Origin of the sequence: Tenacibaculum sp. M341, assembly GCF_004337695.1 — a bacterium.
In the GTDB taxonomy this organism is placed as follows: Bacteria; Bacteroidota; Bacteroidia; order Flavobacteriales; family Flavobacteriaceae; genus Polaribacter.
The window spans coordinates 1-57,671 of sequence record NZ_SJXJ01000023.1 but is presented as its reverse complement, the minus strand read 5'-3'; the positions used below and the strand labels follow the sequence as shown (position 1 = coordinate 57,671).

Sequence of the window (57,671 nt, the reverse complement as noted above, 5' to 3'; positions counted from 1 at the left end):
TCAATTAAATCGATAACTTTAATACCAGTAAATAACACCTCTGTAGAAGTAGATAATTCTTCAAATTTTGGTGCTTGACGGTGAATTGGTAAACCGTTAGTACCTTCTTTTGGTAAATCACCTAAACCATCAATAGCTTCACCTGTTACATTAAATAAGCGACCATAGATATCATTTCCTATAGGCATCTGAATTGGATTACCTGTAGCCAATACTTCTTGACCTCTTTGTAAACCATCAGTAGCATCCATAGAGATAGTTCTAACAGTATCTTCTCCAATATGTTGTTGTACTTCTAAAACAAGAGTAGAACCGTCCGCTTTTTTAATCTCTAACGAATCATAAATCTTTGGTAGCTCAGCATTTTCAGTATTAAACTCAACATCGATAACAGGACCAATAATTTGAGAAACTTTACCTTTTATTGTAGACATTACTTTTTGTAATTAAGTTATTGTATTTATTAAGTGAACCTTATCTCACTTTTCAGTGCGCAAAGGTAATTTTTTTATAACAATATAAAAAACGTTTGCGTCAATATTTTTTAAAAAGAAAAAGCCCCGTAAAAACGGGGCTTTTAAATAATATGTATGTTAAGATTACTTTCTTAAGTTAATCTCTACACGTCTGTTTTGTGCTCTACCAGCTCTAGTTTTATTAGTAGCGATTGGGTAATCCTCACCAAATCCTACAGAACTTAATCTACTTCCAGTTACACCGTGAGTAGCTAAATAATCTAATACAGCTTTAGCTCTTCTTTCAGATAACTTTTGGTTAGCTTTAGCAGCACCTTGGCTATCAGTGTGACCTTCGATGTTAAAGTTAGCATCTTTGTACTCCTTCATGATACCAGCGATTAAGTCTAATTTACCTTTTACTCCTGGTCTGAAAGAAGTTCTTCCTGAGTTGAAGTAGATAGCTCTTGCGAACTCATCTAATTTCTTCTTAGCTTCTTCAGTGATAACTGGCTTTGGCTCTGGACAACCTTGTCTTGAAGCTACACCAGCAACATCTGGACACTTATCAACGTTATCTTTTACACCATCGTTATCTTTATCTCCCCAAGGACATCCACCGTTATCAGCAGGACCAGCCTCGTTTGGACACTTATCTTTGTTATCAGCGATACCATCACCATCAGCATCTGGACATCCGTTCATTGCTTTAGTTCCAGCTACAGTAGGACAAGCATCATCTTTATCAGCGATACCATCACCGTCAGCATCAGGACAACCGTTTAAAGCAGCAACACCAGCTTCGTTTGGACAAGCATCATCAGAATCTTTGATACCATCACCGTCAGCATCTGGACATCCGTTGAATTCTTTTAAACCTGCAACTTCTGGACAAGCATCATCTTTATCGTATACACCGTCACCATCAGTATCTTTTCCACCGAAACGGAAAACAACACCTAAACTGTGTTGGAAGTGATCTTGAATGTTGTCAGCGAATTCTTTCTTACCACCAGTTTGGAAATTTAAACCTATGTTCTCGTTGAACCATACGTTAAAACCAACACCTGCGTTTAAAGTTCCTTCTCCTCCGTCAACAAAATTACCACCTACGATTCTACCAAAGTCAGTGTAACCACCACCTAAGTATACATAAGGATCAAACCATCCAGTTTCTCCGAATAAATGGTTTAAGTCCCACTTAGCAGCTAAATCGATAGCCCAGTATAATTCATCTACATCATCTTCAGATATAAATGTTTTAACTTTGTTTATAGACCCAGCTAATTGTAAAGTAAATCCGTCAGCTAAATATCTTTCAACGCTAATTCTAGAAATTGAAGGTAAAGTGTTATCAGCCCATTCACCAGTCCCAATATAATCTTGAGCATAATCTCCAAATTCAGTAGGAATTCTAGGATCAACTGTGTTAAGACCAAAACCTACAACCCAAGGATTGTTTTCGTCTTGTGCGTTAACGTTACTAAACGTTAGAAACGCAAACATAGCTAACATAGCTAATTTTAATTGTTTCATTATCAAAAATTTAAATTAAAAGTTCGTTTATATATAACGCAAATGTAAGTTGTTAAAACTTATTTACAAAAGCAAATCTACAAAAACTTATAAAAAAAACAAGTTTTTACGCTTCTTTTACGAAATAACATTTAACAATTTTCCTACTTTCACGAAGGCTTGAATTGCATTATCTAAATGCTCTTTTTCATGAGCTGCGGATAATTGCACTCTAATTCTTGCTTGTTCTTTTGGCACCACTGGATAAAAGAATCCAATTACATAAATCCCTTCATCTAAAAGTTTATTAGCCATTTCTTGAGACAATTTTGCATCATAAAGCATTACTGGTACAATTGCAGCATCTGCTCCTACTAAATCAAAACCTGCCTTTTCCATCTCTGAACGGAAATAATTAGTATTCCATTCTAATTTATCTCTTAAAGAAGTATCATTAGACAACAAATCAAATACTTTTAAAGATGCTCCTACGATAGCTGGTGCTAAAGAGTTTGAGAATAAATATGGTCTTGATCTTTGTCGTAAAACTTCTATAATTTCCTTTTTACCTGTAGTGTATCCACCCATTGCACCACCAAGTGCTTTTCCTAAAGTACCTGTTATGATATCAATTCTTCCTAATACATTTTTAAGTTCTAATGTCCCTCTTCCTGTTTCTCCTATAAATCCTGCAGCATGACATTCATCAATCATTACTAAAGCATCATACTTATCTGCTAAATCGCAAATTTCATCTAGCTTAGCAACAATTCCATCCATAGAGAAAACACCATCCGTTACAATAATCTTAAATCTGTGGTTTTGTTTACTCGCTTCTATTAATTGCTCTTCTAAAGCAACCATATCATTATTACTATATCGATATCGAGCTGCTTTACATAAGCGTACTCCATCTATAATTGAAGCATGATTTAAACTATCAGAGATTATTGCGTCTTCTTTTGTTAATAACGGTTCAAAAACTCCTCCGTTAGCATCAAAAGCAGCTGCATATAATATAGTATCTTCTGTTTGATAGAATTCAGCAATTTTTGCTTCTAATTGTTTATGAATATCTTGAGTTCCGCAGATAAAACGCACAGACGACATTCCAAATCCATGAGTATCCATCGTATCTTTTGCTGCCTGTATTACTTCAGGGTGGTTCGATAACCCTAAATAGTTATTCGCACAAAAGTTAATTACCTCTTCACCTGTAGATATTTTTATTACTGCATCTTGAGAAGATGTTATAATTCGTTCACTTTTATATAATCCAGCATCTTTTATATCCTGAATTTCTTTCTGTAAATGTTCTTTGATTTTTCCGTACATGTTTTGTTTGTTTGCGATGTAAAATTAACTAATTTCTTGCACTAAAACGGTTTCATTTATATAGACTAACATTTTTTTTCCTACTTCATAACCATGCTCCATTAATTCTTCTGCGTATCTATTCACCTGTTTTATATGTGAACTATTTAATACACCTGTTTTATAATCAATAATTATTGCTTTATTTTCTTTAATAACTAATCTATCAGGAATCATCAAACTACCATCTTTAGTTATAAAACCTCTTTCATTTAATACTCTTACTCCTTTTATATAATATTGACTCAACTCTTCATGATCGACAACCTTTAAAATTAGTTGTTGAATTTCATCTGCTTCTTTTTCTGTAATTTCTCCTATATTCTTTGAATGCAAGACTACTTTACCAACATCTTCTTTGTAAAAAACTTTTGATAGTAGTTCATGAATTAAGTTTCCGTACTTTACAGCCTCCTCTTGTTCTGTATTCCATAACTTAGATGCACTGGACAACATTACTATATTATGCTGCTGCCAAGGAATTGACACAAATTTTTCTTGAGATATATTTTGACTGATCACCTCTTCTCTTTGACTGACTCTTTCAACTTTTCCAAAAAAATATTCGAGTTTATTGTCATCCCAAAGATTCTTTTTCTTTAAATAGGAAATAAAAATACCTGAATAATAATTCGTGTTTTCTCCTGTTTTTGAAATTTTCTTTTCGGTTAAGATATGAAGTTGTTCTACAGCTCTTGTTAAAGCTACATATAAAAGGTTAAAATTATCTAACTCTAACGCCTCTCTTTGTTCTTGATATATTTCATCTCCTCTTTCATTAATATAACTAAGAGTTTTATTGTAATCTATCAACAGCTCTTCAAACTGTGAAAAACTTTCTGGAAAATCATCAAACCAAACTTTAGGCTTTATTTGTCTGTAAATATCTAAATCATAAGGAAAAATGACCACAGGAAACTCAAGTCCTTTCGATTTATGAATCGTCATTATATTTACCGCAGTTGATTCTTCCGAAGAAACAATACTAAGTACTTCTTTTTTGGTACTCCAAAACTCAAGGAAATCTTGAATATTTGTTCCTTTACGTTGCTGCTCTAAAACTACATCAAGAAAAAACTGCACATAAGCATCTGACGTATCAATTAATTTAAAGCTTCGTATTAAAGCTTCAACTTTTTCATAAAAAGCCAACTCATAAAATTTATTCAAATTAAAGTCAACTCCATATTTTTTTAACACTTCAAAAAAATCTACAAAACTACTTTTAACAACTTGCTGAAAGAAAGAGTGATTCGTATCATTAATATTCAAGTGATCAAATAAGAAATATGCTATTTTAAATCGAACTTCTTCATTACCTGGAAACAAAAACAGTTCTAATAAATGAATAATAAAAGTTACTTTATTACTGTTTTTTAATAACAATGTTTCTGAAGATAAAATATTAACACCTTGTTCCGATAAATAATTTGCGACCGCTACTCCATCTTTTTTCTTTCTTACAAGCACACAAATTTCATTAAGCTGAAATTCTTTATTTAGTTCTTTTATTTGCTCGTAAACCTTCCTCGGATATTTTAATTTTTCAAGCTCTTTATCTTCTTCTTTTTCTAAAAAAGATAGAGAAACCACTCCTCCTTTTTTAGTGTTTTCTAATTGCTGATTTCCTTCTACAAAAAGATCTGAATATTGTTTATTCTGAAGAAAATTAGACACATATTGAAAAAAACTATTATTAAACTGAATTACTTCTGAATAGCTTCGGTAGTTTTTTTCCAACAACTTTACTTCTTTTTCTATTTGAAAAACACTGTGATTTTCTGTACTTAAATCAATCAACTGCTCAGCTTTTCCTCCCCGCCATCTGTAAATTGCTTGTTTAGCATCTCCTACTAAAAGCAAACTACTATTTTCTTGCGACAACGCATTATCTATTAAAGGTATTAGATTTTGCCATTGCAATATTGATGTATCTTGCATTTCATCAATAAAATAATGCATAAAGCGTTGACCAATTCGTTCATATATAAAAGGTGTAGGTTGTCCTTTTATATTATCAGAGATTAATTGATTGAATTCTGCATTTAAACGGATGTTATTATCTTCTTTTAGTGTAGTTAATTCCTTGTTTATATTATTTAATACAGCTAAAGGAATAATGCTTTTAAGAACCAACTGACTTAAAACTAAATTTCGATACAACTTTTCTGATTCTTCATATAAATTTAATAAGTTCGGAATTATTGCATCAATAGATTGTTTAATGTCATCTGATTTATTCTTTGAATAAAACAATTGCTCTTCTATTCTTTCTTTTAATTTACTCTGATCAAAAAATTTTGCATTTAACGGTGCATCTTTTAAACTTATAAAATGCTTTGGTAATAATGAATAGTAAAAATCTTTGTGAGTTACTCCTGAAGCATTAATAATTTCTAATCCTTCTTCACCTATTTGTTGTAGACGTTCTTTTAATTCTTTTAAGCTTTTTTTAAGTTTTGACTGAAGTTCATTAAAATCACTGACTGTTTTAACTCGTAGCTTTCTAAAATATTTAGTGTCATTTTCATTTAATAATACTTTAGAAAATTCTTTTAACTCAAGTGAAATATCCCAAGATTTGTCTTCATCTATCTTAGACAATGAAAAATCTATCAGCAAATTCGTTAACTCTTTATCAGAACCAATTTTAGAAATTAATAAATCAACTGCTTCATTTAATAATGAAACAGCATCCATTTCTACTTCAAAATTCAGAGTTAAACCTAAATCATATGCAAAGTTTTTAATAATTCTATGCGTAAAACTATCTATGGTAGTAATGGAAAAAGCTGCATAATTTTGTAAAATCGCATCTAAAATCTTTTGACTTCTCTGTTGAATTTTAGTTGGATCCAATCCTGTTTCTTCCATTATTAAGTTAGCGATATCACTTTCGCTTCCCTCAGAAATTACAGACAAATTTTTCAGCACACGTTCTTTCATTTCGCCAGCTGCTTTATTTGTAAAAGTAATAGCCAATACTTTTTGAAAATAAAAAACATCATTGGTACCAAGTAATACTTTTAAATACTCTTTTACCAGTGTAAACGTTTTTCCGCTCCCAGCAGAAGCGTTATAAATTTGAAATGTAGAGCTGATTTTATCGTGCACAAATTAAATTTTACGCAAGGTAATTGATCTTTAGAAGAGACTCAAAAAATATTTTTTAAAAAAACGTAGGGTTTATTTTTAAGTAGGTGTTTAGTATATGTTGCAACTTAACAAAGTATTATTATAAAATTAAAAACAATGAAAAATATTACCAACTTTTGCTTCATCTTATTCATATCATTAATTGTATCATGTAACTCAGAAAATGAAGGTGAAAATATAATTGAAAACAGTAATGAAAATAAAACTAAATACGAAGTTTTAAAAGGAAACTTAAAAGCATATCTAGAATCTGAAGCTAAAACAGACCAACTTGAGGAATACATTATAGACAATAAGAGTTGCTTTACTATTAAATACCCTATTAAAATGCTTATTCCTAATATTTTTGGAGACACTTCTGAAAAAGTAGAAGCTATTATTGAAAATGGAGAGGAATTTAATCTACCTTTTTTGTTTGGAGGATCTCAGGACATTGTATATCCAATTAATATAGTTGATAAAGACGGAACAGAAATAGAACTTAAAAATGCTGATGAATTTGACCAACAGTTCAATGATTGTAAAGGAATTGAAAGCTGTACTGATTGTAAAAGAAACTGCTTTATATTTTCATATCCAATACGAGTTGTAAAAGACTCTGGAGACACTGTAATCATAGAAAGAAACAAAGGTTTAGAGGAATTTCTTAATAGTTTAGAATCTGATGAGCTTTTCAAACTAACATATCCTTTAGGTGTTGTAATTCTTGATGATTTTGAAGAGAAAACAATAGAAAATACTGAAGAATTAAATGATCTTTTCTCTAATTGTTACAATTAATCATTAAATTTATAAACCACTCGTAATCAAAACACTTAATTACGAGTGGTTTTTAAAAACAATATTATTTTGAAGAAATGTAACACAAATAATACTTCTGTGTGTGAAGAAAAAAACTACAAGCACTTGTATGAATTACATTCCAAAACATTAAGGAGTTATATTTATTACACATGTAACAGTATTAGTATAGCAGAAGATATTGTTCAAGAAGCTTTTATTAAATTATGGGAAAACTGCTCATCAATTATTTTTGATCAAGCGTTATTTTTTCTGAAACGAGTGTCTAAAAATCATTTTTTCAACATGAAAAGACACGATAAAATTGTTTTGAAATTTAAAGAAAACCAAAGCGCTAGAAAAACTGACATTGGTAATGAAACCCCCCAATTCATTTTAGAAGAAAAAGAATTTGCTTTAAAAGTAAAAAACACCATAGCTTCTTTACCTGATAAGGAAAGGGAGATTTTTTTATTAAACAGAATAGATAAATTGAAATATCAAGAAATTGCTAATCTTTTAGGAATTTCTATAAAAACAGTTGAAAAACATATCTCTAGAGCCTTAAAAACTATTAGAAAAGAAATAGGCAACGTGTAACTGAATCAATTTATCCTCTAAAATGATATTTCATTAACCTACAAAAAAGATTAAATGGAAACAAATGAAGACATATTTTTAGCAAAATGGCTTAATAAAGACATTGACACAAAAGAAACAGACAATTTCAACGAATCTGATGAAGGTAAAGTTTACCAAAGAATTGTTGATATTGCTGATACATTGGAAATTCCAGAAAGCTTTAATTCTGAGGAATTATTCAACAAAATACAACAAGAAAAATTACAAAAGAAAAAGGCTACTTCTAAATTAATAAAACTAAACACTTTATATAAAGTGGCAGCTTGCATGGCTTTATTAGCAAGTGTATTTTACTTTTGGAAAAGTAATGATGTTGTATACAAATCTAATTACGGAGAGAAATTAACTATTTCTTTACCAGACGCATCTCAAGTAACTTTAAACTCTAAATCTAAAATTACTTTTGACAACAAAAACTGGAAAAACGAAAGAACTATCTTTTTAGAAGGAGAAGCTTTTTTTGAAGTACAAAAAGGCGAAACATTTACCGTAAAAACTAAAGAAGGTTCTGTTACTGTATTAGGCACTTCTTTCAATGTAAATTCTGGTAATAATTTTTTAGAAGTAAAATGTTTTACTGGTAAAGTAAATGTTGTAAACAAAAACAATACTAACGAAATACTAACCAAAGGACTGGCAACTACATTTAATAACAATATTAAAGAGAACTGGACTTTTAACACAGCACAAAACTCATGGAAAGAGGGAATCTCTCGATTTAGAGAAACCCCTTTACCTATTGTGTTATTAGCTTTAGAAAATGAATTTAATTTTAAATTTAAAAACATTAAAAAGTATCAAAATGAAAAATTCTCAGGAGTGTTCTCTCATAAAGAACCTCAAACAGCCTTGAAAACAGTTTTAAGCGCCATGGATATTAAATACTCAACCAAAAACAACAATATTATCTTATTAAAGTAATTCATTTTTAATGATAAAAAAGTTATTTTTAGTATTAATTTTTAGTCTTTGTTTGAACCATTCCTTTTCTCAAAACAAAGTAAAAAACACCTTTTCTCTTGATTCGTTATTGATAGAAATTCAACAGAAAAAAAACATATTTATCTCTTACAACACTAAAATTGTTGCGAAAAAACAAATTGTTCTAAACAAAGAAGTAGTCACTGAATTAGATCTTTTAAATGAAATTGAAAAACAAACAAATTTGGTTTTTCAAAAAATAGGTGACACCAACTATATTTTAAAAAGAAAAAAAATATGTGGGTATTTAATTAACGAAAACAATAACGAAGTAATACCAAATAGCACTATTGTATTAATTCCATCAGGAAACCATGCTTTTACTGATATTAAAGGGTATTTTGACATCACTTTAAAAAACAATGACAGCCATTTACTTTTCAACACATTAGGTTTTAATGAAAAAAAGATCAGTCTAACTAACTTTAAATCTGAAAAATGTACTGAAATCTATTTACAAGAACAGCCTTTTGCATTGGATGAAATTGTTATTAATAATTATTTGACAGATGGTTTTTCTAAAAAGATTGACAACTCAATCTTAATCAACCCTACTAAGTCCGGACTGCTTCCTGGAGTTCGAAAAACAGATGTACTTCAAAGCATTCAATTATTATCAGGAATTCACAGTCCTAATGATACTGCTACTGGGTTAAACATTAGAGGAAGTACTCCTGATCATAATTTAATTTTATGGGATGGAATTAAATTATACAGAAATGACCATTTCTTTGGAATGATTTCAGCCGTGAATACTAATATTATTGACAATGTAACTTTATTTAAAAATAGTTCTCCTAGTTTTTATGGAAGTCACCTTGCTGGAGTAATAGACATACAGTCAGACAATAAAATTCCTGAAAGAACAAAATGGGGAATTGGTATGAACTCTTTAAGTGTTGATACTTATCTTAAAACTAAAATCTCTAAAAAATTAGGAGTTTTTATATCTGCTAGAAGGTCTTTTTCTGATGTTTTTGAAACTGGAACCTTCGCTAATTTTTACAGCCAAATATTTCAAAACAAAAGAGTAACCGATTTAGGGCGTGGTATCACAGTTGAAAATCCTGTTGAAGACAAAAACAACCAATTCAACTTTACAGACATTACTACTAGGTTATTATTTAAAATAGATAATAGACATACACTGAGCAGCAGTTTCTTTTATTTTAAAAATAAATTAAAATCTAATCTTTTTTTCAATGAAATTGATTTTGTTATTAGCGATGCATTAGAGATGAAAAATATTGGTATTGGAACCAAACTAAAAACAAACTGGAACGATCGTTTTAGCTCAAACATTAAATTCGATTATGTCTCATTCGATTATGATTATTCTGGAAAAGAAACAATATCTGAACTTTTTAGTTTTAATGCAGAAAAAACAAACACTATTAAAGAGTATAATTTTGATGCTTTAACCAATTATAAAGTAACAAACAATTACAACACTATTAATGGTGTTAGCATTAATAAAAGTTCAATTGATTTTCTAATCAACACTAACAAAACCATCAACTTTAATAATGATATAAATATTGAATCTAACAACGGATCGAATTTAAATACAAGTATGTACTCACAACACGAATACATTTCTGATAAGTGGTTTTTAAGAGGTGGTATACGTGCCGATTATTTCAATACATTTAAAAAAGTATACATACAACCTTCAATTTATATCTCTAACACATTAAATGATGTAATGAAGATTAATTTGTCCGCTGAAGTGCAATATCAAGCTATTAGTCAAATTACAGAGTTAAGTACTAAAAACTTTGGTTTAGAAAATCAAGTATGGATCATTTCTAATAACGAAAAAATTCCTTTATTAAGAAGTGATCAAATCAGCTTAGGAGGATCATACAATAAAAAAAACTGGCTTATTGATGCTTCTATTTACTATAAAAAAATCACAAACTTAACTTCTTTCATTTTTGATTTTGCAGAAACTCCTAATAATATAAACACTGGTAAAAGTATCATTAAAGGACTTGAGCTTTTTATGAAACGAAAGTTCAACAATTTTAATAGTCAGCTATCCTATACTTATACTGACAACAATCTTGTATTCCCTGGAATTAACAACGGACAGCCTTTTCAAAATGGATTTAATGTTAAACACGATTTATCGTTAATTCAATCTTATAAGTATAAAAAACTACAATTAACATTAGGTTGGAAATATAAAACTTCACGACCATTTACTCCTGCAACAAACCTAACAGGAGATAACAGCGAAAACATTGCAATAAATTATGGAGAAATAAACAGTGCTTTTTTAAACAATTTCCATAGAATGGATTTTTCAGCTGAATATAATTTTAAATTTAAAAAAGACGGTAACACTAACGCTTCTATAGGTTTTGAATTACTTAATCTCTACAACCAATCAAATCCCTTAATTAGAAAATACAGAATAACTGTAAACCCTAATAATGTAAATGTTTTCAATCTTGGTACTATAGATGAATTTTCAATAGCCAGAACCCCTATCTTCTCTTTCAGAGTCAATTTTTAATTACCTTTTTGTTAGTTTATGCTACAATAACAGCCAATCTGTTATATTAAATACTAAGTAGTGTTAATTAATGGTATAAATTTCTTGTTTTACATATCTTCGTTAGTAGTTAATCAAATTATCACCAATATGGAAAATACTTTAAAAATAGGAATGGCTCAAATATCACCTGTTTGGTTGAATAAAAAATTAACTATTGAAAAAACTATGACATATATTACCAAGGCAGCACAAGAAGGGTGTGAACTTGTTGTTTTTGGTGAAAGCTTTTTACCTGGTTATCCGTTTTGGCTGTCAATTACTCATGGAGCTGAATTTGAATCTCAGATACAAAAAGAAATCCATGCGCATTATATAAAAAATGCCATACAGATTGAAAGTGGAGAACTAGATGAAATATGCTCTTTAGCTAAACAACATCATATTGCTGTATATCTTGGAATTATTGAAAGAGCTCAAAACCGTGGCGGACATAGCTTGTATTGCTCTTTGGTGTACATAAATAATAACGGAGAAATAAAATCAGTACACAGAAAACTACAACCTACCTACGAAGAACGACTAACTTGGTCTCCTGGAGATGGTAATGGTTTAACTGTGCATCCTTTAAAACAATTCACTGTAGGTGGATTAAATTGTTGGGAAAACTGGATGCCACTACCTAGAGCTTCGTTATATGCTCAAGGTGAAAACCTACACATTGCTGTATGGCCTGGAGCAGAAAGAAACACCATAGACATTACTAAATTTATAGCTAAAGAAGCTCGTTCGTTTGTAGTTTCTGTTAGTGGGTATATGACTATTGATGATTTTCCTAAAGACACTCCTAATTATAATGAGATTATAAAAAATGCACCAAAAATATTAGCAAATGGTGGATCTTGTATTGCAGGACCAGATGGTGAATGGATTATACCGCCAGTAACTGGTAAAGAAGATTTAGTAACTGGTATTATTGATTTTCAAAAAGTATTAGAAGCTCGTCACAATTTTGATCCTTCAGGACATTATTCAAGACCAGATGTAACAAAACTCACCTTAAATAAAGAAAGGCAATCTATTATTGAAATTATCAACCAATAATTAAATCTACCATGAAACTAAGAGATCAAAATACAGCATTACTTTTAATTGACCTTCAAAAAGGTTTTAAAGAAGAAGAACATTGGGGAGGAAACAGAAATAATAAAGATGCTGAAGAAAAATGTGAAACTTTACTTCACAAATGGCGTGCATTAGAGCTTCCTATCTATCACATCATTCATAGTTCACAAGATCCTAACTCTAAACTTCATAAATCTCATCCAGGATTTGAAATCATGGATTTTGCCAAACCTATTAATGATGAGCCTCTTTTAATTAAAGAAGTTAATAGTGGATTTATTGGAACTAATCTGGAAGAACAACTAAGAAAAAATAACATCAATAAACTCGTAATTGTTGGCTTAACCACTAATCATTGTATTTCAACCACCACAAGAATGGCTGGTAATTTAGGCTTTGACACCATACTTGTTGCTGATGCTACTGCAACTTTTGATAGAATTGGACTTAACGGAGTCGTTTTTTCTGCTGAAACTATTCATCAAACAGCTCTTGCTAGTTTAAACGAAGAGTTTGCTGAAGTAATTAATACTGAAGAAGTTTTAAGTAGAGTTTAGACATTTTTTTAACCTCTAAACAAAAAGAAATCATCTTTCATCGACTCTATTTCTGAATCATCATTTGTGATGATGTAATTAATAGCTTTGTCGGTAAAAGTTTTACCTTTTTCTGTTAATGAGATAATTTTATCGTCTATTGTTATCATATTATTTCTAAGCGCTAAATCTACCACTAACTTCGAACGTACTTTTTGCCAATTTATATGTTCGTTCAAATGGTTAATATGCCTTTCCTTTTTTTCCTGATGATTATTTAGATGCAGTAAAAAAGTCAACAATGAAACCTCTATTTTCTGCTGTCTATTTCTATACAATACAGAGATCAAACCTTTATTAGGAGCAAAAAAGTAAACCAATAAAAATAACATTCCCAATACTGTTGTTATTGACCCCGATATAGAAGCGTTTAACCAATGCGAAACCCAATAGCCCGCAATTGCACTTATCACTCCAAAAACAACAGAAAGTAATAACATTTTTTTCAAGTCATTGGTCAATAAATAAGCAATAGCTGCTGGCGCAATCATTAACGCAACAACTAAAATTGCGCCAACTGCATCAAAAGCTCCAACAGTTGTTATAGATGCTACTGTCATTAAACCATAATGCATTACCATAGGAGAAAAACCAAGCGCTGTTGCCAAACCTACATCAAACGTACTTATTTTTAATTCTTTAAAAAAGGCAAATAACAAACCTAAAGTTATTAGTAAAATAGTTCCAATAACCCATAATGATTTCGGACCTAAATCGTATCCATTAATAAGCACTCTATCAAAAGGAACCAAAGTCAAATCTCCAACCAAAACAGCATCTACATCTAAATGCACATCGTTAGCTGCTTTTGAAATTAAAATAACTCCGATACTGAACAAAGCAGGAAAAACCAATCCTATTGCAGTATCTTCTTTTACCAGTTTTGTTTTCTGAATAAATTCAACCAAAACAACAGTTAATACTCCCGATAAGGCTGCCATTAAAATTAACAATGGCGAACTTAAATCATGAGTAATAAAAAAACCTAACACCAAACCTGGTAATATAGAATGACTAATAGCATCGCTTATTAATGCCATTTTTCTTAACACTAAAAATGTACCCGGAATAGCACAAGCAATTGCTACCAAACTTGCTATTAATTGTATTTCTATTTGTGCACTAGTCATCTTTTGCTACTTGTTGGTTATATAAGTTTGCGGCAAAATGGTACCCTTTCTCAGTCATTGACCACATTCTTCCATTAATCCTTATATATTCTTTTTGTTCTAGTTTACTTAACGATCTTCTTGTAAAACCTTGAAAATTATTTAAAATTTTTATCGTGTGTGGATGCGAAATATCTTTATGATTTTTAGCGATATCAAACATAAAAGCCAATGTTTTATGTAATTTCAAATTATTTCTATTTTGAATAAACCGAATTTGTCGAAATAACAAACCTCTTGAGGGAGAAAAAATAAATGAGAAAATCACAAAAATTGCAGCCACCAACACAATCACTGGACCCGTTGATAAATTATTCTGATTTGCACTAATTGCAGTTCCCATTACACCAGAAATTGCTCCAAAAACAGCCGCTAAAATCACCATAACACTCAAACTGTTTGTCCACTGTCTTGCAGCCGCAGCAGGAGCCAATAACATAGCACTCATTAAAACAACACCAACTGTTTGCAATCCTAAAATAATAGCAATTACAATAAATGAGGTAATTAAAACATCTATCTTTTTAGTATCAAAACCGAGTGTTTTCGCATAATCTGCATCAAATAATAATATTTTAAACTCTTTCCAAAACAACAACAACACAACTACACAAACTCCTGTAACAATTGCCATAAACCAAACATCTCTTGCTAATAATGTTGCAGCTTGACCAAATAAAAACTTTTCTAAACCAGACTGATTTGAATTTGGTAACTTTTGTATGTAAGTCAATAACATCATACCAAATCCAAAAAAAACAGATAAAATTAACCCTAAAGCAGTATCTGTTTTTAAATGTGTTTTTTTAACAATTCCACGAATCCAAAAAGCACCTATTAAACCACTAATTAAAGCTCCTAATAACAATACATTTGTTTCTTTTGTTCCTGTAATTAAAAATGAAATAGCTATACCAGGTAATGCAGCATGCGAAATTGCATCTCCTAACAAACTTTGTTTTCTTAACACTGCAAAACTTCCAAGCATACCACAAATCGCTCCCAAAATGGCAGTTCCTAAACTAATTGTTCTTAGTGTATAATCGTTTAATAGTAAGTCGAAATATTCTTTGATGGTTTTTAGGTTTTAGTGGTTAGTGGTTAGTGGTTAGTGGTTAGTGGTTAGTGGTTAGATATTAATTTTATTATTTAGCTTTTCAACGTTTTAGGTTTTAATTCTTTTTTATTTCTTAAGTACTTCTGAAGACCTGTAATCATTTTAGATAACTCAGCCAATTTTACTCGTAATTGATTATTTATTTCTTCTGATATATAACCTTGACGCTCTGCTACAGTCGCACAAACAACACATTCATTTACTGAATCTAAAGCAATTTGTAAAAATCGACTAAACTGTTTATTGGTATCTGATGATCCTTCGGCTATATTCAATGCAATAGAAACAGACGCCCTGCAAAATTGAGACGACAACCCATAACGTTCAACATTCGGAAAATTCTCAGAAACTCTATACACCATATCTACAAAATCCAATGCTTTCTTATATACATTCAAATCTTCAAAACGAAACTTCACTTCTTTTATCATAACTTTATCTAATTTACATCTTTTCTCTAACCTCTAAAAACTACAACCTAAACACTAAATTCACTGCTGTACACTAACTTTATAATTTATCCCATAGGTTTTGGTTAAATTATCATCGTTAAAAATCTCTTTTATTGGTCCTGTTGCTATCTTTTTAACATTCAAAAAAGTAACCCAATCAAAATACTCCGGAACTGTTTGTAAATCATGATGCACTACTACAACAGTTTTTCCAGCTTTTCTCAACTCCTTTAAAATATTAATGATTGCTATTTCGGTAGTAGCATCAACTCCTTGAAAAGGCTCATCCATAAAATAAATAGCCGCATCTTGCGCTAAAGCTCTTGCCAAGAATACACGTTGTTGTTGCCCTCCAGACAATTGACTTATTTGTCTATCTTTAAAAGAAAGCATTCCTACTTTTTCTAAAGCCTCTAACGCTATTTTCTTTTCTTTTTTACCTGGTCTTTTAATCCAGCCTAAACTACCATAAGTCCCCATCATAACCACATCTAATGCTGTCGTAGGAAAATCCCAATCTACACTACCCTTCTGCGGAACATAACCAACTAATTTTCGTTGCTTATCATATGGTTTTCCGTAAATAGAAACACTTCCTGCTATCGGATCAATAATTCCTAAGATCGATTTAATTAACGTAGATTTCCCTGCTCCATTTGGACCAACTATAGCCATCATTACACCTTCAGGAATTGCCAAATCAATATCCCATAAAACCGGTTTATAATTGTAAGCTACCGTTAAGTCATCAACAGTTATGGCTAATTTTTGTTCTTTCATCTTAATCTGCTAATGCTCCAATAATCGTATCCACATTATGAGTATACATTCCTATATAAGTTCCTTCAACAGTTCCCGCATCACCTAAAGCATCAGAAAACAAAGTACCGCCAATTATCACCTCATTACCTTTTGCTCTTACCGCCTCTTGCAATGCTTCAACAGTTCTTTTTGGCACTGAACTTTCTATAAAAATTGCTTTAATTTGATTGTCTAAAATAAACTTTGTTAGTTTCTGAACATCTTTTACTCCTGCCTCTGTTGCTGTTGACAACCCTTGCAATCCAACTACATTAAAATCATGTGCTTTACCAAAATAATTAAAGGCATCATGAGCTGTTACTAAAATTCTCTTTTCTTTTGGCAGTGTATTTATTTTCTCTGTTATCTGAGTTTTTAATTCAGCTAGCTTTTGTAAATAGTTTGCTCCATTTTTTTCATATACTGCTGCGTTCTTAGCATCTAACTCTGATAACTTTTCTACTAAAAACTTTGTGATTATTTCCCAATTAGTAATATCAAACCAAATGTGTGGGTCATAATTAGAAGCAAAATCACTAGAAGCAATTAAGGAGTTTTTATCAACTGCTGCTGAAACTGCTATGACGGTTTTATTCTGATGACGCATTTTTTCAAATACTTCTTCCAGCTTTCCTTCTAAATGCAATCCATTGTAAACAATTACATCTGCATTAAATAATGTTCCTACATCTCCTTCACTTGCTTTATATAAATGAGGATCAACTCCTGCTCCCATCAAACCTTTAACTTCCAACTTATCGCCACCAATGTTTTTTACTAAATCGGTAATCATTGTAGTGGTAGTAACCACATGAAGTTTTTCATTCTTTGACTTTTCTTTTTGTTTACAACTGAAAAGAAAGATCAATATTGATATGTATAAAATTTTTCTCATGTTACTTTTGAATGTATAAATTGTTGGCTATTTTGTTTGATATAGACAACTCTTTATTTTCTATTTTAATTAAAAAAGAACCATCAAAAGGCTCCTTTGCTATTACTTCTATTCTTTTACCTAAAGCAATACCTTGTTTATCTAAAAATTGTAAAAACTCAGACGATGTATCGTCCACTCCCACACATACGCCTTCTTCTCCTTCATTAAAAGTAGCTAACAAACTTTTTTCTATCACCTGTAAATTACCTTCACTATCGGGTATTGGATCACCATGCGGATCTCTTTTAGGAAACCCTAAAAAAGCATCTAATTCATTGATAAGCTTTGGTGATTTTATATGCTCTAATTGTTCTGCTACTTCATGTACTTCGTCCCAAGAAAAGTTTAATTTTTCTACCAAAAAAACTTCCCATAAACGATGCTTTCTTATAATTGAAACCGCTGTACGCTTACCAAAATCAGTCAACGTAACGCCTTGGTATTTTTTATATACCACTACTTTCTTTTCTGACAACTTTTTAATCATATCAGTAACAGAAGAAGCTTTAGTTGCCAATTGTTTTGCTATAGCATTGGTACTAATTCCTTTCTCGCAATCGGCTGCTAGGTGATAAATGGTTTTTATATAATTTTCTTCAGACTGTGAAAACATCTACTATCTTATTTATCACAAATATATAAAATTTTGACTTGCAAAATATAATTTTTAGACAAGTCTAAAAATTAATTTATATTTGCAGAAATTTAATATTACAATGAATCTAAAAAAAAGCTGTTTTCTTGTTTTTTTTATCGGTATAATATCTTCTTTTGCACAACAAGTGAAACTTGAAGGAACAATAACTTTCAATAAAAAACCAGCCTCTTTTGTGAATGTATACATAAACGACATTAAACTTGGCACCACAACTAATGAAAAAGGAAAGTATACAATTAACAATGTACCTACTGGAAAATATTTATTGACAGTTTCTTCGATAGGTTTTAAAACCATTACAAGAACAATAAAAATAGTACCAAACGTAACACATGTTCACAACTTTGCTTTAAAAGAGGATACTGATAATTTGGAAGAAGTAGTTATTTCAGGAACTTTAAAACCTGTAAAAAAACTGGAAAGCCCTGTTCCTGTTGAAGTATATGCACCTACTTTTTTTAAAAAGAATCCAACACCTTCTATTTTTGAATCTATGCAAAATGTCAACGGTGTACGCCCACAAGTAAACTGCAGTGTTTGTAATACAGGTGATATTCATATTAATGGTTTAGAAGGTCCTTATACTTTTGTTTTAATTGACGGAATGCCTATTGTTAGTGGTTTATCTACTGTTTATGGTTTATCCGGAATTCCACAAGCATTGGTAGAACGTATTGAAATTGTTAAAGGTCCTGCTTCTACTCTTTATGGATCTGAAGCGGTAGGTGGAATTATCAACATCATCACCAAAAAACCTTCTTCTGCACCAAAATTAACAGCTGAAGCTTTTGGCAGCTCTTGGGGTGAAATAAATACAGATATAGGTCTTAAATATAACCTTGGAAAAGTTGATGGTTTACTTGGCGTAAATTACTTTAACTATCAAAACCCTATTGACAATAATAATGATGGTTTTACAGATTTAACATTACAGGATAGAATTTCAATTTTCAACAAGTTTACCATCAATAGAAAAAACAACAAAGTATTTACTATTGGCGCAAGATATATGTATGAGGATAGATTTGGAGGGGATGTAAACTGGCAACCTATTAACAAGGGTGGTACAGATGTGTATGGAGAAAGTATTTATACCAGTAGATGGGAAACTTTTGGTACTTACCAGTTGCCTACTAGTGAAAATTTAAGCTTACAATTTAGCGCCAATGGTCATAATCAAAATTCATTTTATGGCGACACCTCTTATATCGCAGATCAATACATAGGTTTTGGTCAATTAACTTGGGATACTTCTTTAGGGAAATACCATGATTTATTAATTGGCGCTGCTTACAGGTATACGTATTATGATGACAATACGTTTGCTACTTTAGATGAAAATGGTATCAATAACGAACCTTCTATTATTCATTTACCAGGTATTTTTATTCAAGACGAGATACAATTAGCTAAAAACAATAAATTATTATTAGGACTGCGTTACGATCATAATAGCATACATGGTGGTATTTTTTCTCCGCGACTTAATTATAAATGGAATTCTGAAAACAATGAAGATATTTTAAGAATTAGTGTTGGTAATGGTTTTAGAGTTGCAAATGTTTTTACAGAAGATCATGCAGCTTTAAATGGTGCTAGAGATGTAGTTTTTGATGGTGAATTATCTCCTGAAACTTCATGGAATACCAACATTAACTATGTAAAAAACATTGTTACTAACAATAGTACAATCATTAACATAGATGCTACGGCATTCTATACTCATTTTGATAACAAGATAATTCCTGATTACGAAACTGACATTACTAAAATTATCTATGCTAATTTAGATGGATATGCTACTTCTAAAGGAGTGTCATTAAACACAAATATTACTTGGCAAAACGGAATTTCTATTATTGCTGGTGCAACTCTTATGGATGTTACAACTACTGAAAATGGAATTACTGAAAGACAAATACTAACTGAAAGTTTTAGTGGTACTTGGAGTGTTTCTTATAAAATCCCTTCTATTGATTTAGATATTGATTACACAGGAAATGTTTTTGCCCCAATGGATTTACCTCTTTTAAACACTGAAACTTTTCAAAATGATCCTCGTGATCCAACTTCTCCTTGGTATAGCATTCAAAATATTCAATTAACTAAAAAGTTTGGTTCAAATTTTGAAGTATTTGGAGGAGTAAAAAATCTATTAGATTTTACTCCAGCAGCAAATAGCATTTTAAGGTCTTTTGATCCTTTTGACGAAAACATTGATCCTACGAACCCTAATTTAACATTTGACCCTACGTATGTATATGCTTCTAACCAAGGAATTAGAGCTTTCTTAGGATTACGTTGTAAAATATTTTAATTTTATGAATGTGAAGACATTTATACTTCTTTTTATTTGTGTAAGCTTGAATCTTTTTAGTCAACAAGAAAAGGTTCAAGTTTTACATGAATATACTTTTGAGGAGTTAACGGAACTTCAAAAAAAAGAGCAAAGACCTGTTGTAGTATTCTTACACACCAACTGGTGTAAGTACTGCTTTGCTATGAAAAAAAACACTTTTACCAACACAAAAGTGATTGACCTTTTAAATAATAATTTTTACTTCATTTCTTTTAATGCTGAATCTAAAAAAGAAATCACTTACAATAACTACACTTTCAAATTTAAACCTTCTGGAACCAATACAGGAGTTCATGAACTTGCCATTGCTTTAACTAGCAATAAACTCACTTACCCAAGTACCATAGTACTTTCCAATAAAAATGAAATCATTTTTGAAGCTAGTTCCTTCTTAAATTATAGCTCTCTAATAAAGAGTTTAAAAGCTGTAAAAAACTAACTCTTCTTAACATTAAAAACATATTCTAGTAACATAAGTATAATTCTCAAGTAACATTATTTTAACAATGTTGATGCAGATTTGCACTCGACATATAGAAATATTAAAATGAGGAAAATTTTACTAATTGCGCTACTTTTATTGTGTAATTTAACTTTTGCACAAGACAAGGGTACTGTAACGGGAACAGTAACTGATAAAGAATTAAACAACGAGCCTTTACCTTTCGCTAATGTTTTCATTAAAGGAACTAGTATTGGAACAACTACAGATTTAGATGGAAAATATACTATTGCCGCTCCTATTGGCAACCAAGTTTTAGTTTTCAGTTTTGTTGGTTACAAAACCATCGAAAAACCAATTTCTGTTGTTGTAGGTAAAGCTATCACTATCAATCAAGTTCTTGGTGCTAGTGGTGGAGAACAACTTGAAGAAGTACAAATTAATGCTACTGTAAACAGAGAAAAAGAAAGCGCTTTACTATTAGAGCAAAAGAAAGCTGCTGTTATCAAAGAAAGCATTGGAGCCCAAGAACTAGCTAAAAAAGGAGTTAGCGACGCTGCCGCCGCTGTTTCTAAAATTTCAGGGGTTTCTAAACAAGAAGGATCTAGCAATGTTTACGTTCGTGGTTTAGGTGACAGATACTTAAATACTACTTTAAATGGTCTGTCATTACCTTCAAATAATATCAGTAAGAAAAATATTGATTTAAGTTTATTCCCTTCTGATATTATTCAAAATGTATCTATTAGTAAAGCTTACAATTCAATCTTTTATAGTGATTTTGCTGCTGGAAACATTGATATAACTTCAAAAGAGTACAAAGGAAAAGGATTTGTAGAAGTAGAAATTGGAGGTAGTGCCAACTCAAGAGCTATAGATAGAGATGATTTTCAAAAAACTGATGGTTCTGGTGCTTTTGGTTTTTATGGAAGATACGGACACAATCCATTTGCTGTAGTGTTATCTCATGGATTTACTACAAGAGGAACTTATGCTCCTATTAATTCATCTTTAACAATTAATGCAGGTAAGTCTTTTGATTTTAAAGATGAATCTCGTTTGAGCTTTTTTGCTACCGCTTCATTTTCTAACAAATATGAATATAGAGAAGGACCTGTAGTAGATTTTAGTAACACATTTAATAGAAGGTACCCTAACTCTAGAGAATACGAATACGCTACTCAAAGCACTGCTATGTTAAGTGCTTTATACAAAATTAACGGTAACCACAAATTAAAATTTACATCTTTATTCTTAAACAGTTCTTCAGATCAAGTTGGAGAATATGGTGTACTAGGTTTAGGTACTAATCGTGACGCCCGTAATGAATCAGTATTTGACGGAGGTAGCTCTTTTCAAAAGAACATACAGTTTAATCAAGACTTAATTTTTGTAAACCAAATCACTGGTAAACACAAGTTTTCAGGAAATGGATTTAGTGATGAATTAAAGTTAGACTGGGGTGTTGGTTATAACAATGTTATTGCTCATGAACCAGATAGAAAAAGAATCAATCTTGAAAACTATGCTTTTGCATTAGACAATGACCCAACAACAAATCCTGTGTTTTTAACAAATAACTCTTTTGATAACCAACGTTATTTCCAAAAAATTAATGATGAAGAGTTAAATAGCAGAATTAACTTAACATATAAGACTAGTGAAAAAGTGTCTTTGAATTTTGGGTACAACGGAAGACTAAAGTTAAGAAATTTTGAAAACCAACGTTATGGATATAATTTTAATGATGCTTCAAGAAATATACTAGTAGATGTTAACAACTTAGATGCTATTTTTAATATTGACAATACTCAGTTTTTCAGAAACATTAGCACAGGAAAGCTATATACAATAGAATCTTTTAGAACTCTTCCTGGTTACGAAGACAGTAATTTTGTAACATTACCTGGTCTTCCTGAAAACACATATGAAGGAGAATTACAAATTCATGCAGGATACATTTCTGCTGTTATAAACGCTAATGATAAATGGACTATTTTACCAGGAATTAGATTAGAAAATGTTAATCAAAGCATTAATTACGATGTAATCAACCTAGGTGTTAATGGTATAGGCGGACAAAACGCTTCAGAAACTTTTGTATTACCTAGTTTAAGTGTAAAGTATGCTTTAAATGATGATCAAAACTTACGTTTCAACTTTAGTAAAACAGTATCTATTCCTGAATTTAAAGAAGTAGCTCCTTTTGTATATGAAGGTGTAAGTCAAAGAGTAGGTGGTAATCCTGATTTATTATCTGACCCTTCGTTTTCAAATGTTTTTAATTTAGACTTAAAATATGAATGGTTTGTAACTAGAAGTGAATTAGTATCATTAGCTGTATTTGGTAAACAAATCGACGATCCAGTGAACCTTGTAGTTGCTAACGATGCAACTGGTACTCAACGTTACTTTAGAACTGGAGATAAAGCTACTGTAGTAGGTATTGAGTTAGAAACAAAGAAAAACATTATTGTAAACTCAGATGAAGAAACTCAATTATCAGCTGGTTTTAACTTTACATACATGAATACTGACCAAGATTTACAAGCTCAACAAGGTCTTTTTTCTACTGGCTTTGATAGAACAAGTGATAAGCTTCAAGGGGCTTCAGACATTTTAATTAACGCTAATGTTACTTATAGTCCTACTCAATTTGATAACTATAAACCTGTAGCTTCATTAGTATTCTCTTATTTCTCAGATAGAATTGATGCTTTAGGATCTGGACAATTAGGTAATATCGTTGAAAAAAGTGTACCTGTTCTTGATTTGATTTGGAAAAATAAAATAGGTAAAAACTGGGAAGCTAATTTAACAGTTAAAAATTTATTAGACCCTTCTATCCAAAGAGTACGTGAAGGAACATCTTTTGGTGATGTTATTTTATCTGATTACCAAAGAGGTATAACTGCTGGAATATCTTTAAAATATAAATTTTAATTCAAACATAATATTAAACTTAAAAAATAGTAAAAATGAAAAATCAAATTTTAATCGGTTTAGCTTTAGCTGCTTCTCTTTTCACTTCATGTGGAGACGATGGTACATCTGATATCATAATCACTGATAACAGTACCACAACAACAAACAATAACGATAATAACAATGGTGGTGAAACCATTTTATTAAAAGGAAACTACTCTAGCGACTTAGTTTTAGACGCTAAAAACCAATATATCTTAGACGGACCTGTAGTAATGGAAGCTGGTACAACTATGCAAATTCCTGCTGGTATGACAATCAAAGCAAATAAAGGAACTGAGGTTTATTTAGCTATTTCTCAAGATGCTAAAATTGTAGCAGAAGGAACTGCCGCTCAACCAATTGTATTTACTTCTAATTCAACTGCTCCTAACGCTGGAGATTGGGGTGGTTTAATTTTATTAGGTAAAGCTCCTACAAATGTTGTTGATGTAACAACTGGTGCTACTGCTACTTCTGAAATTGCAAGTTTACCTTATGGTGGTACTGTAACTGATGATAGCTCTGGTACATTAGAATATGTACGTGTAGAATATTCTGGAGGTAAAGTTGATGGTCAGTCTGAAAACAATGGAATTTCTTTTTATGGAGTAGGAAACGGTACAATAGTTAACTATATTCAAGCTTTTGAAGGTTTAGATGACGGAGTTGAATTCTTTGGAGGTACTGTTAATGCTAGCTACATCTCTGTTGTAAATTCTGATGACGATTCAGTTGATTGGACTGAGGGATACAACGGAACTTTAACAAATGTATATGTTAAACAAAATTTAGATGGAGACAAAGCTTTTGAATGTGATGGTTACAATACTGATGTAGGTAACAATTCTAACCCTATTAATTACTCTGCTCCTAATGTTTCTAATGTTACTATTGAAGGTTTAGGATCTGCAAATGGTAAGGAAGCTATCAGATTAAGAGCTGGTACTAAAGGTATTTTCGATAACGTAGTAATTAAAGGTTACCAAGAAGGTTTTGATTTAGATGGTGATGCTGATGTTGCTGGTTCTACAAATGATAACCCAACTGGTCAAGGTGTAATAGACGGTTTATTACAAGCTACAAATGTTCTTTTTACAGATGTTACTACTGAAGTTAAAAACGATACAGGTTTTACTTTTAACGATACAGATTTTGTTACTGTAAATGCAGCTGCAACAGGTACAGATTATGCTACTTGGGGTGCTGGGTGGACTAGAAACTAATCTTTTCTATATGTTACAAAAAAGCTCGGGTGTTTTATTACTCGAGCTTTTTTATTTAAAAGAGGTTATTTCAAAGGATTATTTTATTTGATAGCTAATTTAGTATCGTCTTTTCTAGTTTCTACACTAGCTACTGAATTATTACTATAATTAACTTCTTTAACTCCACCTTCAGTCCACATTAACCACTTTCCTACCTTTTTACCTTGTTTGTACTGGGCTACAACTGTTTTACTTCCATTTTCATCATAACGAGTCCAAGTTCCATCTAATAATTTATCCTTATATGTTCCTTGTTCTTTTATAGTACCGTTATCATGAAAGTGCGTAACTTTAATTATATCACCATCTCTTTCGTAAAGAGGTTTAACTTCCTGCGCTTGAGACATCCCTAATGATAATACACAAGCCATAATTAATATTTTCTTCATATTCATCATTTTATTCATTAACATTATAGTTACAAATATACACAATTATTTCACAATAAAAAAACATTTACTTAACATTGAGTTAACATTGGGTGTTTTTCCTGATTTTTTTGAAAATGATTATCTTTACTTCAACTTAATATTAACCAATAAAATTGTTTATTATGGCAGTAATGAAAGTAATAGAAATTTTGTCTAACTCAGATAAAAGCTGGGAAGACGCAACTAAGAAAGCTATCAAGCAGGCTTCTAAATCGGTAAAAAACATCAAATCAGCATTTGTACAATCTCAGAGCGTTGTTGTAAATGATGATGAAGTGACTGAATTTAGAGTAAACCTAAAAGTAACTTTTGAAGTTAAATAATCAAATAGACAAAATATCATTACAAAAACTCAGCGGTTGTAAAACCGCTTTTTTAATTAAAAACAGAATTTAAAGCAATGGAACAAAACATTATTAAAATTAAAAACCTTCTTTTTGAGTATGCACCTAAAGTAGTATCAGCTTTAGTCATTTTAATCATTGGATTATGGATTATAGGAATACTGACTAGAACAGCCAAAAAAATTATGGAGAAACGCGATTTAGACGTGTCTTTAAGAGGTTTTTTATCTAGTTTGATAGGTTGGGCTCTAAAAATATTTTTATTTGTTACAGTAGCTGGTCAATTAGGTGTTGAAACAACTTCTTTTGCAGCAATCATAGCAGCAGCTGGTTTAGCTATTGGAATGGCCTTACAAGGTTCACTATCTAATTTTGCTGGAGGAGCTTTAATTATGGTTTTTAGACCGTTTAAAGTAGGTGATTACATAGAAGCTCAAGGTGAGCAAGGTGTTGTAAAAGATATTCAAATATTTACTACAAAAATTAATACTGTAGATAATAAAGAAGTTATTCTTCCAAATGGAGCTTTATCTAATGGAAACATTATTAATTATTCTTCTGAGGAAAAAAGACGTGTTGATATCACTTTTGGCGTTTCTTATGATGCTGATATCAAACAAACAAAAGAAGTTTTATCTAAAGTAATTAATAACACTCCATATACAATCAACGATCCTGCACCTGCTGTAATGGTTGGTGAATTAGCTGATAGTTCTGTTAACTTTATTACTAGAACTTGGGTAAAATCAGCTGACTATTGGGATGCATATTTTTATATTATGGAAAATATGAAAATAGCGTTAGACGAAGCTGGTATTGAAATACCTTATCCACATTCAGTAGAAATTCAGAAAGAAGGTTAATTTTTCTTCTTTTCTGTAGTTACTATAAAATCTTTTAAATAAAAAGGTTCAAAATAAGCGACATCTTCGATGTCGTTTTTTTTGTATTTATCGTAACTTAATTGTGCCATTTCTTTAGCTGAAGGAAAATGATCTTCAATAAAAGATACATTTTTTACTTCTAACACTTCTTTACATTTCGCTGCCCCATCACCTAAGAAGTATAATTTATGATCATCATACTCACTAAAAGATGTTTCGTCAATAATTTGTGCTTGTATATCTCTTACCTTGTTATAATTTTGATCATAAACAGCACTATACACTTCCATTCTTCTTGCATCTAACATTGGAATTATATAGCCGTTCTCTATAGTTGTAGCATGTGCAAGTGAAGTTAATGTTTCAACACTTATTAGAGGTATATTAAGAGAAAAACTTAAACCTTTTGCTGCAGAAACACCAATTCTTAAACCAGTATAAGAACCAGGACCTTTACTTACCGCTATAGCATTTATATCTTGTTTAGTAAAATCAGATTCTTCTATTACTTCTTTAATTAAAACATGTAACTTTTCAGCATGTGAGTAATTACCATCATTAAGTTCTTTTAATAATAGTACATTCCCATCTTTTGCCAAACAAACCGAACAGTTCTTTGTTGAAGTTTCAATATTAAGAATAAGTGCCATTGTAAATATTTTGTTGCAAATATAACTATACAAAAAAAACCTTTGCTATGACTAGCAAAGGTTTTAATTCATTTTTAAATGATATGTTATTAATCTAAAATATTTTCTCCGTAGAAAAACTGTAATACTTTAGTCTTAAATATATAATCGTATTTAGCTCTAATTAAAGCAGATTCAGCACTCACCAATCTATTACGAACTTGATCATAATCAAACTGAGTCATAGCACCATAATCAAAACTAGCCTGAGCATTTTTAAATGCTTCTCTTTGTGCTTCTAAAGAAATAGTAGCTGCTTCAAATGTTTTTATAGCTGCTTTAGAATCTAGGTATGCTTGTTCTATTGTTTGTTGCAAACGCAATTTTTCACTTTCTAAATTATTTTCTGAAACTAACTTGTTAATTTTAGATCTCTCAACATTTGCATCATTTCTAAATCCATTAAAAATAGGTATATTTAAATTAAACCCTAAACCATACCCTAGGTTATCATTTAACTGATTAAAAAGTTTTGGATTAGAAGCTCCATCTGGTAAATCTAAACTAAAACCATAATTAGAACCTACATTAAAAGAAGTTGATAAAGATGGTAAATAATCTGCTTTAGCTATTTTTATGTCAAAATCAGCTCTTTCAATACTTAATTTAGCTCTTTCAATTTCAGGTCTGTTTGTTAATGCTTTTTGATATACTTCATTAGAAGTATCGTATAATAATGCTGCAGAAGGCGAACCAACTTCCATAGTTGCAACATCAAAGTTATCATAAGAAACCTGTAATAATTGTGCTAATTGTAAAAGAGCAATGTTTAAACCATTTTCTTGAGTTACTACATTTTGTGCATCGTTAGCAGCAGTAGATTGTATGTTTAATAAATCTCCTTTCGGAATGGCGCCTGCTTCAAATTGTGCTGTAGCTCTATCTATTTGCTTTTTACTAATTTCTGCTTGTACTTTAGCTACTTCTAAGTTTTCTTTAGCAAATAATACATTAAGATAGGTATTCACAACTTGCAATGCAATATCATTTTCCATTACCTCTAAATCAAGCTTACTCGATTCTACTCCTATTTTCGCTTGCTTATAAGTATTTAAGTTTCTGTATCCATTGAAAACCATGTAACTTGCTCCTACTCCTAAAGAACCACCAAATGTAGTTGTTGAAACCCTGTCATTAGATACTGGATCGAATGTAGAACCAAAGTTTAAATTACCTCCAGTAGAAGCACTTAGTGATGGATAAAATGTACTTTTTGAAGATTTGACATTTTTCTCTGCAATTTCAATATTTAACTTATTAGTTTTTACACTAATATTATTTTTCAAAGCATGATTTACACATTCTTTTAATGTCCATTTTTTTTGAGAGAACGTATGTAAAGTAAATAATAACGTCCCCAGTAGTATAATTTTAGTTTTCAATGTATGATTTTTTTCAGTTCAATTAGTCTATTTCAATTGATGTTCCAAACAAAAAAAGATTGTAAAAAACTGCTTAACAGCAATTTAAAAACAAACCTCATTTTAAAACTGTTTTAAAATGAACACCTTATGTACAAATTCGATCAGTTATTTATTTCGATTTGCTGTTATATGACGACTAAATTTAAAAAAAGTTACATTACTAACACTATATAATTTTATTTTATCTAAATGCTTTGTTTCTTTTTGTACCAATACAACAAGTAAAAAAGACCTCCAACTAAAATATATGGAATTACCATTAAGTAGGTAATTCCATTGTTAACTCCTTCTGCCATTGTTTCATTTCCACCCTCAACTACCGCTTTACACATAGCGCACTGTGCGCTGGTAAAAAAAGGAACTAGAAGTATGCTTATAAAAAGTGTTAATTTTTTCATATTAATGAACATAATAAGGTGAAATCATTAAATACACTATTACCCCAGTAACTGCAACATATAACCATAACGGAAATGTTATTTTGGCTATTTTTCTATGCTTATCAAACTGACCTAACTTAGCTCTCATAAAAGTAAACAACACAAAAGGTATTACAATTATTGAAAGTAAAATATGAGTAATCAGAATAAAATAATAGATGATACTTATCAATCCTTCGCCTCCAAATTTAGTAGAAGTAGAAGTCATGTGATATGCTATGTACATTAATAAAAATAATACCGAACAAACTATTGCAGTAACATTTAATTGTTCGTGTAACTTTCTATTACCTCTTTTAATTGCAATAACTGAAAAAACAAGTAAAACTGCTGTTATTCCATTAATAGTTGCATAAATTGGAGGTAAAAAAGACAACGGTTCTACATTTGATAACTTAATTCCAAATAAAGCTGCAACAGCAATAGGAATAATAATAGAAACTATTGTAATAAACTTTTTATATTTTTTTTCTTGTGCTAAAGAACTACTCATTTAATAATAATTTTATATCCTCTTTTAATTCATGAATTTGATCTTGCAACCCTTCCTCATCTAATGCTCTGTAAACAAAAATAGCATTGCCATGCTCATCATATCTAGATCGAATGTATCCATCTTTATCAACCAATGCAAAACTTCCAGAATGATAAAAACCTCCATGACCTGTATCTCCTTCTCCTGAAGGCAATTTAAATCCAGTATTAGAAAAATCGTATACTTCTTCTGCTGTTTTACCAGTTAGTAAATTCCAATTCTTATGATTTATGTTATGATTTTTAGCATACTCATTTAAGACCTGAGGTGTATCTATATGCGGTGTTATAGAAAATGAAGCTATTCCAAAGTTTGGGTTTCCTAAGAATTCATTTTGAATTTTTACCATCTTTCTATTCATAACAGGACAGATAGTTGGGCAGGTAGTAAAGAAAAATTCTACCACATATACCTTTCCTTGATAGTCTTTATTAGAAATAGTTTTACCATCTTGATTGATATATTCAAAATCCGGAACCTTACCAAACTTATGCAAATTTGGTTTTTGAAAATATTTTATAATTTTTGGTACAGAGTAAATTCCGAATAATAAAATAATAAAGGAAATACCTATATAGGAGTAATTACTTTTTTTCATTAGAAATGCTGTTTTTTCGTCTTTCGTCACTATTATTTTTCTTTAACGCTAAGTTGTATTCAGCAAAAACAACTTTAATATCGTCAATCATATCATTTTTTAATTCAGCTACAGACTTCATATTGTAACCAAATAATTTTGTTTTTTCTAAACTTTTAATTGTTGACTTTCCTCTTCTTAAAGCCACCTCTTTATCTATTAAATATGCTTTTGAAGAATGACCTTTTAAATCTAGACTACTTATTGTTTTAAAACTTTCATATATAGCCTCTATTTCAGCTTTAGAGGCCACAATAAAGTTCCACTTAATCAAATCTGTATAAAGTCCTAATTTATTCTTTAATTTATCTATTTGAGCTTTCTGACTTTCTTCAGCAAACACAATTATTTGAAAATCTCTGTAACCATAAAACTTCTTATAGATTTTTTCATTTAAATTAAATATTTCTCCGTTTGCGTTATCAACATCATTCCCTAAAAAGGCTACTACTGATATTTTGTCTTTAAAAGAATACTTTTTATTAATGTTAGAAACATCTATTACATCTTTGGTAACAATAGGTAGTTTACCGAAATTATGAGTCCCAATTTGTAGAAAAATATAGAATATTAAAGGAACTACAAACAAAATAGATAGTACAATATACTTTTTGTTTTTTTTCATACTTAAAATAAGTTAAAGGCAAAAAAAAGGTGGTTAAAACCACCTTTCTTTTATTTTATTACCATTTTACTAATGGTGCTAATGTATCGTATAAATACCCTCCTTCAATTAATACAATAAAAAGAAGATAACTTATTAGGAAAACAGCTGTCCAAACAACAGAACGTCTGAACCATTTTTTTTCTCCTTCTAAGTGCATGAATGCCCATGCTATATAATATGCTTTTGCTAATGTTAAAATAATGAAGATCCAGTTTAACCAACTAGTTCCTGGTCCGTGTAAATGTAATGCTGCTGGTTTTACAATACCTAAACCAACTTCAACTGCAGTAATTAGAGATAAAATTCCTAATACTATCCAAATTCTTTTATTCGAGTCTGCGTGTGCTCCCATTTTTAATCTCTTTTAATAATTATACTAAGTAGAAGAATGTAAATACAAATACCCAAACTAAATCTACAAAGTGCCAGTATAAACCTACTTTTTCAACCATTTCGTAGTGTCCTCTTCTTTCGTAAGTACCAAGAACTACATTAAAGAAAATGATGATATTTAATACAATTCCAGAGAATACGTGGAATCCGTGGAATCCTGTAATAAAGAAAAAGAAATCAGCAAAAATAGGATTACCGTATTCATTTACTTCTAAGTTAGCTCCTTCAACAACTAAAGTTACTTTTGCTAACTCTTTTAAACTTTCTTCTCTAGATAAAACAATCTTTTGCTTTGTATCTAAATTAATTTTTTCACTTCTAAGTCTTAAAGTTGGATCATTTTTAAAAGCTTCCTGTACTTGAGCTACAGAATATTGAGAAATAGTTTTTTCTCCCTCAAACCATAATCCATTTTTTCTAGAGTGCTGCTCTCTACCATCAACTCTATCTCCAGTAACAAAATCTGCTAAAGCGATTTGATGAGTGCTTCCTTCTTTTACAAATTGTAAAATTTTATTGTCAGAAGTTTTAACAGCTCCGTAAGAACCATTTATAAATGTTTTCCATTCCCAAGCCTGAGAACCAACGAAAATCAAACCAAAAACAATAGTAACAAACATATATAATGCTACCTTTTTTTGTTGCATTTTATGACCAGCATCTACCGCTAATACCATTGTAACAGAAGATACAATAAGTATAAATGTCATGAACGCGACATAATACATTGGGTAATTTCCGTGAAAAAACGGAACGTGAGTAAAAACTTCATCGGCAATTGGCCAAGAATCTATGAATTTAAAACGAGTTAACCCATAGGCAGCTAAGAACCCAGAGAATGTTAATGCATCAGATAAGATGAAAAACCACATCATCATTTTACCATACGTAGCTCCAAACGGTTTTGCTCCACCTCCGCCCCAGGTCTCCTTATTATCAGAATTTACAGCGATATTTGCTTCCATAAATACCTTTATCAGTTAATTTTTGTTAAATATTTTGCCAAAATTACGCATTTTTAATCATCTAATAAAATAGAAAAAGAAAAATAGATAAATCCATAGTATATCTACGAAATGCCAAAAGATCGCACCTAGTTCAAACCCAAGCATATCGGCAGATGAATACTTCTTTTTAAAATGATTATAAATAACGACTATTAACACTATGATTCCTGCTAACATGTGCAGAACGTGCATAAATGTTATTCCTATTATAAAAGATGTAGAAACAGTACTTTCTTTACCTGTAAAATAAAGCCCTGAACTTTCTAAATCTTTAAACCCTGCATACTGTAACCATACAAACACAAGCCCTAACAAGAAAGATCCTAACAGTAAAAGAAATGACATCTTTATATTATCTTTCTTTAAAAACTTTTGCGATACGAATAACAATATACTACTTAATATTATTACAACTGTACTTGTGTAAAAAGCAGAAGGTAAATCAAAACTTACCCAATCTTCTCTTTTCATACTAACTACATAAGCACTTGTTAATCCAGCAAAAAACATAGTCATACTAATTAAAGAAATCCACAACATTGGTTTTGCTGACTTTCTTTTTGCTACTAATAACTCCTTATCAACCTGCTCTCTATTCATAATTAATGAAAAAATTTATCTATAACGTAAATAATTGGTAATGCTGTAATATAAAAAACACTAGCCAACATTAATTTTCTAGCATCTGTATTTTTTTCTGTTTTATAAAGTATAATTCCGTAGTACAACATCAAAAACCCAAATAACGCTACAATGACTGCGGTTACGGGATATATGTATAATTTACCAGTTGTTTTTAAAACTGGTGCAATAGAAATTAACAACATTACACATGTATAAAAAATTGCTTGAACAACAGCTCCCTTATCTTTTTTGTTCATAGGAAGCATTTTTAAACCTGCTTTGTTATATTCTTCAAACTGTAACCAACCTATAGCCCAAAAATGAGGAAACTGCCAAAAAAACTGAATCATAAATAAAAAACCAGCTTCTATACCAAACTTACCTGTAGCTGCTACCCAACCTAACATAAAAGGTATTGCCCCTGGAATAGCTCCTACAAAAACAGATAATGGAGTAATTCCTTTTAAAGGAGTGTAAGCACAAGTGTATAAAAATATTGATACAGCACCAAATAATGCACATTTAGGATTGATTGAATATAAAATACCCAAACCTACAATTGTAAAAGTAATTGCAATAATTAATGCCGTAGTAACAGACATTCTTCCTGATGGTAGTGGTCGATTTTTAGTTCGTTGCATTAATGCATCAATATCTTTTTCTATAACTTGATTAAATGCATTAGAAGCACCTACCATTAAGTAGCCTCCAATAGCTAATAAAACGATTATGTAAAAATCTATTGTATCTGCTCCAAGTATGTAACCTGTAATAGAAGTAAAAACAACACTTATAGATAACCCTACTTTTGTAAGTTGCTTAAAATCTATTAGTGTACTTTTTAAAGAAAACTTATTTTCTGCTGCCGAAACTGAATCCACCGTACCTCTTAAAAATTTTTGCAAAGATATTCTATATTAATTGAACTACCATATTTTTTAGCTTTTATTGGTTATTGAAAAACAAACTCAATAAATATTAATGGTATTTATGATGCACTTTTAAACTTAAAACAGCCTTATTTTGTCATTTTGAAAAAAACTTCTTCTGCTATCCAACACATATACAGACAAAAAGCAGAAACCCATCAAAAAAAGCACTTTTTTAATTTGCTACATTAAAAAATGATTGTATATTTGCACCCGCATTCACAAATGCACACGTTCATTTAAAATAAAGACTACGCGAAAGTAGCTCAGGGGTAGAGCATCACCTTGCCAAGGTGAGGGTCGCGGGTTCAAATCCCGTCTTTCGCTCAAAACCTATATAAAATACCATGCTGAAGTGGTGGAATTGGTAGACACGTTGGACTTAAAATCCAATGAGCCGTAATGCTCGTGCGGGTTCAAGTCCCGCCTTCAGTACAATAACCGTTGTTAATCTTTGATTTTCAACGGTTTTTTGTTTTATACAACTTTAGAAACAACACCTCTCCCCTAGTTGCTTATTTACAAATATTAAAATTTATTTCAAAAAATAAAAAAGAAGCAAACCACTGATTACATGACAACTAAACACTTTAATTACATTTTCACCCCACTTTAATCAAAAAAAAGTCAAAAAAATATTTTTTATATGGAATAAACTTGTATATTTGCACCCGCAATTGAATGATTGCAAACGATCTTTAAAAAACAAGATTTGATATCTTAATTATATAAAATACCATGCTGAAGTGGTGGAATTGGTAGACACGTTGGACTTAAAATCCAATGAGCCGTAATGCTCGTGCGGGTTCAAGTCCCGCCTTCAGTACAATAACCGTTGTTAATCTTTGATTTTCAACGGTTTTTTGTTTTATCAAACTTCTAACAAAACAATTGGCTAAAACAAATACAACATATATTTAGCTATTACTATCACAAATACAATTTTCCTGCTCGAACGTTAAAAAAAACTTAAAAAAACAATTTTATAATTTAAAGATTGAAAAAATGTTTTATATTTGTAGTGTCCTTAGAGACGTCTTTGGACACTTTTTCTTTTTCATAGCAATTTTCCCACTCAATCTTTTGAGTGGGTTTTTTATACCTGAATTTTTATTTTTTATATTGTTGTAAAGTTTTAAAAAACCTTCCGTCTAAATCAAAAACAATAGTTATCATGAAAAAATTAATTCCAGTTTTAAGTTTACTTATAGTTGTTAGTATTAAAGCTCAAACAACTTCTTTTAATTCTTTACTACAACAACATGTAAGTAAAAAAGGTATTGTAGATTATAAAGGTCTTAAACAAAATGAAGACCAATTAAACAGTTACTTAGCCTACTTAAAAAAGACAACACCAAGCTCTTCATGGTCTAAAAACAAACAAAAAGCATTCTGGATAAACGCATACAACGCCTACACAATAAAACTTATTTTAGATAATTATCCTGTAAAAAGCATCACTAATATTAAGAAAAAAGGTAAAAATGCATGGAATATTAGTTTTGCTGAAGTTGGTGGAAAAACATATACACTGGATCATATAGAACATAAAATATTACGTAAAAAATTATTTGATCCAAGAATTCACGTAGGTGTAAACTGTGCTTCTGAATCGTGCCCAAAACTTCACAATAAAGCTTTTACAGAAAAGAATATTAATGCTGAATTAGATGTATTGATTAAAAACTTTATTAATGACGCTTCAAGAAACAAACTTGAAAAGAAAAATTCAATACAAATTTCTGAAATTTTCAACTGGTTTAAAGCTGACTTTACTAAAGAAGGATCTGTTATTGATTACATTAACAAATATGCAGACGAAAAAATACCTAATGATGCAAAAATCCGCTTTTTACCATATAAGTGGAATTTAAATGGAAAATAGTATTTTTATTTTTCAACAAAAAAGATACAAATGTCTAAAACATATTATGACCCATCAGATTTAAGAAAATTTGGTAAGATTACAGAGTGGAGCGAAGAACTTGGAAACAAATTTTTTGACTACTACGGAAAGGTTTTTGAAGAAGGAGCTTTAACTGCCAGAGAGAAATCATTAATCGCATTAGCCGTAGCACATACCGAACAATGTCCATATTGTATTGACGCTTACACCAAAGATGGATTACAGCGTGGTATTACCAAAGAAGAAATGATGGAAGCAATACATGTTGGTGCTGCAATTAAAAGTGGTGCAACCTTGGTTCATGGGGTACAAATGATGAACAAAGTGAATAAATTAGAAATGTAGAATTAAACTTTCTCATGTCACCTCGAGCGCAGTCGAGAGTTTTTTAATCAGGTCTCGACTGCGCTCGACCTGACAGAATCTTTAATAATGAAGAAATCTCTTGTAGCAAGAAACAACGATTTAGCAAACACGCAACGTCAACTTGAAATATTATCTAATGGTATTTTTAAAGATGGTGAATTACCTACGTTTGCTGAAAAAATAAAAGAAACAAATCAGTTTCCATTAAAACCTAAAAAATTAGAAATTTTACAGATTAATTTAGGTTATATGTGTAACCAGGTTTGTGCACATTGTCATGTTGATGCGGGTCCTGATAGAAAAGAGATTATGACCACCGAAACCATGCAGCAATGTTTAGATGTTATAAAAAAGACTGGTGCACATACATTAGATTTAACTGGTGGTGCTCCTGAAATGAATCCTAACTTTCGTTGGTTTGTTGAAGAAGCTTCAAAAGCAGGAATAAAAGATTTTATTGTTCGCTCTAATTTAACAATTATAAGAGCCAATAAAAAATATTACGATTTACCTGAATTCTTTAAAAAACACAATGTTCATGTAGTTTCTTCTATGCCACACTGGACTAGAGGAAAAACGGACAAACAACGTGGAGATGGTGTTTTTGATAAATCAATTAAAGCACTTCAAATGCTAAATGAAGTTGGTTATGGTGTTGAAGGAAGTAACTTAAAATTAGATTTGGTATACAATCCATCAGGTGCTTTTTTACCAGGAGACCAAGCAGCATTGGAAAACGATTTTAAAAAAGCCTTAAAAGAAGACTTTAATATTGTATTTAACAGCTTATTTGCCATTACAAACTTACCTATCAGTCGTTTTTTAGACTATTTAATTGCTTCTGAAAATTATGAAGATTATATGTATGCTTTAGTTGAAGCTTACAACCCTATGGCTGTAGCAAATGTAATGTGTACAAATACCTTATCGATTAGCTGGGACGGTTGGTTATATGATTGTGATTTTAACCAAATGCTAAATTTAAAGGTAGCAAGTAAAGTAAAACACATTTCTGAATATAACGAAGAACTACTACAAAACAGAAAAACAATCATTAATCAGCATTGTTACGGTTGTACCGCCGGTGCTGGAAGCAGTTGTCAAGGAACTGTTGCATAAAGTAGAAAAGTTCCTTTTAAAAAAGGAACTTTTTCATAGTTTTAGTCAAAATCGAAACAAGGTTGTTCAATTGTTCTTGTTGTTCCGTCTGGTAAAGTAAATGTTGTAACTTCTCCCTGACAAACTTTTTCTTGTTCTTCACATGAAATAAAAGAAAATGAAACACATAGCAAAGCAATTAAAAATACTTTTTTCATAATATATTTTTTAAAATTTCAGCAAAAATAACTTTTATAGACATATGATAAAAAAAACTTTTTTTCTCTTCCTACTTTCTATTAGTTCTTTTGCTCAAAGTAGTTTAAAACAACTTTTAAAGAAATACAATCAAGAAACAATTCCATACATTTATGTGAACGACATCAATACTAATGATGATGAAACCATCTTTTTAGATGCAAGAGAAAAAAAAGAATTTGAAATAAGTCATTTAAAAAAGGCTACTTACGTTGGATACAACAATTTCAACTTAAAAAGAACTTTAAAAGAACTACCAAAAGACAAAAATTCTAAAATAATAGTATATTGCTCTTTAGGTGTTCGTTCAGAAGATATTGCTGAAAAAATTAAAGCTGCTGGTTATACAAATGTTTTTAATTTATACGGTGGTATTTTTGAGTGGAAAAACAACGAGAAAAGTGTTTATGATTCTCAAAACAAACTAACCAATAAAGTACACGCATTCGATAAAGAATGGGGAACTTGGCTAAATAAAGGAATTAAAGTTTATGAATAAAAACTTGTTAATGATTTTTACTAGAAATCCTGAATTAGGAAAAGTAAAAACAAGATTAGCAAAATCTTTAGGTGATAAAAAGGCATTAGAAATTTATATCTTTTTATTAAACAGAACAAAAGAAATTGTAGAACAGCTATCATGCGATATTGCTGTTTTTTATTCTGAAAAAGTAAGAGATAATGATATCTGGGAAAACAAAGGTTATCAGAAATATGCTCAAGAAGGGAATGATTTAGGCGAACGAATGTTAAATGCCTTTGATACTTCTTTTAAAAAAGGATACGAGAAAGTTGCCATTATTGGTAGCGACTTATACGATTTAGAACCTCAACATATTAACTCTGCTTTTCAACAATTAGATAATCATGATGCTGTTATTGGTCCGGCTGATGATGGTGGTTATTATTTATTAGGATTAAAAAAAGTGATTCCAGAAATTTTTAAAAACAAACAATGGGGTACTAGCACAGTGAGAGAAAATACTTTATCTGATTTAAAAAAACATAATGTATTTTTACTTTCTATACTAAACGATGTTGATATTTTTGATGATATTAAAGATCATCCTGCATTTTCACAATTTTTAAACTAACATGAAACAACAACAACTACAAGAAACCATCCTTTTTTTAAAGAATAAAGGATTAGAGAATCCTGAAATCGGAATTGTATTAGGTACTGGTTTAGGTAAATTAATTGATGAGATTTCTATTGAAATTGAAGTACCATATAGCGAAATCCCACACTTTCCTGAAGCAACTGTTGAGTTTCATTCTGGTAGACTTATTTACGGGACTATTGCTGGTAAAAAAGTAATAGTTATGTCTGGTCGTTTCCATTTTTATGAAGGCTACAACTTATGGGAAGTTACTTACGGAATTAGAACTATGCATGGTTTAGGAATTACCAATTTATTAATTTCTAATGCTGCTGGTGCTATTAATCTTTCTTACAAGAAAGGAGATATGATGTTAATTGAAGATCATATTAATTTACAAGGAGGATCTCCACTAGCTTTTAAAGGAGCTAAAGATTTTGGGAATATTTTTGCTGATATGCTTGAACCATATTCAAAAAAATTAAACACCCAACTGAAAGCTATTGCTAAACAAAACGACATACATTTATACGAGGGGGTTTATGCAAGTGTTTTAGGTCCACAATTAGAAACAAGAGCAGAGTACAGAATGCTACAAATATTAGAAGTAGATGCTGTAGGTATGAGTACTGTACCTGAAGTAATTGTAGCTAAACAATTAAATATTCCGTGCTGTGCAGTTTCAGTACTAACTGATGAGTGCGACCCAAAAAACCTGCAACCCATAGACATTGAAGAAATAATAGCTGTAGCTGGTAAAGCTGAGCCCAAAATGATTACGCTCTTTAAAGAGTTAATATCACAATTATAATTATATAAATGAACAAACAAATAGCAGTATTAACTATTAGACTTATTCTTGGATTCATTTTCTTTTTTCAAGGATATGGCAAGGTATATAAATTTGGATTAGATTCCGTTTATCAAAACTTCTTCTTAAAAAGTTACGAAAGTTTACTTCCAGATTTTTTATTGCTATTTTCTACTTATTATACTTCTCTAATAGAGTTAATAGGTGGTTTTTTATTAATCGTTGGTTTTAAAAGAGACTACGCTTTGTATGCATTAGCATCAGTATTAGTGATTGTTACTTTTGGACACGGTTTAAAAGATCCTATTTGGGATCTTTCTCATGTAATGTACAGAACAATACTTTTGGTAACTTTATTACTATTACCAAAAGAGTTAGATAGATTTTCGGTGGACTTTTTAATAAAAAAAGATAAGTAAGAATGAGTTATTTAGAAACAACTAAAGATGTATATAAAGAAGCAGCATTAACTCCTGATGTAGGATTGTGTTGTACTACAAACCCTATTTGGGAATTGCCAGGTTTAAAAATCCCTAAAATTATGCAAGAAATGAATTACGGTTGTGGTTCTACTGTGCATGCTAGAGATTTAACCAACAATCCTAAAATGTTATATGTTGGTGTTGGTGGCGGAATGGAATTACTACAATTCGCTTATTTCAACAGAAATAAAGGTGGTGTAATTGGATTAGATGTAGTAGATGAAATGCTAGAAGCTTCTCGTAAAAATTTTATTATTGCTGAAGAACAAAACGATTGGTTTAAAAGTGATTTTGTTGATTTACGTAAAGGAGATGCTCTAAATTTACCTGTAGAAGATAATTCTATTGATGTAGCTGCTCAAAACTGTCTTTTCAACATTTTTAAATTAGACGATTTAAAGAAAGCTATTGCAGAAATGTATCGTGTTTTAAAACCACACGGTAAATTGGTAATGAGTGATCCTACTTGTGAACAGGAAATGAATGAAACTTTAAGAAATGACGAACGTTTACGTGCATTATGTTTAAGTGGAAGTTTACCTATTAAAGAATATGTAAAAATGTTGACTGATGCTGGTTTTGGTACTATTGAAATTAGAGCTAGAAAACCGTATCGAATTTTAGATCCTAAAAATTACCCAACCGAAGAGTTGATTTACATAGAATCTATTGAAGTGGCAGCCATTAAAGACCCTATGCCAGAGGATGGTCCGTGTGTGTTTACTGGAAAAGCAGCCATTTACTTTGGAAGTGAAGAGTATTTTGATGATGGTAAAGGACATACATTATTAAAAAATCAACCTTTAGCTATTTGTGATAAGACTGCGGCAGCTTTACAAGATTTAGGTAGAGACGATATCTATATTTCTGAATCTACTTTCCATTATGATGGAGGTGGATGCTGTTAAAATATAAACAAAATACGTTTTTAAGCACCTCTTTTTGAGGTGCTTTTATTTTTTTATGATTTTTTCAGTAATTTATAAGAACTTAATACGACTTTATTAAACCTTACTCAAAGACTAATGTTCAACATAAATAAAAATATAGCTGTTATATTTTTTGCCAATACTTCTAGTGAAGAAGTAAAGCAAAAAAATATAGTGCAATCTGGTATTTTGTTTGAACATTTAAACAATCAAATTGTTTCAGAAGTTGAAAAATCTGGATTAGATTTAATCCACATTTCAAATAAAGAGCAACAAGGAAATAATTTTGCAGAGCGTTTTACAAATGCTATTGAAACTGTTTTTTCTAAAGGATATCAGCATGTAATTACAATAGGTAACGATAGTCCAAACCTAAATAGTAAACATCTAAAAACAGCTGTAGAAAATATCCTAAATAATACAGCTACTATCGGTCCCTCAATGGATGGTGGTGCTTATTTAATTTCAATTTCTAAAAATTGGTTTGATAAAAAAGAGTTTGAAGAAATTCCTTGGCAAACTAAGTATGTATACACTTCTTTACGCAAGTATTTCTCCACTAGAAAGATTCATACAAATCAACTTGAATATCTTAAAGACATAGATTCAACAGTTGATTTACATTATTTCTTATCTAAATTTAAATGTATTGATATTGTTTTTAGACAATTAGTATTAAATGCGCTATTTCTAAATACTCAACCTATCTTTAGCATTGTTTCTACGTATCAAAACTACTTTTTTTCCAATCATCATAATAAAGGATCGCCTCAATTAATGTTATAATCTGAGCTTAATTACTATTCATAAACAATAAATATTCAAAACATTAATTGTCAATCTAAGAACCAGCTGTAAGCAAGTGTATCGATAACAGTTTATGTTACAAAAACTTCTCGACACGAAATTATTCTACATTACATTACGAATAATTTCAATCGAAGTGACATTCAAAACACTGAATATTAATTGAATTCAGACATCAATCAAAACAATATACTATTTATCCTTATTATCAATTATAATTATTAAACATGAAAATCAATATTTTTATCGTTTTATTTTTTGCTACGCTTTTCATTTTTTCACAAGAAACCACTGGTAATTTAGAAGGTAAAATTGTAGACATAGATCAACAATCAATTCCTTTTGCCTCGGTTATATTAACAGATTTAGAAACAAACTTTAAATACAGTACTTCTTCACAAGAATCTGGTCATTACGTAATCGCTAACATTCCGCCAGGTAACAATTATCAATTATCTGTAAACTTTATAGGTTTTCATTCTTATAAAAAACCTAATATTACCATTAACTTAGGTAAAACAACCTCTTTAAACATTACTTTAAAAGAAGAGAGTTCTGTGTTAGATGAAGTTGTTATAACTACAGCAACCACAAAAAAAAGCGCTAAAGTAATTACTACAAAACAACTATTAACTACTCCAACTATTAATAGAAGTGTGCAAGATTTAACTCGTAATTTATCTGATGCTAATCTGAATTCTTTTGGAGGAGCTAGTAATCGTTTTAATAATTTTAATATAGATGGTATTGCCAGTAACGATGTTGTTGGTTTTCAAGAACCAGCTAGTGGTGCTTCTGGCTCCTCTGCAAACGGAACTCCTGGAAGCTTATCAAGAAGTCAACCAATTAGTTTTGGTGCTATAAAAGAGCTTTCTATAAAAACCTCTCCTTTTGATGTAAGCGTTGGAAATTTTACTGGCGCCAATATAAACATTGTTACTAAAAATGGAACCAACACAACTAAAGGAGAAGTGTACGCGTATGGTAACAATCAATTGCTAATTGGATCATATGCAGAAGGAATTCAACAAAATGTAAATGATTTTTATGATGTACAACTAGGAGGTGGTATTGGAGGTGCTATAAAAAAAGATACGCTGTTTTATTATGTAAATGTTGAACAAGCTTTAAGTAAAACTCCTCTTATTGGTGCCCCTGGCTCTTCTGGTTCTAATATTGATAAACAAACTGTAATTGATATTGCTGACAAATTAAGAAACGATTATAATTATGACCCTGGTACATTTGAAAACGCAGACATAAAAACTGCTTCTACTAAAATTTTTGCTCGTTTAGATTATAATATTTCAGAAAAGCACAAACTTACGCTTAGAAATAATTTTGTAAAAAGTTTTGCCGATAATTTAGAGTGGAATCAGGCAGTTTTTAACTTCGGAAATCAAGGATATCGTCATAACAGCATATTAAATAGCACAACTTTAGAAGTAAACTCAAGTTTAACAGAAAATCTATCTAATAATTTAACACTTGGTTACACAAAAGTAAAAGAAGATAGAAGTTACGATGGTCGTGTTTTTCCTCATATTGAAATTAATGACTCTTCTAACAGAATTTTTGCAGGAACTTATAGAGAAGCTTCAATTTATAAAACGAATTTAAATACATTTCAACTTTCTGATAAACTAACCTATTATAAAAATAATCATACCATTACTGGTGGTTTACTTTTTCAATATAACGACATTGATTATGGTTTTTTAACTGCATGGAATGGACGTTGGGCATACAATTCGGTGAATGATTTTTTAAATGACACTCCATCAAGAATTAGAGGCGTGTACCATATCAATAACAATACATTTGATTTTGTAAACAACACACCTTCGGCAACAATAGATATTCTTACCTCTGCATTTTATATAAGTGATAAAATAAGAGTAAGTGATCAATTTTCAGTAAATATTGGAGTGAGATTAGACAACCAGTTATTACTTGATAATTTACCTGTTAGTCCATTGATAAAAAACACACCTGAATTCAGCAATTTCACCAATCAAATTAGTACAGCTCCACACATAAATCCTAGGATTAGTTTTAAATATAATTTAGATAAGAATAACAAATACACCTTAAGCGGTGGAAGTGGTTTGTTTACAGGTAGAATTCCGTATTTATGGTTTGCTTATGCCGAATATATTTCAGGAACCGATTACTTTAACGTAGACATTCGCCCCGGAGGAAATACTGTACCATTAGAAGAGAATTTAGGAAATTTAGCATCTCAACAACCTGGGATTACAGAAATTAATTTAATTGATAATGATTTTGAAATGCCTAGAGAATGGAAAACTCGTTTAAGTTTTGAAGCTAAACTTCCAAAAAACTTTCGTTTTACCACAGAGGCAACCTATACGAAGGTATTAAAAGGAATTTTCTTTCAATCTATAAATAGACGTCAAGAATTTAGTAATTATTCAGGAACTGACAATAGATTGTTTTACAATGGATCTCGTGTAAGTGATAATTTTACGAATGTATTTTTACTAAGTAATACAAATAAAGGATACCGATATAACATCAATTTAGGCTTATATAAAAGTACTCAAAACTATGATGGTTTTATTGGGTATACCAATGGAAAAAGTAAAGAAGTTTCAAGTACCGTAAGAAATTCATCTGCAGCTAATTTTGAATGGAATCAAGCAGTTAATTCTCATGACCCTGATCTATCTTTCTCCAATTTTGATTTACGTCATAAATTAGTTTCTTCACACAGTTACAAACTAAACTTAAATAATAAACTATTACAACTTTCTATGCTCTACACCGGTACTTCTGGTAGTCCGTATTCTGTAGTATACCAAGGTGATGTAAATAGAGATGGTTCTTCTCGTAACGATTTAGTATACATTCCTGCTAATAGAAATGAAATTCAACTACAAGATATAACAGACGCTACTGGTAACATTATTACCTCTGCTGATGAACAATGGAATCAATTAAACAATTTTATCGAAAACAACGATTATTTAAAAGAAAATAGAGGTAAATACGCTGAAAGAAATGGAGGTAGAACTCCTTGGAATCATCAATTAGATGCCAGATTAACATTTGACATTCCTTTTAAAAACAAGAATAACTTACAGTTAAGCTTAGATGTTTTTAATGTATTAAACCTACTAAATAAAAATTGGGGGCGTTTAATCTTTGTTCCAAACGTAGTAAACTCAAACTTTAATTTACTAGAGTTTAAAGGTGTTGAAAACAATCAACCTGTATACCAATTTACTTTAAACGAAGAAGCGAAACCATGGGTTTTAGACGCTATTAATTCTAGATGGAAAGCACAATTAGGAATCAAATATCAGTTTTAAAAGCTATTCTCATAATCCCCTTATGTAATTAAATGATCAACTCGTGATAAAACTATTAAAGTTAGCGAGTTGATCATTACTTTATTTTTAGTTCTAAAAATTATCACAATTTAAACTGTAACTCTTTATAATAAGGAACAAACAATAACTACTCTTACACTACATACAGTTAATTTAATTATATTTGATAGTTACATTATAACGAAATAATTTCACATTAATAATTGACAGAAACACAAAAATGGCTGATTTTTACGATAAACTCCTAAAATACAAAGAAGAAAAAGCGCTCACATACAAACAACTAGGAGCTTTAATAGGCGTAGATGCTGATACTTTTAGAATGGGAGTGAAAAGAAAAAGTTTTAAAGAAGTAAGAATAAACAGATTAAAATCAATCATCAATAACGAACATAGTTCTCGTTCAGAAAGCCTTTCATTTACCAAAAACAATATCACTATTAGTATTGATGAACTTATTTCCCATTTCATTATCAACATAAAAGCAATTAATGAAGCAGGAAAATTAGATATGATTGTAAATGCAATTAACACTGTTAAAAACATTGATAATTACAACACCTTAAATGAAGAGATTTTGAAAATTAAGGAGCTTATTGAAAGAAATAAAGATATATTAAAGTAAGTATTAGAGATTACTTGGCAACTCAAAAAATACGCTTTTCAATTCACTTAACATTTTAGATCTAGCTTGGTCTTCTTCTCTCTCTAATTCTTCTAATACTCTTTCAGCTTCCTCAATGGAGCTTTCTTCTAAAATTTCTTTTTGCTCTTGGGTAAGTAGTCGTCTACTTCTAATTTTAAAAGCATTTATATATTTAGCAAAGGAGGTGGTTAATTTTTTCATTTTTTCTTTACCCTAATACTTTATTAAACGTGTCTTTAACATCTCTATCAAACTCATCAGACTGTGATCTTGTAGTTTCAATACTATCCATCGATTTATCGTGTTTCTCAGCATATAATGCTTTTACTAGGATATTTCTGTAGTGTTTCGTTTTTATTCGCAGTACTAAACTTATCAAGCCTTTTACCACACTTTCTCTTTTAGCGTAATATTTTATAAGGTTTGCTATAAAAAAGGCTGCAATAATACATAAAACTATTTCGGTGATAACATAGGTTTCTGTATAAAAGTCTGCTGCTGTTCTGAAGAAAAGATGATACATCCAAAAAAGACTTACCAGTATACCTATTTGTGATATAAATCTATGTCCTGTTTTTAAGTTTTTTCTATAATCGTCATACAATGATTTAACAGAAAAATACAAGCCTAATAAAATAATACCAAATTGAGTGAGCCAATACCTAAAATTTGCTCTTCCCAAAAACCTTTGGTCATTCATTAGCAATTCTTTCTTTTTCTTGTATGCATCTAATTTTCCCATATAAAAACTCCATGACTTCTCAGATGCTTTTTTATATTCATCTATGGTTAATGTAGTTCCTAATTCATTTCTAAGAGAATCTTGTGCTTTATTTCTTCCATCAATTATTGGTCTATATGTTTTTTTATGAGCTAAAAACTCTTTAGAATATCTTTTAAATGGAAAACTTAACAAAGACATAGTAACTATAACAAAAGCTACTATGCCCAATAAGATAGGTTTAATTTTATTTTTTTCAATTTCTTTATTCTTCTTCTGGAGTTTCTTCTGTTCCATCTTCTTCAGGATCTGTATACGATAATTCTAAATTATCGTTTAAATTATTAGAGGTTATTTCTTTATTATTTTCTATAACCGTTTCTGAATTATCTGTACAACCAATTAAAAATAATAAGGCTCCAACGTAAGCTAATCTTATAACAAATGTTTTCATATTTACTGTTCTTTAAATGTTAACTAAACAGTAAATATATATTATAAATATCACTAACTTACACAGATAAGGATAACGATTTACTAACAAACATAGTAGTTTTTAAAGGGAAAAACGAACAAAAAAACAACAATGTTTTGTTTTTTTTATCAATCTCAGGGTTTATCCTGTGTTTTCTAAAGAAAGCCCTAACGAACAAATTATAATAAAAGCGAACAAACTATCTGTAATATAATTTTTTATTATTTAACATTCTTTTAATCAAACTGAGTTAAATAATCTTCGAAAAACTACGTTGTATATTCGTTATGTTTATTTTTTGTTTTTGGTACTACCTGAAAGGAAATAAGAAAATTTAAACTTCTTTTCTGATTCAATCATATAAAATAAAGGTAGCCTTTCAACTATTTTCATCATAGTTATTAGGGATTTAAGGGTTAATTGTAAAAGTAAATATACGATAGCTTTTTACAATAAGCAATTATATAAAGATATTCTTAGTTTGCTTACCTACATTCTTCAAAAGAATTTAAATCGTATTTTTATCCTATCAATAATTTCTCAGTCTTTTTCGTATTACAAACATGTAAGTTTAACACACGTATATCGACCCAACTTTAGACATGCAAAAGTATTTAGACATCATATTAAAATCATATAGTGATTACTGGAATTACTTAAAACAATCTGTTTTATTTCAAGTAAACTGGGAAAATTATTTTTATGGTTTAATCGTCATTTCTTTAATCGTTTGGATATTGGAAATTGTTTTTCCTTGGCGAAAAAATCAATCTATTTTCAGAAAAGATTTTTGGCTAGATACTTTTTATATGTTTTTTAATTTCTTTTTATTAAACTTAATTGTTCTCATCGCTTTATCTAATACTGCTCATCAATTTTTTAATGATGTACTTGGTGTTTTTAATCTTAGTGTAAATAATTTCCAAATTTTTGATATCAATACTTTTCCTTATTGGTTACGTATTTTTCTTTTCTTTATTATTATTGATTTTGTTCAATGGTTTACTCACACATTATTACACAAGTATGAGTTTCTATGGAATTTTCATAAGGTACATCACTCTGTAAAAGAAATGGGATTTGCTGCACACTTACGCTATCATTGGATGGAACCTGTAGTATACAAATCAATAAAGTACATTCCATTGGCTATTATGGGGGGATTTACTGCCAAAGACGTTGCCTTGGTTCATTTTTTTAATATTACAATTGGTCATTTAAATCATGCGAACATTAATGTTGATTATGGCTTTTTGAAATACATTTTTAACAATCCTAAAATGCATATTTGGCATCATGCTAAACACTTACCTGAAGATAGAAAAAACGGAGTCAATTTTGGAATTACACTAAGTTTATGGGACTATCTTTTTAAAACAAACTACATTCCACATAACGGTAGAGATATTGAAATTGGATTTAATGGCGATGAAAAATTCCCAAAAAACTTTATCCAGCAAGAGTTGTATCCATTAAATAAAAAATAGAAGTTTTCATCATTAAATTTCTTTTCAGAAATACTATTCTTTCATTATTCAACTTAGCTTTTTAACCTATAAGCTTACTTAGTATTTGTATCTTTAGCCTCTAAACAAATACACCAAATGAAATATTTACATATTATTTTCCTTTTTATTGTTGTTCAAGTTTCTGCCCAACAAGGAGGTATGTGGATTCCTTCATTGTTAGAAGGAATGAACGAACAAGAAATGAAATCTTTAGGTAGTAATCTTACCGCTAAAGATATTTACAACGCTAATAATTCAAGTTTAAAAGATGCTATTGGTAGCTTTAATGGCGGATGTACAGCTGAGGTTATTTCTAAAAAAGGGTTAATTTTAACAAACCATCACTGTGGCTTTGGACAAATTCAATCACATTCATCTTTAGAAAACGACTATTTAAAAGATGGATTTTGGGCAATGAATTTAAAAGAAGAATTGCCTAATAAAAACTTATACGTTGAATTTATTGTTAGAATTGATGATGTTTCTACTGAAGCTTTAAAAGGTGTTACCGACTCAATGAGTGAACGCGAAAAGCAATCTACTATAGATAAAAACATCAATAAAATTAAAAAGAATACCACCAAAGAAGATTGGCAATTAGTGAAAGTAACTCCTTTTTACAAAGGAAATCAATACTTTTTATTTGTTACTGAAAAGTATGAAGATATCAGATTAGTAGGAGCACCACCTAGTAGCATTGGTAAATTTGGTAGTGATACAGACAACTGGGTGTTTCCTCGTCATACGGGAGATTTTTCTTTATTCAGAATTTATGCTGATAAAAATAATAGACCTGCAAAGTACAGCGACAAAAACATTCCTTACACTCCAAAACACTTTTTACCAGTTTCTTTAGACGGTGTTGAAGAAGGAGATTTCACTATGGTTTTCGGATTCCCTGGTAGAACGAATGAATATTTACCTGCAACAGCAATAAAGCACATTACTCAAGAATTTAATCCTAGTAACATCGCTATTAGAGAAGCTGCGTTAAAAGAAATTGACGCTCAAATGAAAGCCAATGATGCAGTAAGAATTAAATATGCATCTAAACAAGCTGGTATTGCAAATGCTTGGAAAAAATGGATTGGAGAAAACTTAGGTATTGAAAAAAGTAATGCTATAGAAAAGCGTCTTAAATTTGAAGAAACTTTCAAAAAAGCTTTAAAAGAAAAAGGGTTAGAAAATAAGTACGGAGCTATTTTACCTGAATTTGAAAAATTATATGGTGATTTCTCAAGTGTAAACATTAAAAGAAGAAACTTTATTGAGGTATTTTTAGTTACCAATGAGTTAATGCAAATGACTTTTAGAGCATTTGAATTAGAAATGTCTTTAGATAGAGATCCTTCAGTTTTTGAAAAAGTAAAAAACTCTGTAACCAACAGATTTAAAAGAATACACAAAAATTACGATGTAAATGTAGATAAAGGTGTTTTTAAAAACGTCATGCCTTTATACAATGCACATGCTAACACTTTAATCTATAATACTACTAGTTTTACTAATTTAGATAAAGCTTTGCAATTATTAGAAGGAACTCCTGAAGAAGTAATTAAAAAATTAAATAACGATGCTGCTTATAAATATGCGAAGCCTATGATTGTTGAGTTTTACTCGAAAATAAATCCTGAATTTCAACAAAAAAACCAGCCAATTGTAGCGCTTCAAAAGCAATATATGAAAGCTTTAATGGACGCATTGCCTAATGCTCGTTATTTTCCAGATGCTAATGGAACTCTACGTGTAACTTACGGACAAGTACGTGGCTATTCTCCTAGAGATGCTGTTTACTATAAACCTGTAAGTTATTTAGAAGGAATTATAGAAAAATATGTTCCTGGTGATTATGAGTTTGATGTTCCTAAGAAATTAAGAGATTTATATGAAACTAAAGACTATGGTCAGTATACTGATAAAAACGGAAAAGTTCCAGTATGTTTCTTAGGAACAAATCATACTTCTGGTGGAAATTCTGGTAGCCCTGCTATTGATGCTAACGGAAACTTAGTTGGTTTAAACTTTGATCGAGTTTGGGAAGGCACCATGAGTGATATGAACTATGATCCGGAAATTTGTAGAAATATTATGGTAGACGCACGCTATGTTCTGTTTATTATTGATAAATATGCTGGTGCAAAGCATTTAATTGAAGAGATGAAATTAGTACATCCGAAGAAAAAATAAACAAGATATTATTTATAAAAAATACCGTTCAAATTGAACGGTATTTCTTTTTTATATTATTTCTTTAACAACTTTTGTTGCACAACTTCACCTGTCTTTTTTTGTAACTTAATAAAGTACAATCCTTTTTTAAGATTCGTTATTTCAGTCAAATTATTCGGATTAATTTCCTTTTTAAGAACTAATTCTCCTACTCTATTATAAACTTCTATTTCTTTAAAAACATTCGTATTTATATTTTTTAAATCTCCATTTAATGTATTTAAATTAGATTTTTTTACTGATGTTTTCCCTAACATAAACGGCACTATATTGTACGTAAAAGTACCATCATCATTTATCAATCTAAACCAACCTCTATCATCCCAAATAGTAAAAGCCATATCATTATTTAACGTAATATTTGCTATTACTCTATAAAACTCTCTAACAATATCAGAATTTCTTTCTGCTTGATTATTTCTTCTACCAACTCCAAACTCTCCATAATGCAATGGAACACCCAATGTTTGTGCATGATTATATGTTGTTATAATTGAGTTCTCTATAGTAGTAGCCCCTGGATAATTACTATTATTACCATCTTGTCCACAAAATTGCCATGGATCATAAGTATGAACCTGTATTGCTAAATATTCATCATTTCCATTTCCTGGAAGATCATTTTTATTACGATATACCTCGTCTATTAAAGTATGATTTCCTTGCGCATTTGTAGCTAACATAATAAGTCTTGTTGAATTATTACCTCCTGTAGCTCTTATTGCATTGTAGCCTACTCTCATAATTTGTCGAGTATAAGCTAACTGTTGTGGATTCATTGGATCTGGTGCACCACCTGGTCCATCCCACTGCCCCATATTTCCTTCTGGTTCATTTAAAACTTCAAAAATTAATTTATCAGAATATCCTTCAAAATGATTTGCTATGTTTTTCCAAAGGTTCGCAAAACGATTATTTAAGTAATTCGAACCATCGTAATGTTCTTTTAACCAACGTTCGTGATGTGTATTTAAAACAACATACAAACCTGCATCTAAACAATAATTTATGGTTGTTTCTAATGATTTAAAGCGAGGATGATTTTTCTTTAAATTACCATTTTCTTCTGCAATAGCATCTCCATTTACATGCTCAATCCATGAAGTAGGTATTCTAATATGCTGCATTCCTTGGTTAACATAAGCATCAATAAGAAATTTAAATGATGTAAAATCTGTAGAATTAAGTCCTAAATCAAAAACATTACCTAAATTAAAACCAGGCCCCATACTCTTTACAATAAAGTCTGCTGTAGGAGCTGTAGTACTAACAACTTTCTTTATAGAAAACCAATTAATATCTACTCCAGATTTTAGCACTAACAATCTTATTGTTTGCTCTCCTTGATTTAAATTCGCTTGAAACTTTACATTCTGAAAACTTTCCCAATTATTTGTTGATGGAATAATTATACTTTTAACGGGACTCCCGTTACTTAAAACTTGAATTCCTCCATTTGTAGCCAATCCGTTAGAAACTCTAAAATCAAATTCGTAATTAGCACTCTCCGTTACATTCACTTTATACTCATACCAATCATTAACATCATTATAACCAACCTTTAAACCACTATCTCCATCACTAGTTGGCACTAACATTTTATCTGCTTGAATATTACTAAAACTAGCAAAACTTTCAGCTTCAATTTTATTAGGTATAGTTACAGGTGGTAAATTTGGACTTGTAATACTATTTGTGTTTATCCAATTAATATCTACACCTGGTGAAGCAACATAAATTCTAAGGGTTTGTTTTCCTGAAGACAAATTCAATTTAGTACTAACTGTTTGAAAACTTTCCCAACCATTCGTTTGAGGTATCGTAATATTACCAACTAAATTTGAATTACTTAAAATTTGTAATTGACCATCATTTGTAGTACCATTAGATACTCTAAATTCAAATTCATACTCACCTGAAACATTAACATTCACTAAATATTCATACCAATCACCAATGTCATTATAACCAACTTTCAATCTACTATTGCCATCATTCGTTGACACTAGCATTAAATTAGTTTGGGTATTGTTAAAATTAGCGTAGTTTTCTGCTTCAAAAAGCATTGGCAAATTAGCTCTATTCGCCTCGTTGTTTTGTGCATAAGACATTTTTATTGATAAAATAAAAAGCACAAAGAATTTAAAAGCCTTATAAAAGCTTCTTTGATTAAAAAATTCCATTTATTTGATTTTTTAGGGGTTAATTCAACTATAACCAAAATTAAATGGATTTATTTTTAATAAATACAAATAAAACAGCAAAAAAACATATTATATTATATACACATCTAAATAGCAAATACTTACCAAAGAACAGTGTAGAGTAAAACAACTTAAAAATATTGTCCAATTCCAAAAACCAAACCTTTGGTATTGTCTTTTAAGCTAAAACCATAATCTATTCTAAGTGTAGCATTGTAGATTTTTTTATTTATAAAACGCAGTCCAACTCCTGAGAAAAGCCTAATATTTTCATCCTCCCAAAAATCATTAATCTCGCCTCCTGGTTGCCTCCAAGTTCCTGCATCAATAAATGCATTTCCTTGAATGGTTAGCCATTTTTTATCATAAAATGTATGTCTGTACTCGGTATTATAAACAATACTAGCAGTACCTCTATCAACTAAAATTCCAACTCCTCTTAAGTTCACATTATTATCTAGAGCAAAAGGAGCAAAAGGAGAATCATTATTAGATGCAAAACCTATTCGTAATCTATTAGCCCAATTTCCTTTCTCTCCAATTCTTTTGTAATAAAAAAAGTCATTCCAAGCCACCAAAAATTGGTCTTGAAAACTATTCTGAGATTGCACATATTGTAGATATAACGAACTCTTAAATCCATCTATGTATTGAAAAAAGTATTCAAGGTCTTGATAAGTATACAGCAACTTATACAATATTTTATCTACCTCTAAATTCAATGGAACATTAGCACTTGTTGCTCCGGTTAAATAATTATACTTTTCAGTAAAATAATTAAACCCAAAAGTTATTTTATGATGTAAGTTTACTTGGTATAAACCTAATATCTCTGTAGAAATATTGTTGTATAAATAATTTGCCGTTTGATTATCGAAAAATAATGGTTCTTCACTTTTCCAATTTTGATGACTCAACGCCAAACCTAAATGTTTAGAAAATAAATTTGGTGCTATCAGATTAACAGCATACGTATCATATCCATTGTTTTGATAAAAACCTCCTGCTGTAATATTTCTACCTAAAAAATTATATTCATACACACCTAACTTATAGGAAAATTGATTGTTAGTAGTTGTCCAAAAAGCCAATTCAGGAAGAATGGTTGTACTTTCTTCAATATTAAAAATTACAATATATAATGAATCTGTCTCTTTTTTTAGTGTTGTGTAAGCATGTGCAACTGAAGGTAAACGCTTTAATCTTTGCACATCTCTTTTAAGCTTTAGAGAGTCTAAACTTGCCGCTTCTTTGGTTTCTATTATTTTTTTTAGAAAAGAAGATTTAGTTTTTTTCAGACCAAGAAATTCAATTTTCTTTATTTTTCCTTCCTGTGAAAAGAGAAAAGTAACATTTAATAATAGTAAGAGGATTATTTTATTCATTTGGGTATGATTACAGGTAGCTACAAAAGCATAATCTCATTGGTAGTGCAAAAAGGAAGTTTCTTACATTAATTTTTCATTAAATAGTTTTGTTAAAACAATGCAATACAGCTTTGTAATATAAAGTTAGAAAAATATTATTGCCTTTTGATTTTTAAAATAAAAAAGTCGATAATTTTAACGTTATAGTTAAATTATCGACTTTTTACACATTAAATGTATTGAATATTACTCGTTTTTCTTTGTTGTTCTATCTACCAAACTTTTAGTTCCACAAATAGTTACATTCAACAAATTTCTTTTCATTGTAATTGTTTCACCAGCTCCTAATTCGTCTACTAATTCTGCAACAGCTTCTTCTGTACATGTTTTACTAGCACATTTTTTATAACTTGCTTGACCAGAAGGACAACTTGTTAAGCTAACAAGATCAGCACTGCTAATACTAGATCCTAATCCGTTTCCTGTTTTTTTATTTTGTTTAATCACAAAATTATCATCCTCTTTAGAAATATTCCACTCAACAACTGTTTTTTTATCACTAGATGAAGATGTTAAATCGAAAAAATCTTCAGAAATAGCTTTATTCAAAAGTGGCAATTTAGATTCTAACACCGTAGTTATAAAACTACCGTTATTTAAATTTGAAGTAAAATCATTCAAGCTTGATTGTCCTTGAGAACCTACAGCATCTTGATCTTCGTTACAAGACATCACAAACAAAACACTCACACACAAAAGAATGGTAAAAGTTAATTTTACTGTTTTCATAAAATACAAATTAAGGTGATATACAGTGCCAAATTTAATAAACTTTTAGTTAAAATGATTTAACATATATTTAAAATTCACCATTTTAGTAATTTTTTCACTAAAATATTAAAAATAATTTACCAATTTTCTGAAAACAGTTAATAAATGAAGTACATTATGTTAATGTTCTGAATACAGTTTTTGAATTAATTTTTCTGCTGGTTTATTCTGTGGTGTAAACCGATTATTATCCTCTCCTCCTACTTCCTCATGATTATGAAACCACTTCCATAAGAAACCTCCAGCAAACCAATCTTCATTCCAAAACTCATTATAAATTGCTTGAGTAGCATTTACTTGAGCTTCTAAATTAATCATTCCTTCTACTCTGTTCGATTCCCATGGCTTTTTTCCAGTAAAATCTACACTTCTATACCCAAATTCAGTAAACATAACAGGAATGTTATGGCTTTTCTGTAATTCGTGTATTACACTTTTATGTGCTTTCCACCCCTCTTGTAACTCTTCAACTGTTGGTGTTTCTTTATCACTCAAAGGAAAATAAGCGTCAATACCTATATAATCAAGCTCATCCCAAAACGGAACTCTTTTAAACTCATCCCAATTTGCAGCATAAGTTAATTTTCCTTTATACACTTTTTTTACATCAATAATTAGCTGTTTCCAAAACTTTGGTCTGTTCATTACAAACTTTTCAAGTTCTGTTCCAATGCAAAAAGCAGCAGCTTTAATTTCTTCAGATAAAGTAGCATATTCTAATATAAACTTAGCATATGAATCTTCTAACAATTTCCAATCTTCTTCTGTTTTCATTTCAATATAACCTGTAAACTCTCCTCTCCAAACCCAAATTTGGGGCTTTACCATAATAGCAATTTTTTCTTTTTGAAACTCACTTGCATATTGTTTTATACCTTCTCTAGTTTCTCCAAACCATTGCCTAGATTCATTAAAACGAACTTTAGGAGCGCTTAAATCTTTTATAAAACCAAAAGGCATCAACGAAACATAATTCGCTGATGCCTTTAGCACTGGTGATACGTGTTTTTTATCTATTGGTTGTGATGAGCTCACAAAACTTAATCCGTTTATTTTTTTGGTAATATCCTTTTTTTGACTGTTACAAGAATGAAACAATACTGAAAATAGTACTAAAGAGAAAATTTTTAATTTCATTCATTAAAAATACAGATTAAATTATGAAGTACTTTAACCTATATTAAAATAAAGCTCTTAAACCTAAATTAAAAGACTGTCCTAATCCGTTATCTGTACCTCTAACAAAATTACTATATAAAACTTCTAAGTTTAAAACATCTGTAATCTGATATTTTCCTCCAAATCCTAATGCTGAATAGTCTTGAGTAAAATCTCCAAATCTTTGTAAATGTTGTACAAAACCTAGTACTGTAACTTCTTGTGTTGGAAAATAACTTAAAAATACTCCTGGAGTTAATCCAAATGTGTTGTTTGCAAAACTATCTTCATTACCAAAATTATACTCCGTATTTAACTCAGCAAATAACTGCCAATCTCCACTAGGAAAAGTATAATCGTAGAAAAATCTATTTTGAAAAGCCCAAGCTGTTTGATCTAAGAACACCCCATTTTCTACTTCATTATCTATTAAAGGAATGTGTAATGCCGATAAAAATGAAAAGTTACCTACATCCTTTAATGGTTGAATTTTAATTGCTGGTGCTATCGAAGAAATTCCTTTTCTATCGGTAGCTGTATCTTCTAAACTAAATACTGATAATGCTTGTCTTCCACCAACTGTGTTTGAACGAAATTCAACTATTGTACCTACGTTTATTCTATTATTATCAGAAACTCCTGTAAAAACCTCTAGTGTAGATGTAAAATAATTTTCTCTAGCCTTTGGTCTTGAATCGCCATTATTATCTGCAAACTTATTTTCAGTATACAAATTGTTAAACCATTTAATATCCCATTGACCTTTGTTTAATAATTTAGAAGGTGTGAAAACCTGTAAATTATTCCCTTGTGTTTCTTCTTGTTCTTCCTCTTGAGAAAATCCTACTGTATGTGCTAAGAAAATTAGTAAAAAGATTGATATACGTTTCATATAATAATTTTTAGTTTGGTAATCTAAGTCGACATATACATTTAAGCATTACACATTTATTAAAAATAATTTAAAAATTCTTCTATTAAAGAGCGTTCGTATTAAGTAATTATTGAAGTCATCTTGACTTTTTTTGAGAAAAAATTAAGGGTTGTAGATATTTGTGTTGCGAAACATAAAAACACAACCCTATGTACCAAGTACTAAGCAAAGATATGATAGAATTAGAAAT

55 protein-coding genes and 3 tRNA genes (1 of these 58 running past the window's edge) are annotated in these 57,671 nt (G+C 30.3%); 28 read left to right on the top strand and 30 right to left on the bottom strand.

Translation table 11 applies throughout. The features are described 5' to 3' along the window. The 4 genes from atpD to EYW44_RS19020 all read right to left on the bottom strand — a co-directional run. On the bottom strand, nt 1-434 hold the start of the coding sequence (gene atpD / locus EYW44_RS19035; RefSeq protein ID WP_132726452.1) for a F0F1 ATP synthase subunit beta. The gene continues 1,078 nt to the left of window position 1, outside the view; 434 of the gene's 1,512 nt are visible here — the first part of the coding sequence; the start codon lies at nt 432-434; its stop codon lies off the left edge, out of view. Between the two features lie 165 nt (nt 435-599). Next, nucleotides 600-1,991, bottom strand: a complete 1,392-nt coding sequence (locus EYW44_RS19030; RefSeq protein ID WP_132726449.1) for an OmpA family protein — start codon at nt 1,989-1,991, stop codon at nt 600-602. A 117-nt stretch (nt 1,992-2,108) separates the two neighbouring features. Beyond that, complete coding sequence (kbl, locus tag EYW44_RS19025; RefSeq protein WP_132726446.1) at nt 2,109-3,305, bottom strand: glycine C-acetyltransferase; 1,197 nt, start codon at nt 3,303-3,305, stop codon at nt 2,109-2,111. 24 nt (nt 3,306-3,329) lie between these two features. Beyond that, nucleotides 3,330-6,458: a UvrD-helicase domain-containing protein gene (locus tag EYW44_RS19020; RefSeq protein ID WP_243643700.1), complete on the bottom strand. Its 3,129-nt coding sequence runs from the start codon at nt 6,456-6,458 to the stop codon at nt 3,330-3,332. 138 nt (nt 6,459-6,596) lie between these two features. Here EYW44_RS19020 and EYW44_RS19015 point away from each other — a divergent pair, with 138 nt between their 5' ends. From EYW44_RS19015 to EYW44_RS18990, 6 genes are all read left to right on the top strand, one after another. Continuing rightward, entirely contained in the window at nt 6,597-7,280 is a 684-nt protein-coding gene (locus EYW44_RS19015; RefSeq protein ID WP_132726443.1) for a hypothetical protein, read from the top strand. A gap of 69 nt (nt 7,281-7,349) precedes the next feature. Continuing rightward, on the top strand, nt 7,350-7,880 hold the full coding sequence (locus tag EYW44_RS19010; protein WP_132726440.1) for an RNA polymerase sigma factor: 531 nt from the start codon (nt 7,350-7,352) through the stop codon (nt 7,878-7,880). A 54-nt stretch (nt 7,881-7,934) separates the two neighbouring features. Continuing rightward, nucleotides 7,935-8,843, top strand: coding sequence for a FecR family protein (locus tag EYW44_RS19005; RefSeq protein WP_132726437.1), 909 nt, complete (start codon nt 7,935-7,937; stop codon nt 8,841-8,843). Between the two features lie 10 nt (nt 8,844-8,853). Continuing rightward, on the top strand, nt 8,854-11,424 hold the full coding sequence (locus EYW44_RS19000) for a TonB-dependent receptor (protein WP_132726434.1): 2,571 nt from the start codon (nt 8,854-8,856) through the stop codon (nt 11,422-11,424). A gap of 129 nt (nt 11,425-11,553) precedes the next feature. Further along, entirely contained in the window at nt 11,554-12,507 is a 954-nt protein-coding gene (locus EYW44_RS18995; RefSeq protein WP_132726432.1) for a carbon-nitrogen hydrolase family protein, read from the top strand. A gap of 11 nt (nt 12,508-12,518) precedes the next feature. Beyond that, complete coding sequence (locus EYW44_RS18990; RefSeq protein ID WP_132726429.1) at nt 12,519-13,085, top strand: cysteine hydrolase family protein; 567 nt, start codon at nt 12,519-12,521, stop codon at nt 13,083-13,085. 8 nt (nt 13,086-13,093) lie between these two features. Here the strand turns inward: EYW44_RS18990 and EYW44_RS18985 are convergent, their stop codons facing one another. The 6 genes from EYW44_RS18985 to EYW44_RS18960 form a co-directional block, all read right to left on the bottom strand. Next, nucleotides 13,094-14,254 (bottom strand): metal ABC transporter permease, encoded by a 1,161-nt coding sequence (locus EYW44_RS18985; protein WP_132726426.1) that lies wholly within the window; start codon nt 14,252-14,254, stop codon nt 13,094-13,096. Continuing rightward, on the bottom strand, nt 14,247-15,320 hold the full coding sequence (locus EYW44_RS18980) for a metal ABC transporter permease (protein WP_132726423.1): 1,074 nt from the start codon (nt 15,318-15,320) through the stop codon (nt 14,247-14,249). Before EYW44_RS18980 ends, EYW44_RS18985 begins: the two co-directional genes overlap by 8 nt. Before the next feature lie 122 nt (nt 15,321-15,442). Then, the gene (locus tag EYW44_RS18975) at nt 15,443-15,841 is read right to left on the bottom strand and encodes a four helix bundle protein (protein ID WP_165872274.1); all 399 of its coding nucleotides are present in this window, start codon (nt 15,839-15,841) and stop codon (nt 15,443-15,445) included. A gap of 60 nt (nt 15,842-15,901) precedes the next feature. Continuing rightward, entirely contained in the window at nt 15,902-16,642 is a 741-nt protein-coding gene (locus tag EYW44_RS18970) for a metal ABC transporter ATP-binding protein (protein WP_132726420.1), read from the bottom strand. Nucleotide 16,643: 1 nt separating this feature from the next. Then, nucleotides 16,644-17,558, bottom strand: coding sequence for a metal ABC transporter solute-binding protein, Zn/Mn family (locus EYW44_RS18965; RefSeq protein ID WP_132726417.1), 915 nt, complete (start codon nt 17,556-17,558; stop codon nt 16,644-16,646). Between the two features lies 1 nt (nt 17,559). Then, complete coding sequence (locus EYW44_RS18960; protein ID WP_132726415.1) at nt 17,560-18,213, bottom strand: metal-dependent transcriptional regulator; 654 nt, start codon at nt 18,211-18,213, stop codon at nt 17,560-17,562. A 103-nt stretch (nt 18,214-18,316) separates the two neighbouring features. On the opposite strand from EYW44_RS18960, the gene EYW44_RS18955 reads away from it, so the two are divergent. From EYW44_RS18955 to EYW44_RS18940, 4 genes are all read left to right on the top strand, one after another. Then, a complete protein-coding gene (locus EYW44_RS18955) occupies nt 18,317-20,575 on the top strand; it encodes a TonB-dependent receptor (RefSeq protein ID WP_132726412.1) in 2,259 nt (752 codons plus the stop codon). Between the two features lie 4 nt (nt 20,576-20,579). Beyond that, entirely contained in the window at nt 20,580-21,056 is a 477-nt protein-coding gene (locus EYW44_RS18950) for a thioredoxin family protein (RefSeq protein ID WP_132726410.1), read from the top strand. A 108-nt stretch (nt 21,057-21,164) separates the two neighbouring features. Next, entirely contained in the window at nt 21,165-24,002 is a 2,838-nt protein-coding gene (locus EYW44_RS18945) for a TonB-dependent receptor (protein WP_132726407.1), read from the top strand. Between the two features lie 35 nt (nt 24,003-24,037). Then, a complete protein-coding gene (locus tag EYW44_RS18940) occupies nt 24,038-25,249 on the top strand; it encodes a multidrug transporter (RefSeq protein WP_132726404.1) in 1,212 nt (403 codons plus the stop codon). Nucleotides 25,250-25,332: 83 nt separating this feature from the next. On the opposite strand, the gene EYW44_RS18935 is transcribed toward EYW44_RS18940, so the two are convergent. Continuing rightward, nucleotides 25,333-25,680: a toxin-antitoxin system YwqK family antitoxin gene (locus EYW44_RS18935; RefSeq protein ID WP_132726402.1), complete on the bottom strand. Its 348-nt coding sequence runs from the start codon at nt 25,678-25,680 to the stop codon at nt 25,333-25,335. A 164-nt stretch (nt 25,681-25,844) separates the two neighbouring features. Between EYW44_RS18935 and EYW44_RS18930 the strand changes: the two genes are divergently transcribed. Both EYW44_RS18930 and EYW44_RS18925 read left to right on the top strand, forming a co-directional pair. Beyond that, the gene (locus EYW44_RS18930; RefSeq protein WP_132726399.1) at nt 25,845-26,045 is read left to right on the top strand and encodes a dodecin family protein; all 201 of its coding nucleotides are present in this window, start codon (nt 25,845-25,847) and stop codon (nt 26,043-26,045) included. Nucleotides 26,046-26,122: 77 nt separating this feature from the next. Then, on the top strand, nt 26,123-26,929 hold the full coding sequence (locus EYW44_RS18925) for a mechanosensitive ion channel family protein (RefSeq protein ID WP_132726396.1): 807 nt from the start codon (nt 26,123-26,125) through the stop codon (nt 26,927-26,929). Here EYW44_RS18925 and tsaB read toward each other — a convergent pair. The 10 genes from tsaB to cyoE form a co-directional block, all read right to left on the bottom strand. Next, nucleotides 26,926-27,600 (bottom strand): tRNA (adenosine(37)-N6)-threonylcarbamoyltransferase complex dimerization subunit type 1 TsaB, encoded by a 675-nt coding sequence (gene tsaB / locus EYW44_RS18920; RefSeq protein WP_132726394.1) that lies wholly within the window; start codon nt 27,598-27,600, stop codon nt 26,926-26,928. The two genes, EYW44_RS18925 and tsaB, sit on opposite strands and share 4 nt — an antisense overlap. A gap of 89 nt (nt 27,601-27,689) precedes the next feature. Next, the gene (locus EYW44_RS18915) at nt 27,690-29,021 is read right to left on the bottom strand and encodes a TolC family protein (protein WP_132726391.1); all 1,332 of its coding nucleotides are present in this window, start codon (nt 29,019-29,021) and stop codon (nt 27,690-27,692) included. A gap of 227 nt (nt 29,022-29,248) precedes the next feature. Then, nucleotides 29,249-29,461, bottom strand: coding sequence for a hypothetical protein (locus tag EYW44_RS18910; RefSeq protein ID WP_132726389.1), 213 nt, complete (start codon nt 29,459-29,461; stop codon nt 29,249-29,251). 1 nt (nt 29,462) lies between these two features. Beyond that, complete coding sequence (locus EYW44_RS18905; protein WP_132726386.1) at nt 29,463-29,996, bottom strand: DUF420 domain-containing protein; 534 nt, start codon at nt 29,994-29,996, stop codon at nt 29,463-29,465. Continuing rightward, nucleotides 29,989-30,636, bottom strand: coding sequence for an SCO family protein (locus EYW44_RS18900; RefSeq protein WP_132726383.1), 648 nt, complete (start codon nt 30,634-30,636; stop codon nt 29,989-29,991). The genes EYW44_RS18905 and EYW44_RS18900 overlap by 8 nt, the downstream gene beginning before the upstream one ends. Further along, nucleotides 30,623-31,300, bottom strand: coding sequence for a hypothetical protein (locus tag EYW44_RS18895; protein WP_132726380.1), 678 nt, complete (start codon nt 31,298-31,300; stop codon nt 30,623-30,625). The genes EYW44_RS18900 and EYW44_RS18895 overlap by 14 nt, the downstream gene beginning before the upstream one ends. A gap of 58 nt (nt 31,301-31,358) precedes the next feature. Beyond that, on the bottom strand, nt 31,359-31,694 hold the full coding sequence (locus EYW44_RS18890; RefSeq protein ID WP_132726378.1) for a cytochrome C oxidase subunit IV family protein: 336 nt from the start codon (nt 31,692-31,694) through the stop codon (nt 31,359-31,361). Between the two features lie 19 nt (nt 31,695-31,713). Further along, nucleotides 31,714-32,700, bottom strand: a complete 987-nt coding sequence (locus EYW44_RS18885) for a cytochrome c oxidase subunit 3 (RefSeq protein ID WP_132726375.1) — start codon at nt 32,698-32,700, stop codon at nt 31,714-31,716. Between the two features lie 57 nt (nt 32,701-32,757). After that, nucleotides 32,758-33,342, bottom strand: coding sequence for a cytochrome c oxidase subunit 3 (locus EYW44_RS18880; protein ID WP_132726372.1), 585 nt, complete (start codon nt 33,340-33,342; stop codon nt 32,758-32,760). A 2-nt stretch (nt 33,343-33,344) separates the two neighbouring features. After that, entirely contained in the window at nt 33,345-34,247 is a 903-nt protein-coding gene (gene cyoE, locus EYW44_RS18875; RefSeq protein WP_132726494.1) for a heme o synthase, read from the bottom strand. Nucleotides 34,248-34,550: 303 nt separating this feature from the next. Here cyoE and EYW44_RS18870 point away from each other — a divergent pair. From EYW44_RS18870 to arsS, 6 genes are all read left to right on the top strand, one after another. Then, nucleotides 34,551-34,622 (top strand) — tRNA-Gly (locus EYW44_RS18870). Between the two features lie 22 nt (nt 34,623-34,644). Then, nucleotides 34,645-34,730 (top strand) — tRNA-Leu (locus EYW44_RS18865). 305 nt (nt 34,731-35,035) lie between these two features. After that, nucleotides 35,036-35,121, top strand: a tRNA-Leu gene (locus tag EYW44_RS18860). A 348-nt stretch (nt 35,122-35,469) separates the two neighbouring features. Further along, the gene (locus EYW44_RS18855; protein WP_132726369.1) at nt 35,470-36,180 is read left to right on the top strand and encodes a DUF547 domain-containing protein; all 711 of its coding nucleotides are present in this window, start codon (nt 35,470-35,472) and stop codon (nt 36,178-36,180) included. Nucleotides 36,181-36,210: 30 nt separating this feature from the next. Continuing rightward, nucleotides 36,211-36,546 (top strand): arsenosugar biosynthesis-associated peroxidase-like protein, encoded by a 336-nt coding sequence (locus EYW44_RS18850; RefSeq protein ID WP_095074706.1) that lies wholly within the window; start codon nt 36,211-36,213, stop codon nt 36,544-36,546. Between the two features lie 84 nt (nt 36,547-36,630). Next, nucleotides 36,631-37,686 (top strand): arsenosugar biosynthesis radical SAM (seleno)protein ArsS, encoded by a 1,056-nt coding sequence (gene arsS, locus EYW44_RS18845; RefSeq protein WP_132726366.1) that lies wholly within the window; start codon nt 36,631-36,633, stop codon nt 37,684-37,686. A gap of 41 nt (nt 37,687-37,727) precedes the next feature. On the opposite strand, the gene EYW44_RS22340 is transcribed toward arsS, so the two are convergent. Further along, complete coding sequence (locus tag EYW44_RS22340) at nt 37,728-37,883, bottom strand: hypothetical protein (RefSeq protein ID WP_165872273.1); 156 nt, start codon at nt 37,881-37,883, stop codon at nt 37,728-37,730. Nucleotides 37,884-37,927: 44 nt separating this feature from the next. On the opposite strand from EYW44_RS22340, the gene EYW44_RS18840 reads away from it, so the two are divergent. The 8 genes from EYW44_RS18840 to EYW44_RS18805 all read left to right on the top strand — a co-directional run bounded on the left by EYW44_RS18840 (nt 37,928) and on the right by EYW44_RS18805 (nt 46,033). After that, a complete protein-coding gene (locus tag EYW44_RS18840) occupies nt 37,928-38,422 on the top strand; it encodes a rhodanese-like domain-containing protein (protein ID WP_132726363.1) in 495 nt (164 codons plus the stop codon). A 10-nt stretch (nt 38,423-38,432) separates the two neighbouring features. After that, on the top strand, nt 38,433-39,017 hold the full coding sequence (locus EYW44_RS18835; protein WP_243643699.1) for a TIGR04282 family arsenosugar biosynthesis glycosyltransferase: 585 nt from the start codon (nt 38,433-38,435) through the stop codon (nt 39,015-39,017). Nucleotide 39,018: 1 nt separating this feature from the next. After that, on the top strand, nt 39,019-39,834 hold the full coding sequence (locus EYW44_RS18830) for a purine-nucleoside phosphorylase (protein ID WP_132726358.1): 816 nt from the start codon (nt 39,019-39,021) through the stop codon (nt 39,832-39,834). Nucleotides 39,835-39,842: 8 nt separating this feature from the next. Further along, nucleotides 39,843-40,253 carry a DoxX family protein gene (locus tag EYW44_RS18825; protein ID WP_132726355.1) on the top strand — a complete coding sequence of 137 codons (411 nt, stop codon included), beginning with the start codon at nt 39,843-39,845 and terminating at the stop codon, nt 40,251-40,253. Between the two features lie 2 nt (nt 40,254-40,255). Beyond that, on the top strand, nt 40,256-41,224 hold the full coding sequence (gene arsM / locus EYW44_RS18820) for an arsenosugar biosynthesis arsenite methyltransferase ArsM (protein WP_132726352.1): 969 nt from the start codon (nt 40,256-40,258) through the stop codon (nt 41,222-41,224). A gap of 117 nt (nt 41,225-41,341) precedes the next feature. Beyond that, nucleotides 41,342-42,031: a DUF2064 domain-containing protein gene (locus tag EYW44_RS18815; RefSeq protein WP_132726350.1), complete on the top strand. Its 690-nt coding sequence runs from the start codon at nt 41,342-41,344 to the stop codon at nt 42,029-42,031. Nucleotides 42,032-42,279: 248 nt separating this feature from the next. Further along, nucleotides 42,280-45,387, top strand: coding sequence for a TonB-dependent receptor (locus EYW44_RS18810; protein ID WP_132726347.1), 3,108 nt, complete (start codon nt 42,280-42,282; stop codon nt 45,385-45,387). A gap of 241 nt (nt 45,388-45,628) precedes the next feature. Continuing rightward, entirely contained in the window at nt 45,629-46,033 is a 405-nt protein-coding gene (locus tag EYW44_RS18805; RefSeq protein WP_132726344.1) for a hypothetical protein, read from the top strand. A gap of 3 nt (nt 46,034-46,036) precedes the next feature. Here the strand turns inward: EYW44_RS18805 and EYW44_RS18800 are convergent, their stop codons facing one another. The 3 genes from EYW44_RS18800 to EYW44_RS18790 are packed head-to-tail and all read right to left on the bottom strand — an operon-like array spanning nt 46,037 to nt 47,229. Further along, nucleotides 46,037-46,255 carry a hypothetical protein gene (locus EYW44_RS18800; protein WP_132726342.1) on the bottom strand — a complete coding sequence of 73 codons (219 nt, stop codon included), beginning with the start codon at nt 46,253-46,255 and terminating at the stop codon, nt 46,037-46,039. A 7-nt stretch (nt 46,256-46,262) separates the two neighbouring features. Continuing rightward, complete coding sequence (locus EYW44_RS18795; protein WP_132726339.1) at nt 46,263-47,072, bottom strand: hypothetical protein; 810 nt, start codon at nt 47,070-47,072, stop codon at nt 46,263-46,265. Beyond that, a complete protein-coding gene (locus EYW44_RS18790) occupies nt 47,041-47,229 on the bottom strand; it encodes a hypothetical protein (RefSeq protein ID WP_132726337.1) in 189 nt (62 codons plus the stop codon). Before EYW44_RS18790 ends, EYW44_RS18795 begins: the two co-directional genes overlap by 32 nt. 623 nt (nt 47,230-47,852) lie before the next feature. Here EYW44_RS18790 and EYW44_RS18785 point away from each other — a divergent pair. Then, on the top strand, nt 47,853-48,737 hold the full coding sequence (locus tag EYW44_RS18785; protein WP_132726334.1) for a sterol desaturase family protein: 885 nt from the start codon (nt 47,853-47,855) through the stop codon (nt 48,735-48,737). A gap of 117 nt (nt 48,738-48,854) precedes the next feature. Further along, nucleotides 48,855-50,945, top strand: a complete 2,091-nt coding sequence (locus EYW44_RS18780) for a S46 family peptidase (protein WP_132726332.1) — start codon at nt 48,855-48,857, stop codon at nt 50,943-50,945. Nucleotides 50,946-51,001: 56 nt separating this feature from the next. Here EYW44_RS18780 and EYW44_RS18775 read toward each other — a convergent pair whose 3' ends face one another. From EYW44_RS18775 to EYW44_RS18755, 5 genes are all read right to left on the bottom strand, one after another. Continuing rightward, nucleotides 51,002-53,170, bottom strand: coding sequence for a carbohydrate-binding protein (locus EYW44_RS18775; RefSeq protein WP_132726329.1), 2,169 nt, complete (start codon nt 53,168-53,170; stop codon nt 51,002-51,004). 152 nt (nt 53,171-53,322) lie between these two features. Further along, nucleotides 53,323-54,576 (bottom strand): POTRA domain-containing protein, encoded by a 1,254-nt coding sequence (locus EYW44_RS18770; protein ID WP_132726327.1) that lies wholly within the window; start codon nt 54,574-54,576, stop codon nt 53,323-53,325. A 228-nt stretch (nt 54,577-54,804) separates the two neighbouring features. Continuing rightward, nucleotides 54,805-55,347, bottom strand: a complete 543-nt coding sequence (locus EYW44_RS18765) for a hypothetical protein (protein ID WP_132726324.1) — start codon at nt 55,345-55,347, stop codon at nt 54,805-54,807. Nucleotides 55,348-55,509: 162 nt separating this feature from the next. Further along, complete coding sequence (locus EYW44_RS18760) at nt 55,510-56,526, bottom strand: glycoside hydrolase family 113 (protein ID WP_207893813.1); 1,017 nt, start codon at nt 56,524-56,526, stop codon at nt 55,510-55,512. Nucleotides 56,527-56,569: 43 nt separating this feature from the next. Next, nucleotides 56,570-57,439, bottom strand: a complete 870-nt coding sequence (locus EYW44_RS18755; RefSeq protein WP_132726322.1) for a transporter — start codon at nt 57,437-57,439, stop codon at nt 56,570-56,572. Nucleotides 57,440-57,671: the final 232 nt, after the last annotated feature.

Excerpts from the sequence above, each read along its gene's own strand:
- EYW44_RS18825 (WP_132726355.1), top strand. The coding sequence starts at position 39,843 with ATGAACAAACAAATAGCAGTATTAACTATTAGACTTATTCTTGGATTC.
- EYW44_RS19030 (WP_132726449.1), bottom strand. The coding sequence starts at position 1,991 with ATGAAACAATTAAAATTAGCTATGTTAGCTATGTTTGCGTTTCTAACG.
- EYW44_RS18780 (WP_132726332.1), top strand. The coding sequence starts at position 48,855 with ATGAAATATTTACATATTATTTTCCTTTTTATTGTTGTTCAAGTTTCT.
- EYW44_RS18835 (WP_243643699.1), top strand. The coding sequence starts at position 38,433 with ATGATTTTTACTAGAAATCCTGAATTAGGAAAAGTAAAAACAAGATTA.
- EYW44_RS19005 (WP_132726437.1), top strand. The coding sequence starts at position 7,935 with ATGGAAACAAATGAAGACATATTTTTAGCAAAATGGCTTAATAAAGAC.
- EYW44_RS18795 (WP_132726339.1), bottom strand. The coding sequence starts at position 47,072 with ATGGAACAGAAGAAACTCCAGAAGAAGAATAAAGAAATTGAAAAAAAT.
- EYW44_RS18895 (WP_132726380.1), bottom strand. The coding sequence starts at position 31,300 with ATGAAAAAAAACAAAAAGTATATTGTACTATCTATTTTGTTTGTAGTT.
- EYW44_RS18760 (WP_207893813.1), bottom strand. The coding sequence starts at position 56,526 with ATGAAATTAAAAATTTTCTCTTTAGTACTATTTTCAGTATTGTTTCAT.
- EYW44_RS18910 (WP_132726389.1), bottom strand. The coding sequence starts at position 29,461 with ATGAAAAAATTAACACTTTTTATAAGCATACTTCTAGTTCCTTTTTTT.
- EYW44_RS18805 (WP_132726344.1), top strand. The coding sequence starts at position 45,629 with ATGGCTGATTTTTACGATAAACTCCTAAAATACAAAGAAGAAAAAGCG.
- EYW44_RS18940 (WP_132726404.1), top strand. The coding sequence starts at position 24,038 with ATGAAAAATCAAATTTTAATCGGTTTAGCTTTAGCTGCTTCTCTTTTC.
- EYW44_RS18790 (WP_132726337.1), bottom strand. The coding sequence starts at position 47,229 with ATGAAAACATTTGTTATAAGATTAGCTTACGTTGGAGCCTTATTATTT.
- tsaB (WP_132726394.1), bottom strand. The coding sequence starts at position 27,600 with ATGGCACTTATTCTTAATATTGAAACTTCAACAAAGAACTGTTCGGTT.
- EYW44_RS18785 (WP_132726334.1), top strand. The coding sequence starts at position 47,853 with ATGCAAAAGTATTTAGACATCATATTAAAATCATATAGTGATTACTGG.
- EYW44_RS22340 (WP_165872273.1), bottom strand. The coding sequence starts at position 37,883 with ATGAAAAAAGTATTTTTAATTGCTTTGCTATGTGTTTCATTTTCTTTT.
- EYW44_RS18765 (WP_132726324.1), bottom strand. The coding sequence starts at position 55,347 with ATGAAAACAGTAAAATTAACTTTTACCATTCTTTTGTGTGTGAGTGTT.
- EYW44_RS18990 (WP_132726429.1), top strand. The coding sequence starts at position 12,519 with ATGAAACTAAGAGATCAAAATACAGCATTACTTTTAATTGACCTTCAA.
- EYW44_RS18775 (WP_132726329.1), bottom strand. The coding sequence starts at position 53,170 with ATGGAATTTTTTAATCAAAGAAGCTTTTATAAGGCTTTTAAATTCTTT.
- EYW44_RS18985 (WP_132726426.1), bottom strand. The coding sequence starts at position 14,254 with ATGACTAGTGCACAAATAGAAATACAATTAATAGCAAGTTTGGTAGCA.
- EYW44_RS18850 (WP_095074706.1), top strand. The coding sequence starts at position 36,211 with ATGTCTAAAACATATTATGACCCATCAGATTTAAGAAAATTTGGTAAG.
- EYW44_RS18975 (WP_165872274.1), bottom strand. The coding sequence starts at position 15,841 with ATGATAAAAGAAGTGAAGTTTCGTTTTGAAGATTTGAATGTATATAAG.
- EYW44_RS18965 (WP_132726417.1), bottom strand. The coding sequence starts at position 17,558 with ATGAGAAAAATTTTATACATATCAATATTGATCTTTCTTTTCAGTTGT.
- EYW44_RS18955 (WP_132726412.1), top strand. The coding sequence starts at position 18,317 with ATGAATCTAAAAAAAAGCTGTTTTCTTGTTTTTTTTATCGGTATAATA.
- EYW44_RS18995 (WP_132726432.1), top strand. The coding sequence starts at position 11,554 with ATGGAAAATACTTTAAAAATAGGAATGGCTCAAATATCACCTGTTTGG.
- EYW44_RS18935 (WP_132726402.1), bottom strand. The coding sequence starts at position 25,680 with ATGAAGAAAATATTAATTATGGCTTGTGTATTATCATTAGGGATGTCT.
- EYW44_RS18755 (WP_132726322.1), bottom strand. The coding sequence starts at position 57,439 with ATGAAACGTATATCAATCTTTTTACTAATTTTCTTAGCACATACAGTA.
- EYW44_RS18905 (WP_132726386.1), bottom strand. The coding sequence starts at position 29,996 with ATGAGTAGTTCTTTAGCACAAGAAAAAAAATATAAAAAGTTTATTACA.
- EYW44_RS19015 (WP_132726443.1), top strand. The coding sequence starts at position 6,597 with ATGAAAAATATTACCAACTTTTGCTTCATCTTATTCATATCATTAATT.
- EYW44_RS18840 (WP_132726363.1), top strand. The coding sequence starts at position 37,928 with ATGATAAAAAAAACTTTTTTTCTCTTCCTACTTTCTATTAGTTCTTTT.
- EYW44_RS18815 (WP_132726350.1), top strand. The coding sequence starts at position 41,342 with ATGTTCAACATAAATAAAAATATAGCTGTTATATTTTTTGCCAATACT.
- kbl (WP_132726446.1), bottom strand. The coding sequence starts at position 3,305 with ATGTACGGAAAAATCAAAGAACATTTACAGAAAGAAATTCAGGATATA.
- EYW44_RS18885 (WP_132726375.1), bottom strand. The coding sequence starts at position 32,700 with ATGGAAGCAAATATCGCTGTAAATTCTGATAATAAGGAGACCTGGGGC.
- EYW44_RS18960 (WP_132726415.1), bottom strand. The coding sequence starts at position 18,213 with ATGTTTTCACAGTCTGAAGAAAATTATATAAAAACCATTTATCACCTA.
- EYW44_RS18855 (WP_132726369.1), top strand. The coding sequence starts at position 35,470 with ATGAAAAAATTAATTCCAGTTTTAAGTTTACTTATAGTTGTTAGTATT.
- EYW44_RS18890 (WP_132726378.1), bottom strand. The coding sequence starts at position 31,694 with ATGGGAGCACACGCAGACTCGAATAAAAGAATTTGGATAGTATTAGGA.
- arsM (WP_132726352.1), top strand. The coding sequence starts at position 40,256 with ATGAGTTATTTAGAAACAACTAAAGATGTATATAAAGAAGCAGCATTA.
- EYW44_RS18930 (WP_132726399.1), top strand. The coding sequence starts at position 25,845 with ATGGCAGTAATGAAAGTAATAGAAATTTTGTCTAACTCAGATAAAAGC.
- EYW44_RS18810 (WP_132726347.1), top strand. The coding sequence starts at position 42,280 with ATGAAAATCAATATTTTTATCGTTTTATTTTTTGCTACGCTTTTCATT.
- EYW44_RS18925 (WP_132726396.1), top strand. The coding sequence starts at position 26,123 with ATGGAACAAAACATTATTAAAATTAAAAACCTTCTTTTTGAGTATGCA.
- EYW44_RS18900 (WP_132726383.1), bottom strand. The coding sequence starts at position 30,636 with ATGAAAAAAAGTAATTACTCCTATATAGGTATTTCCTTTATTATTTTA.
- EYW44_RS18950 (WP_132726410.1), top strand. The coding sequence starts at position 20,580 with ATGAATGTGAAGACATTTATACTTCTTTTTATTTGTGTAAGCTTGAAT.
- EYW44_RS18770 (WP_132726327.1), bottom strand. The coding sequence starts at position 54,576 with ATGAATAAAATAATCCTCTTACTATTATTAAATGTTACTTTTCTCTTT.
- EYW44_RS19000 (WP_132726434.1), top strand. The coding sequence starts at position 8,854 with ATGATAAAAAAGTTATTTTTAGTATTAATTTTTAGTCTTTGTTTGAAC.
- EYW44_RS18970 (WP_132726420.1), bottom strand. The coding sequence starts at position 16,642 with ATGAAAGAACAAAAATTAGCCATAACTGTTGATGACTTAACGGTAGCT.
- EYW44_RS18830 (WP_132726358.1), top strand. The coding sequence starts at position 39,019 with ATGAAACAACAACAACTACAAGAAACCATCCTTTTTTTAAAGAATAAA.
- EYW44_RS18880 (WP_132726372.1), bottom strand. The coding sequence starts at position 33,342 with ATGAATAGAGAGCAGGTTGATAAGGAGTTATTAGTAGCAAAAAGAAAG.
- EYW44_RS18945 (WP_132726407.1), top strand. The coding sequence starts at position 21,165 with ATGAGGAAAATTTTACTAATTGCGCTACTTTTATTGTGTAATTTAACT.
- EYW44_RS18800 (WP_132726342.1), bottom strand. The coding sequence starts at position 46,255 with ATGAAAAAATTAACCACCTCCTTTGCTAAATATATAAATGCTTTTAAA.